Source organism: Gordonia sp. J1A (assembly GCF_055393515.1).
Window position 1 is genome coordinate 110,564 of record NZ_AP041607.1, and the last position, 57,671, is coordinate 168,234.

Genomic DNA, 57,671 nt, shown 5'->3' on the forward strand with positions numbered 1-57,671 from the left:
CAGGGTCCCGAGGATCACGACGCTCGGGGCGGCGAGGATGAAGAACTCGTTGAGTCCGCCGCTGGTCGACATCGCCGCGATCAGCACCACGACTCCGAGTGCGACGGTGACGCAGACATGCGTCGCCGCGTCGCGGATCTCGCGCGGGGCGGTGGTGGTCGACATCGTCAGGACACCTCGATTGCGTCGGGTTGGGGACGTTTGACCTCTATTGTACGGATCGACACACCCGGACCTAGTACCGATGCGGCGGCCGGGCTCTTGGTGAACAATGGGAGCCGAGGCTTAGTACGGAAGCCGACACAAGGGCTCCGGGCCGGTGTGAAGGAGAGCAGTCGCAAATGAGCTTGATTCTGGTCGGCGTAGACGGATCGCCCGAATCGACCAATGCGGTTCGGTGGGCAGCTGCCGCGGCTGCCCTCGAGGACCTCGATCTGAAGATCGTCGCCGCATACAGCTCCACCACCAGTGACTACGCCCCCGGCCTCGTGATCCCGCAGGACGTGATCGACGCGATCCGCAGCGAAGCAACCGGGTTCGTGCAGGAGGCCGCCGCCACCGCTCGCGAGGTGGCTCCGGACGTGAAGCTGAACGGCTCGATCGTCGAGGGAGACGCCGCTCGCGTGCTCCTCGAACTCGGCGGACAGGCGCAGATCACCGTGCTCGGCACGCGCGGTCTGAGCAGTGTGAAGGGTCTGTTCCTCGGTTCGGTGAGCACCAGCGTCGCCGCGCACTCGAAGGGCCGCGTCGTGATCGTGCCCGGCGGGGCCCTCGGCGGTGACGGACCGGTCGTGGTGGGCGTCGACGACTCCAAGATCAGCGACCCGGCGGTGGCCGAGGCGTACCGCCAGGCCGATCTGCGGAAGAAGAAGCTGGTCGCCGTGCACACCTGGACTCCGCTCGATGCCGACGCCCTGCACGGTTTCGGTCTCGACGAGCAGGAGATCGACGAGATGTCGCAGCAGGCGGTCGAGGCCGTCGCCGAGCGCATGGCCGGATACGGCCAGGACTACCCGGATGTGGAGGTGGAGCGCGTGGTGGTTCCGGAGGAGCCGGCGAAGGCGATCCTCGACGCCGCGGGCGACAAGGCTTCGCTGATCGTCATGGGCAGCCGTGGCCGCGGCGGCTTCACCGGACTGCTGCTGGGATCGCGCAGTCAGAAGGTGCTCCATCACGCGCAGGTGCCGGTGATGATCGTCCGCCGCTGACGGCAGCGTCGGTAGGGAGACAGGGTTTCGACAGGAGCCGGGCGCGGAAGCGCCCGGCTCCTGCACGTTCGCGGCGGCCGCCGACCGTCGCCGACCGGATGAGCGGGCCGGTCGCGCGCACCCGATAATCTGAGTCCACAATGAAGAACCTGCCTCGCGGACTGTGGATCCTGCTGATCGCGAACGCCGTGATCGCGCTCGGCTTCGGTCTCATCGCCCCGGCGCTGCCGATCTTCGCCAAGACCTTCGACGTGTCGTCGGCGGCGGCCGGGTTCGTGGTCTCGGCGTTCGCGCTGATGCGGCTGCTGTTCGCGCCCGCAGGCGGCCGTCTGGTGACGATCCTCGGGGAACGCAAGATCTACCTGACCGGATTGCTGATCGTCGCGCTGAGCACCGCGGCCTGCGCGTTCGCGCAGAGTTACTGGCAACTGCTGGTGTTCCGGGCGGCGGGCGGCATCGGTTCGACGATGTTCACCGTCTCGGCGATGGCATTGCTGATCCGGCTCTCGCCCCAGGAGGTTCGGGGACGGGCCTCCGGATACTTCTCGGCGGGCTTTCTCGTCGGCAACCTCACCGGACCGCTGATCGGTGCGGCGCTGGTGGACTTCGGTCTCCGTCTGCCGTTCGTGGTGTACGCGATCGCGTTGCTGGTCGCGACCGCTGTGGTGGCGACGTTCATGCCCCCTCCGCCCGAGCCGCAGCGCGCCGACGCGGCCGACGCGGTCCTGCCCGCTGCGCCGGCGTTCTTCGCGTCGCTGCGACAGCGCGAATACCGCGCGATCCTGACTTCGAACTTCGCGCAGGGCTGGGCGTCGATGGGGGTCCGCGTGGCACTGGTGCCGATCTTCGTCCAAGACGGGCTCGGTTACGGGACGGCCTGGGCGGGCATCATTCTGGCGTGCTACGCCGCGGGCAACATGATTGCGATCCTGCTGTCGGGCCGGTTGTCGGATCGATACGGGCGACGAGCGGTGATGATCCCCGGACTGATCGTGGCCGCTGCGGGGACGCTGCTGCTGGGCTATTCGCCCGACATCTGGATCGCGCTGGCGCTGACCGCCGTCGCCGGCGTCGGCTCGGGCCTGTTCGCACCCACGCACCAGGCCGCGCTCGGCGACATGCTGGCGGGCAAGCGGCGTGGCGGATCCGCGCTCGCGGCCTACGGCATGGCCTCCGACCTCGGCGCGGTGTCGGGCCCGATCCTCACCGGTCTCGTCGCCGACGTCTTCGGTTTCGGCCCGGCCTTCATCGTGACGGGCTGTGTGGTGCTGCTGGCCCTGGCGATGTGGCTGGTCACACCGCGTCAGCTCACGACCAGCTCGGCAACCAGATCTGCTGACCCCATTCGACGTTAGAGATCGGCGCGCCGGTCAGAACCGGCCAGAGCCACACGAAGTTCGCGACCACCAGCGCGATGTACAGCGAGACCACCAGGACGCTGATCAGCCGTCTCTCCGATGTGGCGCCGCGGGGTGCGGCGCGCAGGAGGTCGCCGCAGACCAGTGCCAACCCCATCACCAGGAACGGGGCCATCGCCGTGGCGTAGAAGAAGTACATCTGCCGGTCGATGTCGGCGAACCAGGGCAGGATGCCCGCGCCGTATGCGGCCAGGACCGCCGCGTAGCGCCAGTCGCGGCGGGACACGATGCGCCAGAGCGCCCACACGATCATCGGCAGCGACAGCCACCACATCGCCGGCGTACCGATCAGCATCTGCGCACGCACGCAGTCCGAACCACCGCATTGATCAGGCCCGTAGGAGATGGCGTAGAGCATCGGACGCAGACCCATGGGCCAGGTCCAGGGTTTCGACTCCCACGGATGGTGATTGCCCGCCGCGTTGGTCAGCCCGGCGTGGAACTCGAGGATGCCCGACTCGTAGTACCAGAACGACCGGACGGCCGCAGGCACCCACGAGAACGGGCCGCCGGTGCCGATCTTCTCTCCGACCACGTAACGGTAGACCGAGGTCTCGGACGAGAACCACGGTGCGAAACTCGCCACGTACATGAGGAAGGGGAGCACGCCCAGTGACGCCGCCGACGGGATCAGGTCGCGTCGCAGCACACCGACCCACGGACGCCGGACGCGGTAGGCGCGGCGTGCCGAGACGTCGAAGGCCAGTGAGAGCAGCGTGAACACGATGACGAAATAGGCGCCCGACCATTTGACGCCGCAGGCCAGTCCCAGCATCACCCCGGCGGTGAACCGGTACCAGCGGAAGCCGAAGCGCGGACCGAAGGGGGAGTCGTCCATCCGGCCCTGCAGCCACACCCGGTGCATGCGCTGGCGCATCTGATCGCGGTCGGCGATCAAGGCGGCGAAAGCGAGCACGATGAACAGGATCTGGAAGATGTCGAGCATCCCCATGCGAGACTGCACGAACAGCACGCCCTCGCAGATCGCGAAGACGCCGGCGATCGCACCGATCAGCGTCGACCGCGCCATCCGCCGGACCGTCAGATACACCGCGAGCACGATGATCACACCCGAGACCGCCGACATGAAACGCCAGCCCATCGGGTTGTAGCCGAACATCCATTCGCCGCCCGCGAGGATCCACTTGCCCACGGGCGGGTGGACCACCAGGCCGTACGCGGGATTGTCCTCGATGAAGTTGCCGCCGGTCAGGACCTGCCATCCCTGAGGGACGTAGTGCTTCTCGTCGAAGACCGGTGTGCCCTTGTCGGTCGGGTGCTGCAGATCCCAGAACCTGGTGGCCACCGCGATGAGGACCAGGATCGCGCCGACGACGGTGCCGCGGAGCCGGTCGGTGGGCCCGAACACCGGCTCCGGGACGCGCGGACCGGGTGCCGTGCCGAGGTCTTCGGTGAGCGCGCGGTCTTCCGCGGTCGCGCGGTCGAGGATGGCGGCGGGGGTCACCTGTGCGATGGTAGCCGGATCAGTAGTCTGAGTCGGTGACCAGTAGTGACGGACAGTCGAGCGCAGCGGGGGCCGGACGGCTGGTGCTGGCCGGGACTCCGATGGGACAGCCCGGCGACGCGTCGCCCCGGCTCCGCGAGGCGCTCGGTTCGGCCGACATCGTGGCCGCCGAGGACACTCGCCGGACGCGTGCGCTGGCGGCGGCGCTCGACGTCGAGATCAACGGCCGGGTGATCAGCTACTACGACCAGGTGGAAGCGTCCAGAGCGCCGGCTCTGGTGGAGGCGATCGTCGGGGGAGCGACGGTGCTGCTGGTGACCGATGCGGGGATGCCGTCGGTGAGCGATCCCGGCTACCGGCTGGTGGTCGCGTGTGCCGACGCGGGGCTGCCGATCACGTGTCTGCCGGGTCCGTCCGCGGTGACGACCGCGCTGGCGCTGTCGGCGATGCCGTCCGAACGGTTCTGCTTCGACGGCTTCGCTCCCCGTAAACAGGGCGCGCGCCGGGACTGGCTGGCCGAACTGCGCACGCAGCCGCGCACGGTCGTGTTCTTCGAATCTCCGCACCGGCTGGCGCAGACTCTCGCCGACGCCGCCGATGTGCTGGGTCCGGACCGCCGCGCCGCGGTCTGCCGGGAGCTCACCAAGACCTATGAGGAGGTGCGGCGGGGCCGGCTCGACGAGCTCGCCGAGTGGGCGGCCGATGGCGTCAAAGGCGAGATCACCGTCGTGATCGCCGGAGCGTCCGAGACGGACGAGACGGTGGGACTCGACGAGGTGGTGGAGCGGGCCCGCCGGCTCGCAGACTCGGGGCTGCGGCTGAAGGACGCGTCCGCCCGGGCCGCCGCCGGTACCGCCTACTCGCGGCGGGACGTGTACCAGGCCGTGCTGGAGAGCCGAGGGGAGTGAGCGTGGCACGGCTGCGCGGTCTCGACGACGTGGTTCGCGAGCTGAATCCCGCCTACTTCTCCCTGGTGATGGCTACCGGGATCGTGTCGATCGCAACCGAGATCGAAGGCTGGCGGTTGCTGTCGGTGATCCTCATGTGGATCACCGGGATCGCCTTCGGCGTGCTGCTGCTGCTCAATGCGGCCCGGCTCGCCCGGCATCGCGACGCGGTGGTCTTCGATCTCCGGGTGCCGAACCGCACTTTCGGCTTCTTCACCGTCGTCGCGGCGACGAGCGTGCTCGGGACCCGGCTGATGCTCGACGGTCATCTCGTCGCGGCCCTGGTGCTGCTGGGCTTCGCCGCCTCGATGTGGCTGGTCCTGGGTTATGCGCTGCCGCCGATGGCGTTCACCGCACGCATCGGCCAGTCGCAGCTCGAGCGCGCCGACGGCACCTGGTTCCTCTGGGTGGTGGCGACGCAGTCGGTGGCCGTTCTCGCCGCCGCCGTTCAGCCCCACGTCACCAGCGGTCAGGCCGAGATCGCGCTGCTGGCCGCGCTGTGCTGGGCGGTCGGGGTGTTCCTCTACATGGCCGTGGCTCTGTTCGTGGCCGCGCGGATCTTCATGCACCATCCGAAACCGGACCAGTTGAGCGGCGCGTACTGGATCGCGATGGGGGCGACGGCGATCACCGTGGTCGCGGGCGCGAACATCGAGAGCATGGCGGACGTGCCGGTGCTGGACGTGATGCGCGGAACCGTCGAATCGGTGTCGGTCTTCTTCTGGGCGTTCGGTACCTGGCTGGTACCGCCGTTGCTGTTCGCCGGGTACTGGCGGCATATCCGCCACCGGATACCACTCCGCTACGACGCCTCGTTCTGGGCCATCGTGTTCCCGCTCGGCATGTACGGAGTCGGCAGTCACCAGATCGGCTCGGTCAACGGTATCCCGTTGATCGATCACATCGGGCACGTCGAGATCTGGATCGCCACGGCGGCCTGGTTCGTGACCTTCGCGGGGTTCGCGGCTTCGCTGGCCGGTCGGTCGCCCCGGCTGCTGCCGCTGCGGTCTATCGAGAACGCGGGCCCGGATGCGCGGTGAAGCCGACGATCGAGGCCGCCTTGTCGAGGCATTCCTGCCACTCCGCGGCCGGTGACGAGTCGATGGTGATCCCGCCGCCGACGCCGAGCGTGAGGCCGCCGTCGGGGCCGACGGCCACCGTGCGGATCGCCACGTTGAGATCGAGCAGGCCGCCCGGGCCCGCGATGCCCACCGCGCCGCAGTAGATCCCGCGCGCGTGATCCTCCCAGTCCGCGAGCAACTCGGCCGCGCGGATCTTCGGGGTTCCGGTGACCGATGCGGGTGGGAAGGCGGCATCGAGCAGGGAGCGGTTGCCGACCTCCGCACGCAGGGTCGCGGCCACCGTCGACACCAGATGCCACACGCCCGGGGCGCCGACCACCGTCAGCAGATCGGGCACGGTCACCGATCCGGTGCGCGCGACGCGCCCGAGATCGTTGCGGACGAGGTCGACGATCATCACGTTCTCGGCCACGTCCTTGGTGGACGCGGCGAGTACCGCTGGGTCGTCGGCGGCCGGAGCCGTGCCTTTGATGGGCGACGACGTCACTCGGTCGCCACGCCGGTCCAGGAACGACTCGGGGCTGAAGCTCGCGACGGATCCCCAACCCCCGGACAACCAGGCCGCCTTCGCCGGCGCCGTGGCGGCGGCGATGTCGGCGAAGAAATCGATGGGCCGGCCGTCGAGTTGCCCGTGGAACTGCGTGCAGACGCATGCCTGGTAGACCTCGCCGTCGGCGATGGCGTCGAGGCACTTCTGGACGGCGCACAGATGTCGGTCCCGGTCGGGGGAGACCCATTCGGCCGACCACCGCCTCGACTCGGGTGGAGCCGCCGCCTCCAGCGCCGCCCGGGCCCAGTCCGGCAGCGGGGCACCGGTGGCGGTGTTCCACGACCATTCGCCGTGCGACAACGTCAGCACTCCGTCGGTGACGCCCCCGACCACCGAGGGCAGCGGGGACTCCTCAGCCCGGACGGGGAATCCGAGTGCGCCGAACCAGTACCCGTCGGGCCGGTCGGGTGGCGCGAGCCCGGGGACGAGTTCGATCGACGGTGCGATCACCGCGTCGGCATCGGCCCAGTCACCGATCAGCCCGGCCGGGCCGGGCAGTCCGCGATCGGCGGCGGCCGCGTGGAATGAGCGGAGGACGTCGAGCGCGGAGGGTCCCCGCGCCGGCGCCGGATCACGAGTCATGCGTCCGCGGCGGGACTTTCCTGGCGCGGAAACACCGGGGCGGGCTTCGGCAGGGCGGTACCCGGCGTCAGCCGGTCGGTGACGGCGGTGAACCGGCGATCGGCGTCATCCGAACCGACGGCGAGCAGATCGAGCAGGGTGGAGGCCGACTGCGGCATCACCGGCTGCACCAGCAGTGTCACGATGCGCACCACTTCGGCGCATACATAGAGCACGGTGGCGGTGCGGTCGAGGTCGGTCTTGGCGAGCTTCCACGGCTCCTGCGCGGAGACGTACCGGTTGGCGTCGGCCAGCACCGACCACAGTGCTTCGAGCCCGAGGTGAATGGCCTGCTTGTCGAACTGGTCACGGACGCGCGGCAGCAGAGCGTCGGCGGCGTCGAGCAGGGCGCGGTCCTCGGCCGTGAACGGACCCGGCTGCGGCACCTGCGACCCGAAGTACTTGCCGATCATGCTGAGGGTGCGCTGGGCGAGGTTGCCGTACTCGTTGGCGAGATCGGAGTTGTTGCGCGAGACGATCGCCTCCGCCGAGTAGGAGCCGTCCTGCCCGTACGACACTTCGCGGAGGAAGAAGTAGCGCACCGTGTCGAGCCCGAACTTCTCGACCAGTTCGTGCGGGTCGACGACGTTGCCCACCGACTTGCTCATCTTCTGGCCGCGGTTGAACAGGAAGCCGTGCGCGAAGACCCGTTTCGGGACGTCGATGCCGGCGCTCATCAGGAAGGCCGGCCAGTAGACGCAGTGGAATCGGATGATGTCCTTGCCGATGATGTGCAGGTCGGCGGGCCAGTAACGTTCCAGCGTCTGCTGGTCGTCCGGGAAGCCGACTCCGGTGAGGTAGTTGGTGAGGGCGTCCACCCACACGTACATCACGTGCTCGGGCGCGCCCGGGACCTTCACGCCCCAGTCGAAGGTGGTGCGCGAGATGGAGAGGTCGTTGAGGCCGCCCGCGACGAAGCTGCGGACCTCGTTGCGCCGCACGTCCGGTCCGATGAACTCGGGATGCTCGTCGTACAACGCGAGGAGACGGTCCTGATAGTTGGAGAGGCGGAAGAAGTAGGTCTGCTCCTCGGTCCAGGTGAGGACGTGACCGTTCTCGGTCGCAACGCGGTTGCCGTCCTCGTCGAGGGTCGTCTCGTCCTCGGTGAAGAAGGCCTCGTCGCGGACGTCGTACCAGCCGGCGTAGGAGTCGAGGTAGATGTCGCCCGCCGCCTCCATCCGCTTCCAGATCTCTTCCGACGCCCGGTGGTGGTCGGAGTCGGTGGTGCGGATGAACCGGCTCAGATCGGTGCCGAGCGCGGCGTGCAGCGCCTCGAAGCGATCGGAGTTGGTCTTCGCCAGTTCCGCGGTGGAGATGCCCTCCTTCTCCGCGGTCTGCTGCATCTTCTGTCCGTGCTCGTCGGTGCCGGACTGGAACCGGACGTCGAAGCCGTCCAGCGCCTTGAACCGCGCGAGGACGTCCGCGGAGATGAACTCATAGGCGTGCCCGATGTGCGGGGCGCCGTTCGGGTACGCGATGGCGGTGGTGATGTAGAAGGGCGACGACGCGCCAAAGGACTCGCTCGGCATAGTAGCCCGATTGTACGTGCTCGCGATTCGTCTACCGCGCTGAGCGCTGGTACGGCTCGCATCCGGGCGGGGCCTCGGGGGCGGTGCGCGGCCCGAGCCGTGGAATGCCGAGGGTGACCGGATCGTCGCCGAGGACGAATCGCTCACCGTGATGGGCGAGTTCGACCGTCGGACCCGACAGCAGTCGGTAGGTCGCGGTGTCGGAGTCGACGGCGACGACGATGCGCGATTCGCGGATCATCATGCGGAACGACATGTAGCTGAGCTTCGAGGGAAGGCGCGGGGCGAAGGTGACCTGACCGTCGAAGTCGCGCATCCCGCCGAATCCGGCGACGCAGTCGGTCCAGGCGCCGGCCAGGGCCGCGATGTGCAGTCCCGACGAGACGTTGTTGTGCAGGTCGTGCAGATCGGTGAATACCGATTCGCTCATCAGGTCGTAGGCGAGGTCGAGGTATCCGACCTCGGCCGCGGTGACCGCCTCGCAGCAGGCCGAGAGCGACGAGTCGCGCACGGTGATCGGGTAGTAGTAGTCGAAGTTCGCCAGTTTCTGCTCAGGGGTGAAGCGGTCGCCGAACAGGTACATGGCGAAGACGAGGTCGGCCTGCTTCACCACCTGCTTGCGGTACAGGTCGAAGTACGGGTAGTTGAGCAGCAGCGGGTACCTGCCCTTCGACCGCTCGAAGTCCCACCGGTCGAGTTTGGTGAACGACTCGCACTGCTGGTGGACGCCGAGTGCGTCGTCGTAGGGCACGGTCATATCGTCGGCGCACTGCGTCCAGAAGGCGGTCTCGTCGTGCGTCACGCCGAGCTGTCGTGCCACGACGGGCTGGCGCGAGCACGCGGCGACCGCGTCGCGCAGTGCCTGCTGTGCGGCGAGATTGGTGAAGACGTTGTTGTTGACGATCGCCGTGTACTCGTCGGGGCCGGTGATTCCGTCGATGCGGAACTTGCCCGCCGAATCGTGGTGGCCGAATCCGGCGAAGAACCTGGCGATCTCCACCAGTAGCTCGACGCCGCACTCGACCTCGAACGCCTCGTCGCCGGTGGCGCGGATGTAGCGGGCGGTGGCGTTGGCGATGTCGGCGGACACGTGGACTCCCGCGGTGCCGGCCGGCCAGTAGCCGGAGCACTCGTCACCGTTGATCGACCGCCACGGGAACATGGCGCCGTGCTGTGCGAGTTCGGCGGCCCGCGACCGGGCCTTGTCCATCGTGGCGTGCCGCCAGCGGAGTTCTTCGCCCGCGGCGGCGGGAACGGTGTAGGTCAGCATCGGCAGCACGAAGCTCTCGGTGTCCCAGAACGTGTGGCCGTCGTAGCCGGGGCCGGTGAGCCCCTTGGCCGGGATGGCGCGCGATTGCCCGCGTGCACCGGCCTGCAGCACATGGAACAGGGAGAAGCGCACGGCCTGCTGCAGTTCGGGATCGCCGTCGAGTTCGATGTCGGCGTCGAGCCAGAACTCGTCGAGGTAGTCGGACTGCTCCTGTTTGAGGGCCTCCCAACCGGTCTCCTTGGCCATTGCCAGCGCGGCGTCCACCTGGGCGCGCAGCGCGGGCACCGACCGTCGGGCCGACCAGCCGTAGCCCATGTACTTGGTGAGCACCAGCTTGGTGCCCTGGGGGACGGCGGCCGCGACGGTGAGGCGTGCGAGGTCGCCGTCTGCGCGGATCGAGGTGTCCGCGGATGCGGGCAGTTCCAGTTCGTGGTCCATGCCCGCCGCCACGGCGAGTCCCGAGCGTGCGGTGTGGTGGACGAGAACCGCGGAGAAGTCTTCGCAGTCCGCGAGATCGGCGACCAGTGGGCGCTCCAGCGCCGCCGCCAACCGCGGATCCTCTTTGGCGGAGGCCGCCCCGCCCATCGGCTCGTTGGCGAGCAGATCGGACTGGAGGACCAGTTTCATGTCTTCACCGATCGGCTCCACCTCGTAGCGGATCGCGGCGATGGTGCGCTTGGTGAACGAGACCAGTCGTTCGGATCGGATGCGGACGGTGCGCCCGGTCGGTGAGGTCCACAGGGTGCTGCGCCGCAGGGTGCCGGTGCGGAAATCGAGTACACGTTCGTGCTCGACGGTGCGCCCGTACCTCAGGTCCATCGGCTCGTCCTCGACGAGCAGGCGGATGATCTTGGCGTCCGTCACGTTGACGACGGTCTGTCCGGACTCGGGGTAGCCGTAGCCGCTCTCGGCGTAGGGCAGGTCGCGCAACTCGTAGAACCCGCTCAAGTAGGTGCCCGGTTTGTCGACGGGTTCGCCTTCCTCGAAGCTGCCGCGCAGTCCGATGTGACCGTTCGACAGCGCGAACAGGGTCTCGGTGCGGCCGATCATGTCGATGTCCAGTCCCCGCCAGCGCAACTGCCACGGGCTGACGTCGAATCCCTCCACCGGGTGCACGCCGTGCTGCGGGATGTTGACCGGGTCCGTGTGGCTCGACGTGTCGCCGTGCGTGGTGTGGGCCAGCTCGCTGGTGGTCGGTTCGATCACGGACGGTCCTTCTCGGGCTCGTAGCTGCTCGGTTCGGTGGCGCGGTGGGCGGTCAGTTCTCGGCGAGAAGATCGTCGAGGTCGGTGACGACGATAGAGGCACCGGCGGCTTTCATCGCATCCGACTGGCCGCTGCCCACGCGATCGATGCCCACGACGTAGCCGAAGTCACCGGCAGCGCCCGCGGCGACCCCGGACACCGCGTCCTCGAAGACCGCCGCGGCGGAGGGAGCGACACCCATCAGTTCCGCACCCCGCAGGTACGAGTCGGGCGCGGGCTTGCCCGCGAGTCGCTCGGCGACGATGGTGTTGCCGTCGACGCGCTGTTCCACGAACTGCGTCAGTCCCGCGGCTTCGAGGACCTGCTCGCCGTTGCGGGAACTGGTCACCACCGCGATGTGAAGCCCTGCCTCGCGGGCGGCGTGCAGGTAGCGGACGGAACCGGGGTAGGCGGTGACGCCGTCGCGGGCGAGCGCGGCGAGAAAGGCGTCGTTCTTTCCGTGCGCGATCGATGCGGCGGTGTCGTCGTCGACGGTGATGCTCCGCGACGCGAGGAAGGTGCGCACGCCGTCCATTCGGGGCCTCCCGTCGACGTAGTCGAAGTAGTCCTGGTCGGTGAACGGGCGGAGGCTGTCGGTCCGGCCTCCGATGTCACCGCCGGCTCGTCGGGTGAGGAAGGTGTTGAACGCGTCCGTCCACGCGACGCGGTGCACCGATGCGGTGTCGGTGAGCACTCCGTCGAGGTCGAAGAGCGCAACCGTGATGTCATCAGGGAGTCCCAGCACGGTCACGACGCTACCCGCCGATCGGGGTCTCTACCCGTCAGACGTGTCGTGTCCCCGGCGGCTGCATCCGCACGGGCCGGCGGGTGCGGATTCGGCGGATGCAGATTCTTCGCTTGTCCGGCGTGGTGGATGGGGTTGAGGCGCCAGGGTTGGTCGGTGGTGGCTGGTCGCCAGGCCATGCGTCCGGCATCGGGTCCGTCGGTGAGGATGGTGGTCTCCCATTGGCCGCGTTTGGTGCCGACGGCGCGGTTGTGGCGCCCGCGCGCGGCGCCGAGAGCATCGATGTCGGTGCGCCCTCCCGGGGTGATCCAGTCCGGTGCGTGATGGGCTTGGGTTTGGGCGAAGGGTCGGTCGCAGCCGGGGGCGGTGCAACCACGGTCGCGGGCGAACAACGCCAACCGCTGCGCTTTACTGGCGAACCGTGCCGCGCGGCCCTGGTAGAGGACTTCGCTGGTGTGATTCCGGAACACCGCCAGGTGCGGCACCGCGTCGGCGGCGAGCCGGACGAGTTCACCGATCGGGATGCGGGTGCCGGTGGCGGTCAACGCGATTCCGGCGTGGGCGGCGAGTTCTTGGTCGGTGACGGTGATGACCAACTCCGCTGGTATCCGGTTCGGTGCACCGAGTCCGCCGTGGGCGAGAACGTAATCACACAACGCCAGCAGCGCGTCGTGTGTGCGTTGGGCGGCACTGCGCAGATCCCGACCCCGCGCCGCCGCCAAAGCCTCGGCGTCGATGCCGTCGGCGTCAATCGTTCCAGTCGGCGAGCCCGAGTCGGCGGGATTGTTCATCCCGGGTGCGGCCCAGGCGGTCAAGATCACCTCGAACTTCGCCCGCAACTCCGGAGTCATCGCGCCGCGGACTTTGCTCATGAGTTGTCGGTCTTGCGGGAGGATGGTGATTCCGCGTTGGCGTTGCCGGTCGACGTGATCGCTTTCCTGACCATCGGGGTCCAGGTGAGCGAGCAGGCGGTCACCGACCTTGCCCAGATCATCCGGATTCAACCCGGCCGCAGCCTGAGCGAGTTCGGCCTCCGCACGGGCCTTGACTTCCGGCGAGATGCAGCCGGGCACTTTCGCCAAAACGGCCGAGATCACCAACGCGTGTTCGGCGCCGACAGTCCCGGCCGCGACCGCGGCGGCGGTGGCGGGCTTCCGGGGAGGCAGCGTCTGCCCTTGGAAGTTGGAGAACTCGCCGATGGTCTCGGTCATCCGGAGCCGTCGACCCGCCTCACGGGTCCCCAGCCGCAAACCCTGCGACAGGTACTGATGCGGATTCAGATAGCCCGCGGTGCGGTGAGCATTGCGGTCGGAGACCTCCACCAACAATCTGGACGAAACGCCGTCCCAGCGTCGCCGGATGCGTTCGGCGGTCTGTGTGTGGGCCAGCAGTTCCGGTTCGGTCTCCGGTGACAGGGAGGTCTCGGCGAGCTTCACCGCCGCGGCATCGATCAACGCCAACAACTCCGCGGGCTGGTCCGGCAGTGCACCGGTGGCAACGACAGTCGCGATCGAATCGGTGATCGGATCGGTCATCGCTGCCACCTCCCCCGAGTGTTTCAGCTGGTCACACCATGTTTTCTTGGATATCTGAACACTACCAATCGGGTATGACACAACTGATTTCATAGACAGACGCACGTGCGCCGGCTCAACTCTGTTACGCCGTGGGGCATCGGTGACAGGCTCGATGGTTTCGGTGGGAACCCTCGAACGGCGGCCTGGGCAGAGCGTCGACTGCGAAGTGCCCCAGTTTCCAGGCGGACCCGGATTTCCGCGACGGACACGATCTCGGGCAAGGTGGGTCTGTGACCGACTCGACGGGTGAACTCACCGCCAAGGAGATCAAGAAGCGTAAGCGACGCCTGCCGCCACCGGACCCGGAAGCGCTGCCCGGGCTGGTCGACGCACACACGCACCTGGCGGCCTGTGGCGGGCGGACGGAGGCCGACGTCCGAGCCATCCTCGACCACGCCGAGTCGGTCGGCGTGGAGCAGGTGGTCACCGTCGCCGACGACATGGTCGACGCCCGCTGGGCTGTCGCCGCCGCGCATTGGGACCGACGAGCGTTCGCGGCCGTCGGACTGCATCCCACTCATGCCGCCGATCTGGATGACGAGGCCCGAGCCGAGCTGGAACAGATGGTCGACGGCCCCCGCGTGGTGGCCGTCGGTGAGACCGGTCTGGACTACTACTGGACGACCCGTTCGGACGACTGCGCGGACCCGACCACCCAACGCGACGCCTTCGCCTGGCACATCGATCTGGCCAAACGATCCGGCAAAGCGCTGATGATCCACAATCGCGACGCCGATCGCGACCTGCTGGACGTCCTCGCGGCCGAGGGGGCGCCGGAGACGGTGGTGATGCACTGCTTCTCCGGCGACCGTGCGATCGCCCGCGAATGTGTCGACCTCGGGTATGTGTTGAGCTTCTCCGGCACTGTGACGTTCAACAACTCCGGCGAGTTGCGTGAGGCCGCACTTCTGACTCCCGACGAGCAGTTGCTGGTGGAGACCGACGCACCGTTCCTGACCCCGCATCCCTATCGTGGCCAGCCCAATCAGTCCTATTGCGTGCCCTACACCGCTCGCGCGCTGGCCGCACTGCGCGGCGTCGACGATCACGAGTTGGCCCACACGCTTGGAGCAAATGCGCGCCGGATATACAAGTTTCCGTTGCGGTAACCCACCCCGATTCGTTACCGTACCGTGATCCGTGCTGCCGACGCGGATAGCTATACCCAACCCGGCAGGGAACTGTATGTCTGTCTTGAAGAGAATCAACACGTCCACCTCCATGCGCGCCCGAGTAGCCCTCGGAGCCGTGCTGACCACCGTCACGGCCGGAGCCGTCACCGGAGCTGTCATGCACAAGGAGGTGACGCTGGCGGTCGACGGACAGACCATGCATGTGAGCACGATGGCCTTCTCGGTCGGGAGCGTGCTGCGCGACAACGGCATCGACCCTGCCGACGGCGACAAGGTGAACGTGCCGCTCTCGAGTGCGCCGCGTGACAACCAGACCATCACGGTCGACCGCCTCAAGAAAGTGCAGCTGGTGGTCGACGGCAGGCCGTTGAACATCACCACCAACGCGTCCACCGTCGGTCAGGTTCTCGCTGAACGCGGCATGGCGACCAGCGCGGTGACCGCACCGCTGAACGACGTGCTTCCGGTGGACGGTGCCGATCTCGACGTCACCCTGCCCAAGCGGGTCAAGCTCGACGACGGCGGCCAGAAGTCGACGCCGAGCATTGCGGCCAAGACGGTCGGCGACCTGCTCGCCCGTGCGGGCAAGCCGCTCTCGCCCACCGACAAGGTGGTGCCCGCGGCGCAGACTCCGGTCAGCAAGGACATGGACATCCGCGTCACCCGGATCAAGACCGAGGAGAAGACCCTCACCGAGGACGTCAAGCCGCCGGAGAACACCAAGGACGACGACAGGCTGACCCGGGGAACCAAGAAGGTCGAGGACCCGGGTACTCCCGGCAAGGCCGATGTGAAGTACTCGATCACCACCGTCAACGGCAAGGTCGTCAAGAAGACCAAGATCAGCGAGAAGGTTCTCGTGGAGCCCAAGGCTGCCACGGTCCGCGTCGGAACCAAGCCGGGTGCACCGGCGGTTCCGTACGGCGTCTGGGATCGTCTCGCTCAGTGCGAATCGACCGGCAACTGGGCCATCAACTCCGGCAACGGGTTCTACGGCGGCATCCAGTTCGACCAGAACACCTGGGATCGCTGGGGCGGCCAGGAGTACGCGCCGCGTCCGGATCTCGCCACTCGCGAGGAGCAGATCGCCATCGCGGAGAAGACGCAGGCCGCTCAGGGCTGGGGCGCGTGGCCGTCCTGCTCGTCGCAGATCGGCCTCCGCTGATCCTCGCCCGCGGTGCAGCCGTCCGCTGCGGCACCTCCCGACGATCATCAGTCACAATGTTCAGGTGAACATCGTCCCTGATTCGCCTCGTCTGCTCGGTCCCGCCGAGATCCGCGCACTCGCCGCAGAGCTCGATGTGCGCCCGACCAAGACGCTGGGGCAGAACTTCGTCCACGACGCCAACACCGTTCGCAGGATCGTGTCGGTGTCCGGCGTCGGTGCCGACGACGTGGTTCTGGAAGTGGGACCGGGACTCGGATCGCTGACCCTCGCGCTGCTCGCCGAGGCCGGCCGCGTGGTGGCGGTGGAGATCGACCGCACGCTCGCCGCGCGACTGCCACGGACGATCGCCGAGTTCGCGCCCGCACAGGCGGCGAACTTCGACGTCGTCACCGCGGACGCCCTCACCGTCACCCCCGCCGACCTCCCGTACGCGCCGACCGCGCTGGTCGCGAACCTGCCGTACAACGTCGCGGTTCCGGTGCTGTTGCACCTCATGGCGCAGTTCCCGACCATCCGCACCGCGCTCGTGATGGTGCAGGCCGAAGTTGCCGACCGTCTCGCCGCCGCTCCGGGCGGCCGGATCTACGGGGTGCCGAGCGTGAAGGCCCGCTTCTTCGGCGACGTGGCCCGAGCCGGTTCCGTCGGCAAACACGTCTTCTGGCCCGAACCCAAGATCGAGTCGGGCCTGGTCCGCATCGACCGCCGCGACGTCTACGGGACCGACCCGGAGCTGCGGGCGCAGACATTCGCCGCGATCGACGCCGCATTCGCTCAGCGCCGCAAAACCCTGCGGTCGGCGCTCTCGTCGTGGGCGGGCAGCGCCCCGCGGGCCGAAGAACTCCTCCGAGCGGCGGGAATCGACCCCGGGCTCCGCGGGGAACGGTGCGACGTCGATGACTTCGTCCGGCTCGCGCGCGCCGGCCACGCAGCCGGGATCGAGACCGGAGCCGCCCGATGATGGGTGGCGCGACCGCCCGGGTCCCGGCGAAGATCAATCTGCACCTGGGCGTCGGGCCGCTCCGCGACGACGGATACCACGAACTGTCGACGCTGTACTGTGCGCTGTCGCTCTACGACGAGGTCACCGTGCGCGGCGACGACGCGCTGTCGGTGACCGTCCGCGGCGAGAACCGCCGACAGGTGCCGTCGGATGCGACGAACCTCGCCGCGCGGGCCGTGGTCGCGTTGGCGCGGCATGCCGGGATGGACCCGCACGTGGCGATCACCATCGACAAGACGATTCCGGTGGCCGGGGGCATGGCCGGCGGCTCGGCCGACGCCGCCGGGGCGCTCGTCGCTGCGGCCCGGCTCTGGCGGCTCGACATCGCCCGCGACGAACTCCTCGCCATCGCCGCGGAACTGGGCTCGGACGTCCCGTTCTCCGTGGTCGGCGGCGCAGCGCTCGGCACCGGCCGGGGAGAGCAACTGCTGCCGGTGCTGCACCGCGGCGCGTTGCACTGGGTGCTCGCGGTGTCGGGCAGCGGGCTGTCCACTCCGGACGTGTACCGGGAGATCGACCGGCTCCGGGCCCGCGACGGCGATGACCAGCCCGCCGCCGCGGGCGTCGCCCGTCCGGACGAGCTGATGCAGGCGCTCGCATCGGGCGATGTGCGCGCCGTGGCCCCTTTGCTCCACAATGATCTGCAGCCGGCCGCGCTGTCGCTGCAGCCGATGCTGCGGCGCACCCTGCGGGCGGGCCGCGAGGCCGGAGCGCTCGCCGGGATCGTCTCCGGGTCCGGGCCCACCTGCGCGTTCCTGTGCGCCGACGAAGACGCCGCCGTCCGGGTGGCCGCCGAACTGTCCGGGTCCGGTGTGGCCAAGGCCGTGCGGACCGCGTCCGGGCCGGTGGCGGGCGCCCGCCTCATCGCGGTCAACTGACCTCGCCGACCACTGACCTCGCTGGACGACTGACCTCGCTGGACGACTGACTGAACGGAAAGCACGAATGCCCCCGCGTACCAATACGTCGCTGATCAACGCCGAACGCATCAGCAAGAGCTTCGGCATCAAGCCGCTTCTGGACGAGGTCAGTGTCGGCGTGCACGAGAGTGAGCGCATCGGCGTCGTCGGGCTCAACGGCGGCGGTAAGACGACCCTGCTCGAGATCCTGGCGGGCATCACCGAACCCGATTCCGGGCGCCTCTCGCGGGCGGGTGGCATCCACATCGCGACGGTCACTCAGGGCGGCGACCTCGATCCCGGCATCACCGTCGCCGACGCGGTGGTCGGCGCCGACGCACCCGAACACGAGTGGGCCGGCGACGCCCGGATCCGCGGTATCCTCGCGGGTATCGGGGTCGACGCGATCCTCGACCGCAAGGTGGGCGAACTCTCCGGAGGGCAACGTCGTCGGACGGCCCTCGCGGCCGCGCTGGTGACCGACTCCGACCTGCTGATCCTCGACGAACCGACCAACCATCTCGACATCGAGGGCGTTCACTGGCTCGCCGAACATCTGGTGAACCGGCGCAGCGCGCTCATCGTCGTCACTCACGACCGCTGGTTCCTGGACACCGTCGCCACCCGCACGTGGGAGGTCCACTCCGGGCGCGTAGACGAATACGAGGGCGGCTACAACGACTGGATCTTCGCGCGCGCCGAACGCGCCAGGCAGGCCGATGCCGCCGAGGAGCGCCGGCGCAACCTCGCGCGCAAGGAACTGGCGTGGCTGCGGCGCGGTGCGCCCGCGCGCACGTCCAAGCCGCGTTACCGGGTGGAGGCGGCCGAGAAGCTGATCGCGAACGTGCCCCCGCCGCGCGACACCGTCGAACTCTCCGCATTCGCCAAGCGCCGCCTCGGCCGCGTGGTCATCGAACTCGAGAACGCGCGGCTCACCGCACCGTCGTCGGACGGCGCCGAGGGTCGAGTGCTGCTCGAGGACACCACCTGGCGGCTGGCGCCGGGGGAGCGGGTCGGCCTCGTCGGGGTCAACGGTTCCGGCAAGACCACGCTCCTGCGGGCGCTCGCCGGCGAGGTGCCGGTGTCGCCGGGCCGCCGCATCGAGGGCAAGACCGTCTCGATCGGCTGGCTGCGTCAGGAACTCGACGACCTCGATCCCACCCTGCGCGTGCTCGACGCCGTCGAAGAGGTTGCCGGTCATGTGACGCTCGGCGACAAGGAGTTGTCGGCGAGTCAGCTCGCGGAACGGCTCGGGTTCTCCCCGGCGCGACAGCGCACGCCGGTCGGAGACCTGTCCGGCGGCGAACGTCGCCGCCTGCAGTTCACGCGTGTGCTGATGGCCGAACCCAATGTGCTGCTGCTCGACGAGCCGACCAACGACCTCGATATCGACACGCTCCAGCAGGTGGAGGATCTGCTCGACTCCTGGGCCGGAACGCTGGTCGTGATCAGCCACGACCGGTATCTGATCGAACGGGTCTGCGACAGCACCTGGGCGCTGTTCGGCGACGGCGCGCTGACGAACCTGCCGCGCGGAATCGACCAGTACCTGGAACGACGGGCGGCCGAGACCGATGCGGCTCCGGCCCGCCGATCCGCTCCGGCCGCCGAGCCGAAGCCCGCGTCCGGTGACGGCGGACTCTCGGCCGCCGAACACCAGGCGGCGCGCAAGGCACTCGGCCGCGCGGAGCGTCAGATGGAGAAGCTCAGTGCGCAGGAGGAGAAGCTCCACGCCGAGATGGTCGACGCCGCCGTCGATCCCGACCGGCTCGCCGATCTGGACGCCAGACTCCGGGAAGTGGTGGCGGCCAAGGAGATCGCCGAGACCGAGTGGATGGAGGCGGCCGAACTGCTCGATTCGTGACCGCGGCGCGCGTGCGCGTCCGCCGGCCCGACACGTGACGCGACCGCATCGCGTGACGGTGTCGGCCGGGGAGCCTGCGAGGGTCACAGCCAGTTGTTACGTTGTTCCAACCAAGTGTCGCCGACCTGGCGATCAGGCATGACTCCTGAGAGGTTCACGTATGACGACTCCGCCTAACGATCCGTTCAACCAGCCCGAGGGCGAGCAGCCCGATCACGGTCAGTCCCAGCCCGGTCAACCGCAGCCCGGCCAGTCCCAGCCCGGTCAGCCCGACTACGGTCAGTCCCAGGCCGGTCAATCCCAGCCCGGCCAGACGCCGTACGGTCAGCCCCAGTACGGGCAGACGTACGGCCAGCAGCCCGGAGGCTACGGCCAGCCGTCCGATTACACGCAGCAGTTCGGCGCCTACAACCAGCCGACCTACCCGGTCGATCCCGGCGCCGCTCACCAGCCGCCGCCGGAGGAGTCCGGCTCCTTCCTGTCGGCGCTCTTCGACTTCCAGTTCAGCAAGATGGTCGCCACCCGGGTGATCCCGGTGCTGTACATGATCGTCACGATCGTGTTCACCATCATCGCCGCGATCGCACTGATCGGCGGCGTGATCTCCGGCTTCGCCGAGATGGGCGACAACGTCGGCGCGGGCCTGTTGACGGTGATCGTGGCACTGATCATCGTGCCGCTGGTGTACCTCATCTATCTGATCCTCGCGCGCGTGATCTTCGAGCTGTACATCGCGATCTTCAAGATCAGCCAGAACACCGCTCGTATCGCCGAGAACACCGGCCGCGTCGCGGAGAACACCTCCCGCAGCTGATCGGATACTCGGGCGGGTCGAGCGGTCGCTCGACCCGCCCGTTCTCTTCTGCGGTACGGACGCTGCGCTACCGTGACTGAATGTCCTACATCCGCACCCAGGTGCGCGGCGGCGTCGGCGAGATCGTCCTCGACCGCCCCCGCGCGCTCAATGCCCTGGATCTGTCGATGATCACCGAGATGCACTCCGTGCTGGAGGAATGGGGCGACGACGACGCGATCGAGACCGTGCTGGTCACCTCCTCGAGTGATCGCGCCTTCTGCGCCGGCGGCGACATCCGCGTGGTGCGCGACCACGTGCTCGCCGGTGAGAGCGACGAGGTGGTCCGGTACTTCGCCGCCGAGTACCGGCTGAACCAGCTCGTCGCGGAGTACCCGAAGCCGTACGTCGCCCTCGTCGACGGTGCGGCCATGGGTGGTGGACTGGGCATCAGCGTGCACGGCGAGGTCCGGGTGGTCACCGAGAAGGCGTTGATCGCGATGCCGGAGACCGCGATCGGGTTCTTCCCCGATGTGGGGTCCACGTATTTCCTTCCGCGTCTGCCGCAGGGCGTCGGGATGTGGCTCGGGCTGACAGGCGCACGCCTGCGCGGCGCCGATGCCGTCGCCATCGGACTCGCGACTCATTTCGTGCCGTCGGAGCGGATCGACGATGTGGCGAACGCCGTCCGCCGCGGAGACCCGCTGCGGGACGCACTCGCCGACCATCGTGGGCCGGTCACCAGCGATCTCCCGCTGCGCAAGATCGCCGAGTACTTCGACGACGACAACGTCGTCGGCATCGTGGGCGGCCTGCGCGGTGCGGTCGGTGACGCGTGGGCCGAGGAGATGCTCGATCTGCTGGCGTCGGCGTCACCGACCAGCCTGTGGGTGACGGCCGGGCTGATCACCGCGGGGGCGACCTCATCGCTCGCCGAGTGTCTCGACCGTGAACTGGCCGCGGCCGGCCGCATCACCCGGCATCCCGACTTCGTCGAGGGCGTCCGCGCGGTCCTCGTCGACAAGGACCGGAATCCGGCGTTCTCGCCCGCGACCGTCGAAGAGGTGGATGCCGCGACCGTCGCCGCGATCATCGCCTAGCGCGACTGCGTCCGGACCTACTTCTCCACGGTGAACAGACCCGACAGCGCCGCCGACTCGGGTGGGGCCGCCGGGACCGTCGGATCGTCGTAGGAGACGTCGTCGTCGGGATCGAAGGGATTCGCCCGCGCAGCGAGCGCGTCGGGGCAGTCGAATCGACCTGCAGCCCTCGTCTCGGTCACGGTTGCGAGCCGCAGCGTGCACGTGGCGGATGTGAAGTACGTGCCGTCGAGCGAGACGCCGACGGTCGCGGTGATAGGCGCCCCGGGCTCCCGGGCCGACGCACCGGCCGGCCAGGGGAGGATCCCACCCGCGAGATCGACCGCCAGGAACTCCAGTTGCCCGCCCTCGCCGCGGTCTCCGGTGAAGGTGAACAGCAGCGTGTCCGGCGGCACCGCGGGGTCGGTGCGGCCGGACTTGGCGAAGGCGACGCAGCGCTGCGAGCCGGGACGCTTCACCGAGACCGTCATCGTGCCGCGCGAATAGTTCAGCCCGTAACCGCTCCGGACGATCCGGCCGGCCGCGGGTGTCGCCGAGCAGTCACCGTCGGCGAGCGTCTTGGTCGACCCGTTGTGCGGAGGCGGTGGGACCGATTCGTCGACGGGCGTCGCGTCGGTGCCGCAGGCGGTCAGGCCCAGGAGCATCAGGGGCACCGCGGCGCGGCGCAGCGGGACCATCAGTCGGCCGCGGCGACCAGCGGCTCCAGCAGCAGATCGGGGTGTTCCTTCTCGATGTACTGCAGGCGCCACTTGTCGGAGAACAGGGCGAGGATCGCGCCGTCGCTGCGGGTGAAGACCTCGACGCCGCGCTGACGGTTGAGCTCGGGTGCGCTCTGTTCGTCGGTGCGGCGGGCGAGGCTGTATCCGAGCGGTTCGATGATGGTGTCGACGTTGAACTCCGCCTTGATTCGCGCGGTGACGACCTCGAACTGCATCGGGCCGACGGCGGCCAGGACCGGCGAGGCGTCGCCGCGGACGTCGTTGCGCAGCACCTGGACCACGCCTTCGGCGTCCATCTGGTCGACGGCCTTGCGGAACTGCTTGTACTTGTCGGCGGTGGTGACGCGCAGCGACGAGAAGTGTTCGGGAGCGAACGAGGGGATCGGCGGGTACTGGATCCGGGGGTCGATGTACAGCGTGTCGCCGGGGGCCAGTGCCATCGCGTTCACCAGGCCGACCACGTCGCCCGGGAACGCGGTGTCGACGGTGGAGCGGTCGCGCCCGAACACCGCCTGCGCGTACTTCGTCGCGAACGGTTTGCCGGTCTGCGCGTGCGTGACGACCATGCCGCGCTCGAACTCGCCGGACACGATCCGCATGTAGGCGAGGCGGTCGCGGTGACTGGTGTCCATGCCGGCCTGGACCTTGAAGACGACGGCGCTGAACGGGTCGGTCACGGCGCGCTCGACGCCGTCGATCGACTCGCGCCCGCGCGGCGGCGGCGCGAACTCGACGAGGGCGTCGAGCAGCTGCCGCACGCCGAAGTTCAGCATGGCCGAGGTGAAGATCATCGGCGACGTCTGGCCCGCCAGGAACATCTCCTGGTCGTGGTCCTGGCCCAGCTCGGCGAGGAGTTCGCTCTCCTCCCGGGCGGCCACCCACGCGTCGCCCTCGCGCTCGGCCGCCTGGTCGGCGGTGAGGAGTTCCTCCGGCGCGATCTTCGCTCCGCCCGCCGTGCGCTCGAAGTGGATGTAGTCGCCGGTGCGGCGGTCGAGCAGACCGCGGTAGTCGCCGGCGATGCCGACCGGAACGTACAGCGGGGTCGGGATCAGGCCGATGCGCTCGCTGATCTCGTCGATCAGCTCCAGCGGGGTTCGGCCGGGGCGGTCCCACTTGTTCACGACGGTGATGACCGGGATTCCGCGGTGGCGGCAGACCTGGAACAGCTTCAGCGTCTGCGGCTCCAGTCCCTTCGCCGCGTCGATCAGCATGACGGCCGCGTCCACCGCCGTCAGCACCCGGTAGGTGTCCTCGGAGAAATCGGAGTGACCGGGTGTGTCGACGAGATTGATGACGTTCGGTGCATCGGCGGCGTCGGCGTCGCCCGGCGAATAGCTGAACTGGAGTGCGGTGGAGCTCACGGAGATTCCGCGTGCCTTCTCCATCTCCATCCAGTCCGAGACGGTGGATCGGCGGCCGCCCTTGCCGTGCACCGCGCCTGCCTCGCTGATCATCCGGGCGTGCAGCGCCAGAGCCTCGGTCATCGTCGACTTGCCCGCGTCGGGATGGGAGATGATGGCGAAGGTTCGACGGCGCTTCACCTCGCGTGCGATGACCTCAGAACTCACTCGATTACGCTATCTGTCTGCCGACGTCAGACGCAAAATCTCCGAGTGAGCGAAGGAATCCCCGTGCCGCTGCCCGATCCAGCCGTGCTGACCCTGTTGATCGGCGGCGCGGTGGTCGCGGGCTGGATCGACGCGGTGGTCGGCGGAGGCGGACTGGTGCTGATCCCGCTGCTGCTCATCGTCTTTCCGTCGATGGCGCCGGCGACGGCACTCGGCACCAACAAGCTCACCGCGATCTGGGGGACCGCGACCGCGGCGGTGCTGTACCTGCGGGGGGTGCCGGTCGACCGCGGGCTCGCCGCGGCGAGCGTGCCCGTCGCCGCCTCGTGTGCCGCGCTCGGCGCGCTGGCCGCCGGAGCCCTCAGTTCTGACGTGATGCGGCCGGTGGTCATCGTGCTGATGGTGGCGGTCGGTCTCTTCGTGGCGCGCCGCCCGGAGTTCGGGTCGGCGAGCGCCGCCGGTTCGAGACCGATCCGGCGCGGCCGCTACGCGGCGGCGCTGGTGGCCTTCGGCGTCATCGGCTTCTACGACGGAATCTTCGGTCCGGGGACCGGCATGTTCCTGATCATCACGTTGACGGCGCTTCTCGGCCAGAGTTTCCTCACCAGTGCCACGCTGGCGAAGGTGGCGAACACTGCCACCAACGGCGGCGCACTCGTGGTCTTCGCGGTGCAGGGCAACGTGTGGTGGACGCTGGGCGCGATCCTGGCCGCGGCCAACATCGCCGGATCGGTGCTGGGATCGACGCTGGTGCTCGGCCGTGGCACGGGCGTGGTTCGGGTGGCGCTGCTCGTGGTGGTCGTGGTGATGGCCGGCAAGCTCACCTACGACCAGTTCTGGTGATCGAAGAAATTTCGGCTCCCGCAACGGTCTCACAGAGCGCTGCGGGAGCCGAAATTCTCGGAGCTCTCACTCGAACGGTATCGGCGGCATCGTGACGACCTGAGCGGCGTAGCTGAGCCCGGCGCCGTAACCGAGCAGGAGGGCCGTGTCGCCGGGTTTGGCCTGCCCGGTGGAGAGCAGGTCCTCCATGGCGAGCGGAATCGACGCCGCCGAGGTGTTGCCGGTCTTCTCGATGTCGTTCGCCACGACAGTCGACTCGGGGAACTTCAGACTGCGCGCAAGCAACTCGTTGATCCGCGAATTGGCCTGATGCGGAACGAAGACGTCGATGTCGGCGGCGTCGACCTTGGCGACGTCGAGGGCGCGCTGAGCGGCCTTGCCCATCTCGAACGCGGCCCAGCGGAACACGGCGGTGCCCTCGAGCCGCAGGTACGGCCGCTTCTCGATGTCGCCTGCGTCCATGTAGCTGACCCAGTCGATGTCCTGCCGGATCGCGTTGAACTGGGTTCCGTCGCTTCCCCACACCACCGGGCCGAGGCCCTGCTTCTCGGTGGGGCCGACCACCACGGCGCCCGCGCCGTCGCCGAAGATGAAGCAGTTGGTGCGGTCGGTCATGTCCAGAGTCACCGACAGTTGTTCGGCACCGACCACCAGTACGTGAGTGGCGCTGCCGCCGCGCACCATGTCGGAGGCCAGCGACAGCGCGTAGCCGAATCCGGCGCAGCCGACGGTGACGTCGAACGCGGGGACTCCGTTGGCACCGAGTTCGGTGGCGATCGCGACGGCGCCGGCGGGCGTCAGCAGCAGATGGGTGTTGGTGGCGAGGATGACCGCATCGATGTCCGCGCCCGAAAGGAGGGCGTTGGCGATCGCCTTGCGGCCGGCGTTGACGCCCATCTCCACCACGGTCTCGTCCCGGCGCGCGAACCGCCGGCTCTTGATGCCGGTGCGGGTGTAGATCCATTCGTCCGAGGAGTCGATGTGCTCGCAGATCTCGTCGTTGGTGACGACGCGCTCGGGGCGGTGGGCGCCGATCCCGAGCATGCCGATCATCTGTGTGCCGACGGCTTCAGGCAATTCGGCCATATCTGGGTCTCCGATCGCTAGGCATGTGTGCCGGAGCACACCTTTGTCTTCCACGCTCTCACGGCCGCGCAGTTACCTGGAAGTAACGCGAGGCGCCGAGTGGGTCGGAAAAATATTCATCAAGCGTTGACCAGAGTGGCTCGCAGTGGTCAGATGGTCCTATGCGCGCGATGATCCTCAAGGAGTTCCGCGAACTCAGGCGAGACCCCCGCACGATGGCCATGCTGATCGTCCTGCCGCTTCTGCTGCTGGTGATCTTCGGGTACGCGGCCAACTTCTACGTCTCGTCGGTCAAGACCGCGGTGGTCGGGCCGACGGCGACACAGGTGGCGCAGTCGCTGCCCGGGTACTTCGATGTCACCGATACCTACCCCGACCGCACGGCCGCAGAAGCGAAGGACCTGCTGCGCGAGAACGAGGTCGATGTCGCGGTGGTGGCCCCCGCCGGTCCCGGGGAGCAGGCGACGGCGTTCGTCGACGGGTCGAACATGTTCGCCGCCCAGTCGAGCGTCGGGGTGCTCAACAAGTTCGGCGACCGGGTCCACGTCGAGGTCCTCTTCAACCCGGATCTGAAGACGTCGTGGGTGATGGTGCCCGCGATCATCGGTCTGATCCTCACGTTCATCGGCACCATCATCACCAGCATCGGTCTGGTGCGGGAGCGGGAGGCTGGCACACTGGAACAACTCGCGGTGATGCCGATCCGGCCGAGTCAGGTGATTCTCGGAAAGATCGTGCCGTACTTCCTGCTCGCGGCGGTCGACCTGATCATCGTGACCGTCCTCGGCATGCTGTTGTTCGACGTCCCGTTCAACGGGAACGTGCTGATATTCGCGCTGGGATCGGCGCTCTTCCTGTTCGTGGTCCTCGGGTTGGGAGTCTTCATCTCGACCGTCTCCCAGACCACCGGGCAGGCGATTCAGACCGCATTCATGCTGTTGATGCCGCAGATTCTGCTCTCCGGCATGATCTTTCCGCTGGAAGCGATGGCCGCGGGCGTGCGGTGGATCGGTTATCTGCTGCCGCTGACCTATTTCACGATGATCTCCCAGGGAGTGATGCTGCGCGATGCGCCGATCTCGTCGCTGTGGCTCCCGTTGGTGGTCCTGGCGGTGATGGCCGTCGTGGTGTTCACCGGGGCGACGCTCCGCTTCCGGCGTGATCTCGCTCCCAACGCGCCGAAGGTGCACAACGCGGCGAGCGAGGCGGGCGCCGAATGATCGCCGAGATCGACGGGGTGAGCGTGCGGTTCGGTGACCGGACGGCCCTCGACGATGTGTCCGTGCGGGCGCCGGCCGGGACGGTCGTCGCACTGGTCGGCGGCGACGGCGCGGGCAAGTCGACGCTGCTGCGCACCGTGGTCGGTGAACTCGCGCCGACGACGGGCACGGTGCGTGCGCCGCGGAAGAACCACATCGGATTCCTCGCCGCGGGCCCGGGCAGCTGGGCGGCGCTGACGGTGCGGCAGAACCTGGAGTTCGTCGGCGGGATCTACGGCCTGCGCGGAACCGAGCTCGACCGGCGGTGCGACGAACTGATCGGGCGTGCCGGCCTCGCGGACGCGGCGGACCGGACCGCCTCCGCGCTATCCGGCGGTATGCGCCGCAAACTGGGAGCGGCCATGGCGATGTTGCACCGGCCCGAGCTGCTGGTCATGGACGAGCCGAGCACCGGAGTCGATCCGGTCAGCCGCATCGATCTGTGGCGGATGATCTCCGAGGCGGCGGCGGAAGGCGCCGCGGTCCTGATGTCGACGACGTACCTGGACGAGGCCGAACGCGCCGGGCACCTGGTGGTCCTCGACTCCGGACGGGTTCTGACACAGGGCTCCTATGACGACGTGCGCTCCGGATTCACCGGAGTCGTCACTCGCTCGGCACAGCCTGCGCGACCGGAGTGGTCATGGCGCCGGGGACGCGAGCGTCACGATTACTGGCCCGACGAACGGCCCGGCGGCGAGACCCGCCCGGTGGATCTCGAACCGGTGGACCCCGATCTGGAGGACATCGTCATCTCACTGTCGCTCGCCGACCGGATGCGACGGGAGGTGACGGCATGAGTGAACCGGTGCTGCGGGCGCGGTCGGTGACCCGGCGATTCGGCGACGTCACCGCTGTCGACGATGTGTCGATGAGCGTCGAAGCAGGCGAGGTGGTCGGGCTCATCGGGGCCAACGGAGCGGGGAAGACCACGCTCATCCGCATGCTTCTGGGCCTGTCGGCGGCGTCCGAGGGCTCCGTCGAGGTCCTCGGCGGCGCGCCGGATCGGGATCGTCGTGCACGATTGGGCTACGTTCCGCAGAACCTGGGGCTCTACACCGACCTCACGGTGGAGGAGAACCTGGAGTTCAGCGCCGACGCCTACCGCGCGCAGAACGCCGAACTGCCCGGCCGGTTCTCCGACGTGCGGCGCACCCTCGTGCGGGATCTGTCCCTGGGCGCCCAGCGGCAGGCGGCGTTCGCCATCGCCCTCGCTCACCGACCGGAAGTCCTCGTTCTCGACGAACCGACGTCCGGCGTCGACGCCCTCGCCCGCGCCCGGCTGTGGGACACCATCCGTCAGCAGGCGGAGGCCGGCGTCGGGGTGCTGGTCACGACGCACTACATGGAGGAAGCGCAGCAGTGCGACCGGCTGCTTCTGATGGTCGGCGGCCGGCTGGTCGGGTCGGGCAGCGAGGACGACATCATCGGCGACACCCGCGCGATCGCCGTTCGCACCGACGACTGGGCGGCGGCCTTCGCGGCGTTGAACGACGCCGACGTGCCGGTGATCCTGGCCGGCCGCGACATCCGAGTGCCCGACACCGATCCGGCGCAGATCGACGCGGTACTCGATGCCGCGGGAGTCTCCGCCGAGTGCGAACCCGTCCGAGCCACCATCGAGGAACGGATGCTGGTTCTCGCCCGGGAACGGCCGGCGCTGTGAACGCACGCACCAGGGGGCGGCCGCCGGGCGACGACGGAGCCGGCCGGACTCGCGGTGCGATCCTCGACGCTGCCCGGGAGCTTTTCGCCGCCAAGGGATTCGACCGCACGTCGATGCGCGAGGTCGCGCGGGCCGCCGGCGTCGACGCCGCGTTGATCCACCACTACTTCGGAACCAAATCGGGCCTGCTGGTGGCGGCGCTGACTCCGGAGCGCGATCCGGCCGACATCCTGGCCGGGGTCGCGGAGTCGACGGACGTCGGCGTCGCGCTCGTTCGCCGCGCCATCGGCTTCTGGGAGGAGAATCCGGAGCAGCGGCTGCGCGCGATCGCGATGCTGCGTGTGGCGGCGACGGACGACGAGGTCGCGGGCAGAGTGCGGGAGTTCTTCCTCGGTGCGGCCGGACGAGTCCTGCACGACGCGGCGCGAGGCGATCAGAGGCAGCGGAGGATCTCGCTGGTCGCGAGCCAGATGCTGGGCCTGGTGATGGCCCGCTACGTCTTCGCGCTACCCGAGATCGCGAGTGCGACGCCGGACGAGCTCGCCCGCCAGGTGGGGCCGGTGATGGATCACTATCTGACGGGCGACCTCTAGACACCTCCATGTCAGCTGTACTCCCCGGACATCTAGCGCCGCCGGGTAGTGCGTCCGCTCCGGCACTGACCGGATTACCGTGACAGGTATGTCCGTCACGACCACTCGGCTCCTGGTGCTCGGCGCGGTCGGATTGTTCGAGCCGGTGAACGGCTATCAGATCCGGCGCGAGCTGATGTCGTGGCAGGTCGACGCCTGGGCGAGCATCAATCCCGGATCGATCTACCACGCTCTGCGATCTCTGGCGGGCCAGGGGCTCCTGATCGATCACACGATCGGCGACGGCGGTCGCGACGTGGTGGTGTACGAACTCGCCGAAGCAGGCAGGGTAGTGCTGGAGGACGCGATCGTCGCCGGGGTCTCGGAGGTGAACATCTACGACCGCCACGCTTTCCAAGCCGCGTTCGGACTGCTCCCGATGCTCGGCGACCGGCGCGCGGAAGCGGCTCTGCGCGCCCGCCGGGACGCGGTGCGCCGGGCCATCGGCGACGTCATGCCACCGGAGGACGGGCGGGCCTACGCACCGCCGCACGCGTTGCGCTCTCTGGCACTGTGGAAGCAGTTCGCGGAGGTGGAACTGCACTGGCTCGACGGGGTGCTCGCCGACATCGCCTCCGGCGCGCTCAGCTTCGAGGACACCGGCCGGTGGGCGCCGCCCGCCGACGACCCCGGCTACCAGATCGTCGAGGATCGCGAACGCTATCGCGCGGCGCTGCACCGCGCGCCGAACTGACTACCCGCCGAACCGACCACCCGCCGAACATGACCGGCCATTGACACGCCGCCTGCCGCCGTCGCACTATTGACTAGTCAAATTTGACTACCGGAAGGAACCGGGATGATTCACGCACGCGGACTCGTCGCGACTTTCGTCACCGGCAAGGGCAAGTCCAAACGCGAGGTCCGTGCGGTCGACGGCGTCGACCTGGACATCGCCGAAGGGGAGGTGGTGGGCTTCCTCGGCCCCAACGGCGCGGGCAAGACGACGACCTTGCGAATGCTGACTACGCTCCTGCGTCCGACGGCGGGGACCGCGACGGTCAACGGGTACGACGTCACCACCGAGTCGGTTCAGGTGCGGCGCAGCATCGGCTATGTCTCCCAGATGGGTGCGACGTTCTCTCAGGCGCTGGCCGGAGACGAGGTGGCCGACCACGGCCAGTTGTACGGCATGAGCAGACGTGACGCCGTGCGACGAGGTAAGGAACTGTTCGCGCAACTGCAACTCGACGGACTGTGGGATCGCATGCCCAAGAACATGTCGGGCGGTCAGCGGCGCCGACTCGACATCGCGATGGGATTGATCCACGATCCGACGCTGGTCTTCCTCGACGAGCCGACGACGGGGCTGGACCCGCAGGCGCGCGCGAACCTGTGGGAACACATCTCCAAGCTGCGCACCGAGCGCGGTGCCACGGTGTTCCTGACCACGCATTACCTGGATGAGGCGGACGCGCTCTCGGACCGGATCATGATCATCGACAACGGCCGGATCGTCGCGGCCGACACACCGGAGAACCTCAAGTCACAGGTGTCCGGCGATCTGGTGCACCTGGAGTTCGGCGCCGGTGAACCCGTCGCACGCGCGGCGGCGCAACTGGAGTCGCTCGGTGCCACTGAGATCCGCGTCGACGGCGTCGGAGTCCGGGCCCGGCTCCGCGGGTCGGCGAAGGTGGTGCCGGGGCTGTTGCGCGAACTCGAGGCGAGCGGCAACACGATCGAGTCCATCGAGATCATGCGGCCGACTCTCGACGATGTCTTCCTGACCCTGACCGGCCGCAGTCTTCGCGATGCGGAGGCCGCTGCCGACACCGAGGAGATGTCCGATGAGATTTCTGCGTGAGTCGTACATCGTCTTCCGCCGGCAGCTGCGGATGAATCTGCGCAATCCCGCGTGGGTTCTCATCGGCATCATGCAACCGGTGATGTATCTGGTCCTCTTCGGGCCGTTGCTGAAACCGCTGGTCGCGCAGTTCCCGGGAGTCGGCGACAACGCGTACACCTTCCTCGTTCCCGGTCTGCTGGTGCAGCTCGGAATGTTCGGTGCCATGTTCGCCGGGTTCGGGCTGATCGGCGAGTGGCGTGAGGGCGTCATCGAAGCCGAGCGCGTGACACCGGCCGGCCGGACCTCGCTGCTGTGCGGCCGGCTCCTGCGCGACCTCCTGCAGCTGCTCGTCCAGGCACTGATCCTCGTGGCTCTCGGCTACGCGATGGGAATGCGGGCCTCGGTGCCGGGCATCGTTCTCGGCATCGTCATCACGCTGTTGGTCGGCGGTGCCTGCGCCGCCGCGTCGAACGCCTTGGCGCTCACCACCAAGAGCGAGGACGTGATGGCGCCGGTCCTCAACATGCTGCTGATGCCGATCCTGCTGCTGTCGGGCATCCTCCTGCCGATGACTCTCGGGCCGGCGTGGCTCGAGCGCGTGTCGGACTTCATGCCCTTCCGCTGGATCGTGGACTCCGTGCGCAGTTCGTTCCTCGGCGACGTGATGTCGTCGCAGGTGGCGTGGGGTCTGCTGGCGGCGATTGTGCTCAGCGCCCTGGGCGGATGGTGGGGCACCAGCGTCTTCCGGAAGGAGAACGCCTGAGCGCGACCGGCGTCAGTCGACCCGTCAGGGGCCGGCGTCAGTCGACGATGCCGGCCAGATGCGCGGCGAGGGGTCCCGGCTCGGCCTCGTCGAGCCCGTCGAAGGACGAGACGGTCGGTGCCGGCGGAAGTGTCGCCACGCAGCCGGCGTAGCTCAGACCCGCGCCGAAGCCGAGGATGAGGGCCAACTGGCCGCCCTGGGCCTTGCCGGTCGCCAGCATCTCCTCGATGGCCAGCGGGATCGAGGCCGCCGACGTGTTCGCGGTGTTCTCGATGTCGCCCGCCATCGGCAGGTCGTCGGGCAGGCCGAGATTCTTCCGCATCAGCTCGTTGATCCGGGCGTTGGCCTGGTGCGGGACGAAGACCTCGATGTCCGAGGGCCCCGCACCCGACTCGGTGAGCAGCTTGGTCAGCGCCTTGGGCAGGGTGATGGCGGCCCAGCGGAACACCCTGGGCCCCTCCATCTTGATGATCATCCGCCCGACGGGATCGGTCTGCGGGTCCTTCTCCTGGTACTCGACCGATCGTGCCATGTAGTCGACGGTGTTGATGTTCTGCGCGATGGCCTCGGCGTTCTCGCCGTCGCTGCCGGACACCACCGGGGAGATTCCGTTCACCTCGCTCGGCCCCACGACCACCGCTCCGGCCCCGTCTCCGAAGATGAATCCGGTGCTGCGGTCGGTCGGGTCGAGACCGACGGACATGGTCTCGACGCCGATGACGACGGCATAGTGTGCGCTGCCCGCGCGGAGCGCGTCGGCGGCGACGCCGAGGGCGTAACCGAAGCCGCCGCAGCCTGCCGCCACATCGAAGGCGGGGATGCCGTTGAGGCCGATGTCGGAGGCGATGATCGGGGCTCCGTGCGGGACGTTCCACGGCCAGCTGCTGGTGGCGAGGATGATCAGATCGATCTTCTCGCGATCGACACCCGAGTTGACGATCGCGCGATCGGCGGCCGCCGCTGACATGCTCCGCATCGTCTCGTCGCCGCTGATCCAGCGACGGTTGCGGATGCCGCTGCGCTCGAAGATCCAGTCGTCGGACGAGTCGAGCACCCGGCACAGCTGGTCGTTGGTGATCAGTCGCTTGGGGCGGTATGCGCCGATGCCCAGCATCGCAACGTTCGGGTGGCCCGACGGGGTAGCCAATGTCGCCAAGATTCGTCCGTTCTCATTGCTCGATTCCGGCGACCGTGGTGCGCCGGACACTCGGGCGTAATTCTACTTCCGGGCCGAACCGGCGTCGGCAGAGGATGTCGGCTCGACGACCGCGGGGGCGGAGTCGGTGTTCCGGGCGCCCAGCGTCATCAGGCCTCCGACCACGGACAACACACATGCCATCGCGAAGACCAGCCAGAATCCGCCGACCGCGGCGACCAGTCCCGCTCCCAGCATGGGCCCGACCAACTGACCCAGGGCCGCGGAGACGTTGACGATGCCGAGGTCCCGGCCGTGATCCTCCACGTGCGGCAGCAGATCGGTGGCGAAGGCGAGGCCGACGGTCATGAACGCGCCGTAGCCGACACCCATGAGAGCCGCGCCGGCCATCGTGACCGCATACGTGGGATGCGCGAGGATCACCAGTCCCGAACAGGCCTGGACCATCGCCGCGACGACGGTGAGCGTCCGGCGGTGGCCCCGACGGTCGGAGATCATCCCGAAGATCACGGAGCTGCCGACCACGAAGATCGTGTACACGACGATCAGGATCAGCAGATTGTCCTCGGCCGCGTCCTTGTCCTGGTGCAGGCCGTAGAGGAGGAAGAACAGGAACAACGATGTTCCGAGTGCGTTGCCGACGTTGGCGATGAGTCGACCGCCGAGCATCCAGCAGAAGTCGCGGTCTCGCAAGGACGCCCAGCGTGGGCGGTCGGTGATGCCGATCGCGAGTTCGCTGCGCGGCGCCGGGCGATCGGGCAGGCCCATCGACGCCCACGTGCCGACCACGACGACGAGTGCGGCCAGCACCAGATAACCGGGCAGGACATCGAGGCCGAGGACCACCACCGTGCCCACGCCCAGGACGATGCCGAGGGCCTGCGAGGAACCGATGGCCGCCGAGGCCGCGCCGCGCTGGTCGGGCGCCAGCTGATCGGGGATCATCGCGGTGAACGCCGCCGATGCCACCGCTACTGCCACCGAGACCCCGACCCAGCAGATCGCCACCAGCCAGGGACGGTGGGCGAGGCCGGTCAGCGCGAGGAAGATCGCGATGCCCCAACTGCCGCCGAGCGCCCAGACTCGGCGTCGGCCGCCCAGCCACGACGGGAACCGGGAGCCGTCGGTGCGGTCGGACGCGGCACCCGCGAGCGGACCGGCGACCACGCCCGCCAGGGCGCCGATGCCGAGGATGAGGCCGGACACCACCACGCTGTGGATCCAGCGGTCGCCGTCGTCGGAGGTCTGCGAGTCGAGTTGCAGCGGCAACAGCAGTTGCAGGGGTGTCAGCTGCGCCATCCAGATCACCAGCCAGGCGAGCGTGAACAGCGTCATCCAGCGGCGCCCGATCGGGGCGGGGCGGTTCACGCGCGGTTCCCCTCGATGACGCGGCGGTACCAGTCGTAGGAGGCCTTGGGCGTGCGCTCGGCGGTGTCGAAGTCGACGTGAACCAGGCCGAAGCGCTGGGTGAAGCCGTCGGCCCACTCGAAGTTGTCGATCAGCGACCACACCGTGTACTCCTCGACGTCGGCGCCGGCCGCGATGGCCGCTCCCACCGCGCGGATATGACCGTCCAGATACGAGATCCGGTCAGAGTCGTCGACGCGTGCGGCACGGTCCGGCTCGGGGAACGAGGCGCCGTTCTCACTGACGATCAGGGGCGGGAGGTCGCGATAGCGCTCGGTGAAGTCGACGAGTAGCGCGGTGAGCGCTTCGGGGACGATCGGCCACTCGTCGCCGAATCCGGTGACCGGTGCCCCCGGGGTGGGGACGATGTCGAAGGGGATCGGATTGTCCTCGCCCGTCGGAGCGGTCACCGTCGTCGGGTTGTAGAAGTTGACCGCGTAGAAGTCGGGCGCCTGGCCGATCGTCTCCATGTCGCCCTCGCGCACCGGCATCTCGTGGCCGAACGCGGACAGGTCCGGGTACGCGCCGGTGAGAATCGGATCGGCGAAGATCCGATTGTGGAGCAGGTCGTAGGCGTCCACGGCCGAACGATCGGCGGGGGACTCGGGATTCAGCGGCCGGACGTGCGTGTGGTTGTTGGCGACGCCGACGGCGTCGGCTCCGGCCGCCCGCAGCGCTCGGGCGGCGAGACCGTGAGCCAGCAGTTGGTGATGGGCGGTCGGGAGGGCGTCGAAGAGCAGGAACTCTCCGGGCGCGAGCGCGCCGACGGCGTAGCCCTGGAGGGTGGTCATCGCGGGTTCGTTGATCGTGTACCAGTTCTTCACCCGGTCGCCGAGCCGGTCGGCGACGAGTGCCGTGTAGTCCGCGAAGCGTGCGGCGGTGTCGCGTGAGCACCAGCCGCCGGCCTCGTGAATCGGCACCGGCAGATCCCAGTGATACAGCGTGGGAAAGGGCGTGACGCCCGCCGCGAGCAGATCGTCGACCAGTCGCGAGTAATAGTCCAGGCCCGCGGGGTTCGACGGCCCGGTGCCGTCTGGCTGCACCCGGGTCCAGGAGATGGAGAACCGGTAGCGGTCGAGCCCGAGGCCGGCGGCGAGCGCGACGTCCTCGGCCCACCGGTGATAGCTGTCGGGGCCGGGTTCGGCGGTGGAACCGTCGATCACCTTGCCGGGCGTCTGCACCCACAGATCCCACACCGACCGACCGCGGCCGCCTTCGTCGCGCGCACCCTCGATCTGGAACGCCGCCGTAGCCGCCGACCAGCGGATCGGGCGGGGCAGCCCGGGGATGTCGGTTCTGGTGTCGCCTGCGGGCGCCGTCATACCGATGACCTCCTTCATGTCGCGGGATTTGATCAATTGATCAAGAGTCGACTGAGGACATCATCGCCGACGGCGAGGGGATCGGGAAGGCGGTCGCGCAAATTTGTCCCGACGGCCGCAGGCTCGTCGGGCGGGTCCGGTGACGTCGGGCCGACTACCAGGCGTGAACGACGTTCTGAGCGGCTTCGAGTCCCTGCTTCACGAGCAGTTCGGCGGCGTCGACACCGTTGGCCACCAGCAGTTCCACCTCGGCCTTCGCCGAACCGGGAAACGGTTTGAGGACGTAATCGGCCGGATCCTGACGTCCGGGCGGGCGCCCGATGCCGAGACGGACGCGCAGGTAGTCGCGGGTACCGAGGGTCTGGCTGATCGAGCGCAGGCCGTTGTGCCCGCCTTCACCGCCGCCGAGTTTGAGACGCACGGCACCGAAGTCGATGTCGAGCTCGTCGTGGAGCACGATCAGGTCGCCGGGAGCGACCGAGTAGTACGACGCCAGCGGGCCGATCTGCCTGCCCGTGACGTTCATGTACGTCCGTGACTTCGCGACCAGTACCGGTTCGCCGCCGATGCGCACAGTGGCGGTCAGCGCGCCGGAGCGCTTGTGCACGGAGAATTTCTCGCCATACGAGGAGACCAGGCCGTCGGCGACCATCGCGCCGACGTTGTGCCTGGTCTTCTCGTAAGCGGGACCGGGATTGCCCAGTCCGACAATGAGTTTCACTCAGAGCCGTCCAGCCGGGGAGATCACTCCGCGGCGTCCTCGGCGGCTTCCTCGTCGGCCTCCTCGCCCACGGTCTCCGCGGCGGTCTTGGCGGCCTCGATGGTGACCACGAGGGTCTCGGGGTCGGTGATCAGCTCGACGCCCGCCGGCAGCTTCAGGTCGGCGGCGGTGACGTTGGTGCCCGCGGGGAGGTTGTGGACGTCCACGACGATGTTCTCCGGGATGTGCAGGGCCTCGGCCTCCACCTCGACGGCGCTGGCGTCCTGAATGGTGAGCGTGCCGCTGGCGGCGACGCCCTCGATCAGGATGGCGACCTCGACGTTGACCTTCTCGCCGCGCTTGACGATGAGCAGGTCGACGTGCTCGATGTAGTTGCGGATCGGGTGGACGTCGACCTGCTTGGTCAGCGCGAGCTGCTTCTGGCCGGCGATGTCGAGCTCCACTACGGCGTTGACACCGTTGGCGCGCAGAATGGCGGCGAGTTCACGGTCGGGGAGCAGCAGGTGCTCCGGGTCGGTGCCGTGGCCGTACAGGACGGCGGGGACCTGGCCTGCGGCGCGGGCGCGGCGCGCGGCGCCCTTGCCCTTCTCTTCACGGACGGCGGCGGCGAGCTGCGGGGCGGTAGCCATGCGATTCTCCTCGGTTCGGGATTCTTCGTGGTGGCGCCTCAGCGTCGCCGCACACGGTCGAGGAGTGGACTGACGACGCAGTCCGCAGAGCTGGTGACCGTCGCGCCGATAACGGTGACTTCGCACCCTCGCCGAGACAACAGCGGCAAGAATACCATCGGGGCATGACCTCACAGAAACCGACGGATCTCGTCCACGCCTTCTTCGCCGACCTCGCCCAGGGTCGGGTCGAGGCGGCCCTGGAATGCGTGGACGACGAGATCGTGTACGCCAACGTCTCGCTGCCGACCGTACGAGGCAAGCGACGGTTCGCGAAGGTGATGCGCGGGCTCAACGGCGATCGCATCGGATTCGACGCGCAGATCCGCGCGATCAGCGCCGACGACGACGGCGTGGTGCTGACCGAGCGGATCGATGAACTGCGGGTGGGGCCGTTGCGGATCCAGTTCTGGGTATGCGGCCGCAACGAGGTACGCGAAGGCCGGATCGCCGTGTGGCGTGACTACTTCGACTTCTGGAACTGCACCCGGGGATTCGTCCGCGCGCTCGCCGCGGTGGTCGTTCCGGGTTTGCATCGGCCGCTCGAGGATCCGGTGAGTGCGTACAGCGTGAATCGTTAGCGGGGCCGAATCGTGAGCGGGGCTGAATCCTTAGCGGGCTACGGCAGGATCTCGTCGAGTCGGTCCATCGGCCGGGCGAGCCGGGTGCCTTTCTCGGTGACGACGAAGGGCCGCTCCACCAGAACCGGATGGTCGACCATCGCATCGAGCAGCTCGTCGTCCGAGGCGTCGGCGAGCCCGAGTTCCTTGTACAGCTTCTCGCGTCTGCGGACCGCCTGAGCGGGCGTCAGCCCGGCGGCGTCGAACATGGCCGTGAGCTGTTCGCGCGTCCAACCGGTGTCGAGGTACTTGACGACCTCGGGCTCGACGCCCGCCTCGCGCAGCCGGGTGAGTGCGTTACGGGAGGTGGTGCAGCGGGGGTTGTGATAGATCGTGGCGTCCACGTGGTCCAGGTTACTGGGTGCCGGCTTGCTGCGATCAGCTCTGCTGGGGCCTGAGCCCGTCGGCCACCAGGGCGATCGAGCCGCGGGCGTGGTCGGAGGTCTCGCTGAGAAAGGCGATGCCGGTCAGTACGCGCAGGATGTCGACCGGATCCACGTCCTCGCGGATGGTGCCCGTTCGCCGTCCTTCGCTGAGGAACCGGACGAGTGCCGCGATCAGATTGTTGCGTGTCTCGGTCCGGAAGTCGGTATCCGAGGCCAACAGCGGGCGGATCGCGTCGGGGACGGCGCGATGGGTGATCAGCATGTCGACGAACCTGGTCATCCAGCCCTGCAATGCGGCGTGGGGCGTCGGCTCGTCGGTGAGGAAGTCCTCGGTGGTGTCGCAGAGGGTGGTGATCCGGTGCCGATAGACGGCCTCGATCAGGTGCGCGCGTGTGGGGAAGCGGCGGTAGAGCGTGCCGATCCCGACGTCGGCTTCCGCCGCGATGAGGGTGAGCGGGGCGTCTGCGCCCTCACGATCGATCACCGTCGTCGCCGCTGCGACAAGACGGTTGTAGTTGGCCTGCGCGTCTGAACGCAGGCGGGTCCCGGGCTCGGGTGCGGCAGGCACGTCGGTGTCCCCCGTTCCTCGTTCTCGTCGTCGCCGGTGTTGCAGATACGACAGTAGCCGCTCTCGCATTGCTATCCGGAGGACCCTCCGGATAGTGTGTGGACACACTCCTCGCGAGCGGGCACCGACCCGCTCGCATTCGTATCGGATGAGGTCGTTCTTAGATGGTTGAACAGAAGACGGGCCCGGAGGCCCTGGAGAAAGCGCCGGCCACCGGCGCCGTCGTAGCGGTCCTGGCGTTGGCCGGCATCGTCGTCTCCTTGATGCAGACGCTGGTGATCCCGATCATTCCGCACCTGCCGGAGTACTTGAACGCGCCGGCGTCCAATACCGCGTGGGTGATCACCGCGACACTGCTGGCAGCGGCGGTCGCGACGCCGGTGATGGGACGGCTGGGTGACATGTTCGGCAAGCGGCGCATGATGCTGGTGAGCATGGGCATCATGATCGTCGGTTCGGTGATCGGTGCGCTGAGCACGTCGGTGGTGCCGATGATCGTTGGACGAGCTCTGCAGGGTCTCGCGGCGGGTGTGATTCCGCTCGGCATCAGCGTGATGCGCGACGTGCTGCCGAAGGAGAAGTTGGCCGGCGCGGTCGCGACCATGAGTGCATCGCTGGGCGTCGGCGGTGCCTTCGGGCTTCCGCTGGCGGCACTGATCGCCGAGTACGCCGATTGGCACTGGCTCTTCTGGGTGTCGGCGATCATGGGTGTCGTAGGCGCGATCGCTGTCGTGATCGTGGTTCCGGAGTCGCCGAAGAAGTCGGGCGGCGGCTTCGACTACGTCGGCGCCGTGACGCTGTCGGGCGGTCTGCTCGCGCTGTTGCTCGCAGTCTCGAAGGGCGCCGATTGGGGCTGGTCGAGCGGCACCACCCTCGGCTGCTTCGCCGCAGCGATCGTGCTCTTCATCCTGTGGGTGAGCTGGGAGCTGCGCAGCTCGCAGCCGATCGTCGATGTCCGCGTCGCCGTCCGCCCGCAGGTGCTGTTCACCAACATCGCCTCGATCGTCTTCGGTTTCGCGATGTTCGCGGCGAGCATGGTCTTCCCCCAGGTGGTCCAGATGCCGGAGGCCACCGGCTACGGTCTCGGCGGGTCGATGATGGTGGCGGGCCTGGTGATGGCGCCGTTCGGCATCATGCTCCTGCTCGCGGCACCGCTCTCGTCGTGGCTGACCAACACCTTCGGACCGAGGATCACCCTGATGGTGGGCGCGATCGTGGTGGCGTTGGGCTACCTGCTCGGCGTCTTCGCCCTGCACTCGATCTGGCAGCTCATCGTCATCGGCATCATCATCGGATTCGGAACCGGACTCGCCTACGGTGCGATGCCCGCGCTCATCATGGGAGCGGTTCCGCCGTCGCAGACCGGTGCGGCGAACAGCTTCAACACGCTCATGCGTTCGCTCGGCACGTCCTTCGCCAGTGCGCTGGCGGGTGTGATCGTCGCGCAGATGACCATGACGCTCGGTGGCGTGGCAGTGCCGTCGGAGAGCGCGTTCCGCTGGATCATGGCGCTGGCCGCCGGCGCCGCCGTGGCCGCGCTGGTGCTGGCGTTCTTCATCCCCGGACGGTCCGACGCTCCGGGTGGCGCGGCGACCGGATCGGAGGAGACCGTCGACGTCGCGATCGAGGGAATCGAACAGACCGTCTGAACGGGCGGGTCACGCCGCTTAGACGAACGCGAGACGCCATGGCCGGTTTCCCGGGCCATGGCGTCTCGCGTCGTGTCTTTCGCGTCGTATGCGGTACTGGTCAGGCGTTCCCGTTGAACAGGCTGGTGACCGAGCCGTTCTTGAACACCTCGAGGATGGTCTGCGCGAGCAGCGGTGCGATCGACAGGACCGTCAGGTTGTCGAAACGCTTGTCCTCGGGGATCGGCAGCGTGTCGGTCGCGATGACCTCCTTGGCGCCGCAGGTGGCGAGGCGCTCGGCGGCGGGATGCGAGAACACGCCGTGCGTGGTGGCGATGATGACGTCGCCGGCGCCGGCCTCCTTGAGAACCGACACGGCGCCCGCGATGGTGCCGCCGGTATCGATCATGTCGTCGATCAGCACGCAGGTCTTGCCCGCGACCTCACCGACGACGCGGTTCGACTTGATCTGGTTGGGGACGTCGGGGTCGCGCGTCTTGTGGACGAACGCCATCGGAGCTCCGTCGAGCGAGTCGGCCCACTTCTCGCCGACCTTCACACGGCCGGCGTCCGGAGACACCACGCAGATGTTGTCGGTGCCGTACTTGTTGCGCACGTACTCGGCCAGCTGGCCCTGTGCGTGCATGTGGTCGACGGGGCCGTCGAAGAAGCCCTGGATCTGGTCGGTGTGCAGATCCACCGTCACGATGCGGTCGGCGCCCGCGGTCTTGAGCAGATCGGCGATCAGGCGCGCCGAGATCGGCTCGCGGCCGCGGTGCTTCTTGTCCTGGCGTGCGTAGGGATAGAACGGGATGATCGCCGTGATGCGCTTGGCCGAGCCGCGCTTGAGCGCGTCGATCATGATGAGGGTCTCCATGACCCACTGGTTCATCGGGTACGGGCAGCTCTGGAGCACGAAGGCGTCGCTGCCGCGGACCGACTCCTCGAAGCGGACGAAGATCTCGCCGTTCGCGAAGTCGCGCGCCGTCTGCGGGGTGATGTGAACGCCCAGCTCGTCCGACACGGCCTGCGCCAGTTCGGGATGTGCCCGTCCGGCGAACAGCATGAGGTTCTTCTGATTGTCGGTCGTCCAAGTCATGGGTGACTCATTCTCTCCTAGGCGGTCGGCTTCTGTACTCGGAGTGTGAGCGCCGGGGCGGTTCGTGGCCGCCGTCGGCGCAGGGTGACGCTATTCGGTCTGCTGGGTGTGATCGTGCTGGGTGTGATCGTGCTGGGTGTGATTCTGCTGGGCGGCGCGGGCGGCGTCGGCGGCAGGGGTGCCGGGGCGCTTGGCGATCACCCAATCGGCGATGTTGCGCTGGGCGCCCGCCGACACCGCGAGGGCTCCCGGCGGCACGTCGTCGCGCAGCACGGTGCCCGCGCCCGTGTAGACACCGTCGCCGATCGTGAGAGGGGCGACGAACATGTTGTCGCTGCCGGTGCGGCAGTGCGAGCCGATGACCGTCTTGTGCTTGGCCACGCCGTCGTAGTTGACGAAGACGCTCGACGCGCCGATGTTGGTCTTCTCGCCGATCTCCGCATCGCCGACGTACGTTAGGTGCGGGACCTTGGTGCCCGCGCCGATCTGGGCGTTCTTGGTCTCGACGAACGTACCGATCTTTCCGTCTGCGCCGAGGACCGTGCCGGGTCGCAGATACGCGAACGGGCCGACGGCGGCGCCGGGCCCGATCTGCGCGTCGGAACCGTGGGTGCGGATCACCGCAGCTCCCTCGCCGACGGTCACGTCGGTGAGCGTCGTGTCGGGGCCGATCACCGCGTCGTCGGCGACGGAGGTCCGGCCGCGGAGCTGGGTGCCCGGCTCGACGCGCACGTCCCGGCCCAGCGTGACGTCGACGTCGATCCAGGTGGTCGCGGGGTCGACGACGGTGACGCCGGCGAGCATGTGCTTGCGGACGATCCGGCGATTCAGTTCGGCTCCGAGATCGGCCAACTGCGCGCGGTCGTTGCAGCCGGCGACCACGCTCGGATCGGAGACGGTGAGTGCGTGCACGGCCCGGCCGGCCTCGCGCGCGATGCCGACGAGATCGGTGATGTAGTACTCGCCCTGCACGTTGTCGGTGGACAGACTGGTCAGGCCGGTCCGCAGCATGTCGGCGGCGAACGCGTAGATCCCCGCGTTCACCTCGGTGATCGCACGTTCGGTCTCGGTCGCGTCCTTGTGCTCGGTGATCGCCAGGACGTCCGACGACGCGATGTCCAGGCCGGGACCGCCCGCCCGGACGATTCGTCCGTAGCCGGTGGGGTCGTCGGCGATGAAGCTGGTCAGCGTGACGGCGGCCGGTTCGCCCGCGTCGTCGCGCAAGTGTTCGGCGACGAGCGCGGACAACGTGGAGCCGTCGAGCAGCGGGGCGTCGGCGACCGTGACCAAGACGGTTCCGGAGAAGTCGTCGGGGAGTCCGGTCATTCCGGCGCGGGCGGCGTCGCCGGTGCCCAACGGCTCATCCTGAACGGCGACGGTCACCGGCCTCCCGAGTTCCTCGGCGATCTCTCCGATGGCGGCGGTGACCCGCTCGCGTTCGTGACTGACGACGGCGACGAGGTGATCGGGGTCGAGTTCGGCGGCGCCGTGCAGTGCGTGGCCGAGCAGGCTGCGTCCGCCGATCTCGTGAAGGATCTTCGGGGTCTTCGACTTCATCCGGGTACCGGCACCCGCCGCCAGCACAATGACGGCGACTTCTTCGTTCGACTGGGCCGGTCGTCCGGTCATCCGAGTCCCTCCGCATCTCAAGGTCGCGAGCGTCGACGCACTCCTGCAGAGCTTTCCATCCCGCGGAGGTACGCCGGGGCAAATCCTACGCAGCCGGTGCGGTCAGGTGTTATTCGGCGAGGTGCGCAGTGGCGTGCGCGACAGTGCGGTGCGCCGTCATTAGCTATTGAATTTCGATAGATTTCCGTCGATAATCGACACATGGACGGTGCTGTCACACTCGCTTACTGGCCCTTGCGGGCGACCTTGGTGCTGCTGTTCGCGGGGGTCACCGTTCTGCAGACGCTCTCGTTTCCCGGACAGTTCCGCTATCGCGAGAGCATCGGCGAGATGACCGGAGGCGAACGATGGTCGGCGACCTTCCTGGTCGGCTACGAGTTCCTGTGCCTGCAGGTCGTCCTCGTTGCGACATGGATGCTCCTCGGTCACGTCCGTCGCGACCGGATCTTCGACCGATCGTCGTTCCGGTGGGTGGACACGATCATCTGTGCGGTCGCCGCCGCGGGTCTCGTACCCGCCGGGCTGTTGGCGGCGTTGGCGCTGTTCGGAGAGCTCGACGATCCCGGCCTGCCTTTCCTGCTGACCGTTGTCGGACTCGGTTGCCTGCTGCTCGTGCTGCTGATGGTGGTGATGAGATCGCTGCTGCGCCAGGCGACGACGCTGCGTGCGGACATGGACGCGGTGATCTGAATTGGCCATCGTCGTGCGCCTGGATGTGGAGTTGGCGCGTCGCAAGATGAGCGTGGGCGAGTTCGCCGAACGCGTCGGCCTCACGCCGGCCAACGTCGCGGTTCTCAAGAACGGCCGCGCCAAAGCGGTGCGATTCTCGACGCTGGACGCGATCTGCCGTGTTCTCGACTGTCAGCCCGGGGATGTCCTGCAGTGGGTGGACGACTGACGGTGCGCGGTCGCCCATCGGCCCATATGAAACAACGGAGCGACACTTGCAACACGGCGTCGCCGGGGTCGGACGCCTCGGGATTCGGAGCATGGGGCGGTCGTCCGATGCCGTAGCGTGAAGGAGTCGGGTAGGTACTGGAGAGGAGTTGAAGGCCAGTGGTGATCCCTGCGGCCGGGCGGGTCGAGGCCACGCTCTTCGAGCGTGCGATGCAGCAGGCGGTGCAGACCGACACCGTCGAGACCGACCGGACGCGGACCAGACTGCTCGACGCTGCGTATGAGCAGTTCTGTGAAACGGGGATCGGGCGCACGTCGATGGAAGAGGTAGCCCGACGTGCCGGGACGGCTCGGATCACGATCTACCGCAAGTTCGCCACCAAGGACGCGCTCGTCGACGCGGTCATGGTCCGCGAGTTCCAGAACTACTTCATCGAGTTTCTCGACGTCATGGCGCAGGCGCCGACCCCGGCCGACCGTGTGGTCCAGGCCTTCGTGACGTCGTTGCGGACCATCGGCGGCAATCCGCTGATCCGAAAGCTGCTCGAGACCGAGCCGGCGATGGTGCCCGGCTTCGTCGGCGGCGGCGACGGTCGTACTCTCACCGTGGTGCGCGACTTCGTAGCGCACCAGATCCTTCGCGAACAGACCGCAGGGAACATCCCCAAGCGGGTGCGGACCATACCGGCTGCCGACCTGGTGGTCCGGATCGCGGGGTCGTTCCTCACCATCCCCAGTGACCTCATGGACTACGACGACATCGGCGAGCTCTCGGATTTCGCGCGCGAGTTCCTTCTTCCGGTGCTGGGTCTCAAGTAGCCGTCGCCCGGTGCGCGCCGGAGGGTGGGTCAGTGTCGCGGATCGGTGATTCCGGTGGTACGACTTTCTGCCGGATGTACCATCCGGTTGGGTCGCATCGATCGGTGCGGTCGGGTGCCGGAGTGCGGCGAGGGGTGGTTCTCCGGCACCCCGGGGCGAGTGGCGGAGAGGTGCGAGAGCCCGTGGGGTCAGCGTTGGTGGCGGCGTGGTGCCCGGCGTGGTGGTGTGCGGTGGGCCCTGTGGCAGAATCGTCTCCGCGGCAATCCGCCATGGTGTAATGGCAACACTCCTGATTTTGGTTCAGGCATTCCAGGTTCGAGTCCTGGTGGCGGAGCAACAAGAACATGCTGGTCACAGTGTGTTCGCCATATTGCCTCGTCGGGGGGTCTGTGGCCTCGATGTTGACGCAGGCGTACGTGAGCAGCCGCGACCAGACGACAATGGACGACAATGGACGACAATGGACGGAATCTGCGGCAGAAGCTGAGGTCACGCTGCTTCGGAGTGAGGGGAGCACGAGAGCCCCGAAAATTAAACGGCGGCACGACGATTGACGACGCCGCAAACTCTCAATCGCCTGTTGAGGGTTCCGGCTTCTCTGGCTGTGCGAGCTCGCTCATCGCCGCCGCGATCGATGCATCACGGCCCGCCGCGATGTGCTGGTAATGCATCGCCACAGCCGGTGTCGTATGACCTAGGCGGCCCATCAATTCCTTCACCGTGGCACCAGCCTGCGCCGCGAGAACTGCGCCAGTATGACGAAGATCGTGCACGCGAACGCCTTCCTTGCCTGCGGGTAGCGCCGCCTTGAATGCTTTCGTGAACGCGGATTGAGAGAGACGTCGGCCGCGCGTCGTTCGGAATAGCAGTGACTCGGGCCCGTTGCCGGTGTGTGCTCGCATGTGGCTCGTCAGGATCGCCGTGACATGCGGCGGTAAGTAGACGTCGCGCATGCCGGCATCGGTTTTAGTCGCGCCGACGATGATCTCGCCGTCGACGACGGTTGCCGACCGGCGTACCCGAAGTGCCGTGCCGTCGCCGACCTTCACCACATCCTTGCGGCGCAGTTCGATCAGTTCACCGAATCGGAGTCCCGCCCATGCCGCTACGAGAACTGACGCCCGATACGTCTCAGGCATCGCGTTGTATACGGCGACGAGTTCCTCAGGGGTGAGAATCTCGTGCTGTCTACGTTTCGGAGTCTGCCCGGCGCCCTTGATCTTGCAGGGGTTCTCGGCGATCAGGTGGTCGTCGACAGCTGTGCTCAGGATTGACCGGAGAACTTGGTAAGCGTGCGCCGAGCGGGTTGGTGTAGCGGTGCCAAGTCCAGACCACCAGGTGCGGATTAGTGCCGGGGATAGATCTGTCAGGTACTCATCGCCGAGGACCGGAAGCACGCGGGAGTCGAGCAGGTCGCGGTAGAGAGCCCGCGTCTTCGGGGTGAGCTTCCGCTCGGCGAGCCATTGATCGGCGTACGCCCGCAGTGAGACAAGGGCGGCGGCCTTCTTCTCCTCACGGGTCGCGGGTGGCGTCCACTCGCCGAGTTGAATCAGTCGGCGCTCGGCCGCGAGCCATCCCTCTGCGTCGATCTTCGCATCGAACGTGGTGGGCGCGTTGTGGAGGACGTTCGATCCGCTCGGGTCGCGGTAGCGAGCCTGGTATCGGCCACTCGGAAGTTGCCTAAGCGTGCCGAAGCTGCGTCTGGATGCAGGTGCGCTACCGGATCTCCGTCGGCGACACGGTCCTCCAGAAGACGCCGACCACGTTCGACGTCTCGGTGTGGGAACTGTTCTGGCCCACCGTCGCCGGGGCGCGAACCGTCCTCGCCGAGCCCGGGCTGCACCGTGAGCCGTCGGCACTGGCCGAGCTGATCGACGCCGAGCGGATCTCGGTGATCCACTTCGTGCCCGCGATGCTCGACGTCGTCCTCGCCTGCGGCACGCGGGCCCGTCTCGACTCGCTGCGGCTCGTGTTCACCAGCGGTGCGGCTCTCGGCAGCGCATCGGCCGCGGCGGTCCTGTCGCGGACCGGAGCCCGACTGCACAACCTGTACGGGCCGACCGAGGCCGCGGTCGACGTGACGGCAGCGCACGTCACGCCGGGCTCGCTGGACGGCCGGCCGGTCTCGATCGGCAACCCCACCGAGGGCAATACCGTGCACGTCCTCGACCGCCGGTTGCGACCGGTGCCGATCGGCGTCACCGGGGAGCTCTATCTCGGCGGCGTCCAGCTCGCCCGCGGCTACCACGGCCGTCCGGCGCTCACCGCCGGACGATTCGTGGCCTCACCGTTCGGTCCGGGCGAGCGGCTCTACCGCACCGGCGACCTCGTGCGCTGGCGGCGCACGGGGGCTGCTGCCGGTGCCGCGGGTGTCGAGCGGCGAGGCGGTGTGGGGCGCCAGAACGTGGAACTGGAGTTCTGCGGTCGCAGCGACTTCCAGATCAAACTGCGCGGACAGCGTGTGGAGCCGGGTGAGATCGAAGCCGCTCTCGCGGCGCATCCCGACGTCTCGGCCGTCGTCGTGGTGCCCTACGACGATCCGCGGTCCGGACCGCAGCTGGTCGCGCACGTGGTCCCCGCCGCGGGCTCCGCAGCCGATGCACGGACGCTTCGGGCACATCTCGCGGATCGGGTGCCCGAGCACATGGTGCCCGCCCACATTCTGACCACCGACGCGCTGCCGCTGTCGGCCAGCGGCAAGGTCGACAGGGCGGCGCTGCCGTTGCCCGCGACCCCCGTCCGCGGAGACCACGTCGTCAGGGAACCCGCCACCGCGACGGAGACGGCGATGCTCGGGATCTTCCGGGAACTGCTGGGCGACGGCGTCGGTGTGGACGACGACTTCTTCGAGCACGGAGGAAACTCGCTCACCGCGACTCGCGTGGTCGCGGCCGTCGGGGAACGGCTCGGCGCGCGGCTGGCGGTGCGTGAGGTCTTCGACCACCGCACCGCCGCCGCCCTCGCCGCGCTCGCCGACCAGCGGGACGCTTCGCAGGCGGCCGCTGAGGCCGAGCCGGGCGAGCCGGGCGATCCGATGCCGCTGGCCGCGGCGCAGCGGCAGATGTGGTTGCACAACCGCATCCATCCCGCCTCCAGCGCCTACCTGATCCTGGCTCCGCTCCGCATCCCGGGCCGGATCGACGTCCCGGCGCTGACCGCCGCGATCGCCGACGTCCTCGACCGGCACGAGGTTCTCCGGACCGTCTACCCGGAGAGCGTCGACGGGCCCCGCCCGCAGGTACTGGCGCCGGGGGAGTACAGCTCGGAGGCACTGGTGACGGTCCTCGGTCCGGGCACCGACGCCGGCTCAGCCGGCGAACCGGCGGTGACCGCGGCATTGGCAGCCGCGATGGACCTGACCGTCGATCTGCCGCTGCGCGTGGTGGTCCGGCCCGACGGCGATCACACGGTGGTCGTGCTCGCCGTGCATCATGTGGCCGCCGACGGGTGGTCGATGCGGATCCTCGCCGCCGACACATCCACCGCCTACCGTGCCCGAGTCCTCGGAGGCGCACCGGATTTCGACGTTCCCTCCGTCTCGTACGCCGATCATCTGCGCCATCGCGCCGCACGGAGAGGGTCGGTCGACGATCCGTCCTCCAGCGCCGCCGCGCATCTGAGGTACTGGCGCGACCGGCTCGCCGACGTCGAGGACGCCGCTCGTCCCCGGCCGGACGGAGCGCCCGAGGAGGTGGCGCGGGTGCATCGCGCGGCGGTGGACTCCGCCGCCGGGGAAGCGCTCGCCGCCCTCGCCGAGCGATCCGGCGCCACGCTGTTCAGCGTGTTGCACGCGGCTCTGGCCGTGGCGCTGGCGCGCAGCGCCGGAGGCACCGACGTCATCATCGGCACCCCGCTGTCCGGCCGCGAAGCACCCGGGGTCGCTGAGACCGTCGGCATGTTCGTCACCACCGTTCCGCTGCGCACGACCGTCGAGCCGGAGAGTTCGGTCCGCGACATCATCGAGCAGTCGCAGCAGACCGTGCTCGGCGCCCTCGACCACGGTGACCTGGACATCGAGGAGATAGTCGACCTACTCGACCTCCCGCGCCACCGCGACAGCCATCCGCTGATCCATGCGACTCTCACCGTCGACGGAACGCATCCGGCCGCCCGCGGCGAGGGCGCAGCGCTCGCCACGAACATGCTCCACGTCGACGTGCCCGTCGCGCGATTCGACATCGAGTTCACGGCGACTCCCGACGCATCGGGCGGTCTGCAGCTGGCCGTGGTTCATCGGGGAGAGGCGTACCGGGCCAGGACTGCTGCGACCCTGCTGAATCGCTGGGAACGCGTCATCCTGGCGATGGCCGGTGAGCGGGTCGAAGCCACCGAAGGCGCGCTGGGAGCCATCGACCTCACCACACCGGCGGAACGGGCGGCGCTGACCGAGATCACCCGCGGCGGACCGGCTCCGGCCGACCGCTACCTCGGCGACGTGCTGACCACCCCGGGCCAGCGGATGATCACCGTCGACGCCGACGGTCGGCTCCGACACCACGAATCCGAGCAGATCGCCGCGCACACCAACCGTCTCGCCCGTCTGTTGATCGCCCGCGGGGCCGGGCCGGAGACGGCGGTGGCGCTGTGCCTGTCGCGCTCCTATCTCTCGGTGATCGCCACCCGCGCGGTGGCCGCGACCGGCGCGGCATTCGTCCCGGTGGATCCGCGTCATCCCGCCGACCGGGTCGCGTTCATGCTCGAGGACTCGACTGCCGCGCTGATCGTGACCACGGTGGCCGACCGCGACCTGACCGCGGCAGGCGTTGCCGCGCTGGGCGGTGCACTCGTACTCGACGATCCCGCGATCGAGGCCGAACTCGCCCGATACGACGTCTCACCTCTCGGGCGTCACGAACTGCGCGCCGCGCCCCACCCGGACCAGACCGCGTACCTGATCTACACCTCCGGAACCTCCGGACGGCCGAAAGCCGTCGCCGTCACGCACCGGGGCATCGCATCGTTCGTGGCCGAGCAGCGCCGCTACGGTGTCGAGAAGCATTCGCGCGTCTTGCATTTCGCGTCGCCGAGCTTCGACGCCTCGGTCCTGGAACTGCTGCTCGCGGCCGATGCCGGGGCGACGGCGGTCGTCGTTCCCCGGTCGGTCTACGGTGCCGACGACCTCTCGTCGATCCTTCGCGAAGCGGCCGTGACTCACGCCTTCCTGACTCCGGCGGTTCTCGACACGATCGACGAGGAACTGCCCGAGCTGACCACCGTGATCGTCGGCGGCGACGCGTGCTCGACGGCTACCGCCGACCGCTGGATCGGTCGCGGCACGCGGTTCTTCAACGCCTACGGCCCCACGGAGACCACGGTGATGGCCACGCTCGCCGGGCCGATCCGGGCTACACGCGACGGACTTCCCATCGGCGAAGCCATCACCGGCTCCACCGTCCGCGTACTGGGCGCCGACCTGCGGCCCGTGCTGCCCGGCGCCGCGGGCGAAGCCTACGTGAGCGGACCGGGACTCGCTCGCGGCTATCACGGCCGCCCGGGCCTCACCGCCGTCACCTTCGTCGCCGATCCCGACGGGCCGCCGGGGTCGCGGCGCTACCGGACCGGCGATCTGGTGGCGGCCGCATCCGTCGGCGAGGAGCAGTGGCAGTTGCGGCATCTCGGCCGGCTCGACGCGCAGCTCAAGATCCGCGGACACCGCGTTGAACTGGGCGAGGTCGAGTCCGCGCTCCACGGCTGCCCCGAGGTTCGCGCCGCGGTCGCTGCCGGCAGGCCGGGCCCCGACGGTCGAACCACTCTGGTCGCATACGTCGTGCCGGCCGACGGTGCCGATGTCGCCGACGCACTGCGAGACCGCCTGCGCGCCACCCTGCCGTCGTACGCGGTGCCCACCGCATTCGTCGAACTCGCCGAGCTGCCGCTGACCCCGTCGGGAAAGGTCGACCACCGCCGACTGCCCGAGCCGGAGTTCGCGTCCACCGGTCCGGTGGCCGTGGCCGGAACCTCCGAAGTGATGGTGGCGGAAGCCTTCGCACAGGCGTTGGGCCGGACCGAACTCGGACGCGACGGGCACTTCTTCGACCTCGGCGGCAACTCGCTGATGGCCGCCCAGACCGTCGCGCTGCTGCGGGCACGCACGGGCAGGGAACTGGCTGTAGCCGACCTCTTCGACGCGCCCACCGTCGCCGGTCTCGCCGCCCGGCTCGACGCCGGTTCTCCCGTCTCTGGTCCCGGCCCGGGCGATCTCGAACGGCCCGAGCACATTCCGCTCGCCCCGGCCCAGCAGGGCATGTGGTTCCTCAACCGATTCGACCCCGACGCGCGCACCGAGAACATCCCGCTGGTGCTGCGGATGACCGGTGACCTGAACGTGCCGGCGTTCCTGGGCGCGGTCGACGCGCTGGTGCGCAGGCACGAGGTACTGCGCACCGCGTATCCCGACTCCCCGGACGGACCCCGCCAGCTGATTCGGCCGGGTCACGACCACGGGCTCGAGGTGGAACTTCGGGCGGTGCCGGAGACCCGGATCGACGAGGCCGTGCGGTCGGTGACCGGCCGTGGATTCGACGTGACCGCCCGCCCGCCCGTCCGCGCGGCGCTGCTGTCCGCGGAGGAGGGGACCGGCCGGCACACGTTCGTTCTCGTCCTGCACCACATCAGCGCCGATGGACTGTCGGTGGCGACACTGGCCGGCGAGCTGGCGGCCGAATACCGGACCCGGCTCACCGGCGATTCGGACACGGGACAGGACAACGCTGTGGATTGCACGACGGGTTGCGCGCCGACGCCACTGCAGTTCGCGGACTTCGCAGTCTGGCAGCACTCCTGGCTCAACGAACCCGACGGGACGGCCGCCGCGGCGCTCGCGAGCTGGCACGAGCGGCTGCGCGGTGCATCCCCGGTGATCGACCTGCCCACCGACCGGCCCCGCCCGGTGCGGCCGAGCGGACGCGGGGCGCGCGTGGAGTTCGCCGTCGAGCCGGCCCTGCACGCACGGATGGTCGACTTCGCAGCGCGCAACCGCGCGACGGTGTTCATGGTGGCGCACACCGCACTCGCCGTCCTGCTCGGCCGGCTGGGGAACAACCGCGACGTCGTCATCGGCACGCCGAGCGCCGGCCGGGTGCACGCCCGGCTGCAGGGAGCCGTGGGCATGTTCGTCAACATGCTCGCACTCCGCACCGACATTCACGGGGCGGCCACCGGCGCCACGGCCCTCGCGATCAGTCGAGAGGCCGCGCTCCACGCCTTCGCGAACGCCGGAGTCCCGTTCGACACCGTGGTCGCCGGGCTCGACCTCACCCGATCCGTCGATCACCATCCGGTGTTCCAGGTGGCGCTCTCGTACCAGAACATCGGTGGCCTGTCGATGGAACTGCCCGGACTGGACGTGACCGTGGTCGACGACAGTCCCGACGTCGCGGAGTTCGATCTTCACCTCACCCTGGCCGAACGCGGCGAACCCGGCCTGACCGGCCAACTGGTCTTCGCCACCGACCTGTTCGACGAAGCCACCGCCGCCGAGTTCGCCGCGCGGTACGTACGGATCCTGGCCGGATTGCTCGACGACCCCGACCTCCCGGTGGGCGACCTGCCCGTGCTCGGCGACGATGAGCCCGATGCGGGCTCGGCGGCACCGCCGGACCACCCGTGCCCCGGCTCGCAGACCCGCGGTCTCGTGGACGGATTCGTGCGGTGCGCCGAGCAGCACCCGGACGCGGTCGCGGTGGTCGACGGTACCGAACAGGTCACCTACGGCGAACTGTCGGAGCGTGTCGGGCTCCTCGCCGCCGCACTGCGCGACCACGGTATCGGGGGCGGTGTCGGGAGCGAGGAGCGTGTCGCGATCACCGCGCCGCGGGGCCTGCATCAACTGGTCGCCATGTACGCGGTCGTCGCATGCGGCGCCGCCCACGTCCCAGTGGATCCGTCGGCGCCGCAGCGCGCGTCCATGATCCTCGAGGTCGCCGACCCGGTACTGGTGCTGGGTGTGGGGCCGTCGCCGGCCGCCGACCGCGCGTATCTGGACCTCGCCGACCTCGCCGGTGTCGCCGACCTCGCCGACGTCGCGTGCGGTGACGCGGCGTCCGAGTGGCGGGCAGCGGATCGTCCCGATCGGGCGCCTCATCCCGAATCGGCGGCATACGTCCTGTTCACGTCGGGGTCGTCGGGCACCCCGAAGGGAGTGAGCGTGCCGCACGCGGCCGTGAGCACCCAGCTGGCGTGGATGCAGGAGCGCTATCGACTGGGACGCGGCGACACCGTCCTGTTGCGGACCGCGGCCGGTTTCGATCTGTCGGTGTGGGAGTACTGGTGGGCCCTGCAGGCGGGTGCGCGCATCGTGATCGCCGAGCCCGGCAGTGAGCGTGACGGGACCGCGCTGCGCAGGCAGATCGCTCAGCACCGAGTCAGCGTCCTCCCGACTGTGCCCTCGTCCCTGTCCATGATCCTCGACGCGGGCGAGCTGCCCGGCTCGGTGCGCACGGTGCTGTGCATCGGCGAGGAATTGCCGCCCGAACTCGTGGCCCGGCTGCGCGGCTCCGGCAGCACCGCCGACGTGCACAACCTCTACGGGCCGACGGAATTCGCCGTCAGTGCCACCGGGCACGAGGTCGCCCCTGGAACCGAGAACGAGTGCGTGCGGATCCCGATCGGAGTAGAACAGCCGACGGTCCGCGCGCGAGTGCTCGACGCGCGTCTGCATCCGGTGCCGGTCGGAGTGGTCGGCGAACTGTACCTGACCGGACCGCAACTCGCGAGCGGTTATCACGCCGACCCGGCGCGTACCGCCGCGTCGTTCGTCGCCGACCCGGCCGGCGGTGGCCGCATGTACCGGACCGGTGATCTCGTGCGTCGAACGCGCGGCGGACAGCTTGAATACGTGGGTCGCGCCGACTTCCAACTCCAGATCCGCGGCTTCCGGGTCGAACCCGGCGAGATCGAGGCCGTGCTGCGTCGATGCCCCGGCGTCGGTGACGCCGCTGTCACCGCGGTCGACGGTCCCGGCGGCGCGCGGCTGGTCGCCTTCGTCACCGGCGATGCGGACACCGAGGACCTGACCGGCGCGCTGGCGGACCGGCTTCCCGCCTACCTGCGACCCGACGTGCACCGGCTCGAAGCGTTGCCGTACAACGCCAACGGAAAGGTCGATCGCGCACGGCTTCCTCGCCCCGAACGACGTCGGCGCGACCACCGGCCTGCCGAGTCCGAGGTCGAACGCGCCGTCGCCGAGGTGGTCTCGGAGGTCACCGGGGCGCCGGTAGTCGGCATGTCGGACGACTTCTTCGAGCTCGGCGGCAACTCGCTGACGGCGACACGTGTCGCGGCCCGGCTGGCGGCGCTCTCGGGCCGCTCTGTGCCCGTGCGGACCGTCTTCGACGCGGCCGACCTCGGAGATCTGGCGGCGCGCATCGAGCGTGCGGCGCCGACAGAGACTCCCGAACTGGTTCGGATCGACGACGACGGGCCGATCCCGCTCGCTCCGGCGCAGCGCCGGATATGGGAGGCGGTCCGAGCCGGGCAGGGCGCCGACTGGAATGTACCGATCGCCCTGCGCTTCACCGGCGAGCTCGACCGCACGGCGCTGCACGCTGCACTTCGCGATGTCTTCGACACGCACGAGGCACTGCGCACGCGCTACCGGTCGGCGGAATCGGGTGAGGACGACGGACTGCTGCCCGTGGGGGAGGTCCTCGGCATGCCAGAGGTGGACGCCGCGCTTCGCGACGGGCTGGTACCCGTCGAGGTGGACGCAGGCCGGCTCGCCGACGCGGTCTCCGCAGCCGCCTGGGAGCCACTCCACCTCGACCGGATCCCGCTGCGCGCCAGACTGTTCACGAGTGCAGACGACAGCGGGAACAACACTGCGGTGCTGCTCCTGGTGCTTCATCACCTCAACTTCGACGGCCGGTCCATGCCGCTGCTGGCGCGCGACGTGCTGACCGCGTTCACCGCGCGTGCGACCGGCATCGTCCCCGAATCGGCTTCACCGCCGGTGCGGTACCGCGACTACGCGCGCTGGCGATCCGGCATCGTCGGCGCACCCGATGCGCGGACCGAGCACTTCCGGCGTTCGCTCGACTACTGGACGAGCAGGTTCGGGGAGAACGCGCTACCCGGGCCGCAGCTGCTGACCGACCGGCCCAGACCACAGGTGTGGGACTCCCGCGGCGACTCCGTCGGGATCAGCGTCGAACCCGAGTTGCACCGGGAGCTCGATCGTCTCGCCCGCAGTCGAGGCGGTCGCTTGTTCCCCGTGCTGCAGGCGGCATTCGCGCTGGTCGTGTCCACACGGATCGATTCGTCAGCCGGAGCCGACCGCGCGGTCCATCTGGCGACGGCCAACGCGAATCGAGTCCATGCGGCCGTCGACGGCGTGATCGGGAACTTCGCCGACGATGTTCCGATGCGGATCGACGCGTCCGATGATCGCCGGGTGGCCGACATGATCGCCGACGTGCATGGGCAACTCGTCGACGGATTCGCGCACGCGGACGTCACGGTGCCCGATCTGCTCGACCACCTCGGTGTGACCCGGGGCCCGGGCGGGGCCACCGGTCATCCGGTGTTCCCGGCGACGCTCATCCTCCAGCAGGCCGAAGTCTCGGATACTGCCTTGTCGGAACTCGATCTGGGCACGGTGACCGTGGCGCAGGAACCGATCGCGGCAGTCGTCGCCAAGCACGAACTCGAGGTCACGCTGCTCGAACTGCGCGAAGACGGCCGGCCGGCCGGGCTGCGCGGCACTCTGCTGTACCCGGTCGCGCTCCTGGACGCCGCGACCGCCGCCGCCGTCGTCGACGACCTGTTGTCGGTGCTGCGATTGATGGCGGCAGCCGACGACGGCCTGACAGCCGGACGGATACGAGCACAGATCGCGTCATCGAACCGGAAGGAGACGTCATGAGTGCCGCTATCGGCGCCTCCGTCGTCATCGCGTGCTACCGCGGGCTGCCCGACCTCGAGGTCCAGCTGCAGGCCCTTGCCGCCCAGGACTTCACGGAACCGTTCGAGGTGATCCTGAGTGACAACGAGGGCTCGGCCGACCTGGAATGGTTCGCACTGAACCACCCACTGCGTGGACGGCTCGACCTGCGCTGGGTCGACGCCTCCGGGACTGCGGGCACGTCCCACGCACGCAATGTGGGGACCCGAGCTGCTCGGTATCCGTTGATCGCGTACTGCGACCAGGACGACGCCGTCCATCCCACCTGGCTGCGTGCAATCGTCCAGGCCCTCGGTTCCGCGGACATCGTCGGCGGACCGTTGGAGCGCGAGACGCTCAACGACCCGGTGGTCGCAGCATGGCGCGCCTTGCCGGATCCGGCCGAACCCGTTGTGCTGGGGCGCTTTCTGCCGATGACGTTCGGATGCAACCTCGGCGTCCGTCGCTCAGTGTTCGACGCGGTCGGCGGATGGGACGAGAGCTATCCGACGGCCGGCAGTGACGTCGAGTTCTGCTGGCGCGTGCAGACGCGCGGCTACGAGTTCGGCTATGCGCGTGACGCTTTGGTCGCCTACCGGTACCGCACCGGAATACGCGAATCGTGGGACCAGGTGATCGACTACGGCCGTGAGGAGGCCCGGGTGGCCCGAGACTACGGGGCTCCGGGCAGGCAGTGGTGGTGGCCGCTTCTGCACGCCGGCGTGGTGGTGGGGATGTGTCCGGTCTGGCCGTGGGCGTGGTCTCGGAGTCGACGGGGCGAGTGGGTGTGGATCACCGGGAACCTCGTCGGCAGGATCGCCGGCAGTGTGAAGTACCGGACGCTCTACCTCTGAGGCGTCGCCTGAGGAGTAGGTCGAAGAATCGACGCCAATCCGCGCCATAGCAAACCTGCGGCTCCAGTTCCGTCACTGTGACTCATGCGGATTCGATGCCCGACCGTCTGGTCGACCGGCCTCATCGTCGCGATGAGCAAGGATCGCGGGCCGCTGACCAGCCGATTTGACCTCAAGGGCGCCGATTGCGTAACTTATTCGGAGTCAGAGCGGCCCGGCCGCGACGACGTCCCCTTACTCTGATCGCCGCGATTTCGGTCGCGGTGTTCTTGTGCGGGGTCGGCCGAATCGGGTCTGAAAGCTTCGACTATTCAGTGAGTCCCTGTGAGGGATCACTGATTGGTGGGTGTCTGGAGGATTGTGTTAGGCTGGTGAGGTTGCTCCGGAGACGGGGTGGCTGACAGATAATTGCAGATGTCTGCTGGTGTTCGGCCCTTGTTTGTGGGGGTTGGTTCTGGTGGGTGTGTGTTCTTTGAGAACTCGATAGTGTGTTTTGGATTTCTTGTGCCACTATTTTTGTTTTGTGGCGTGGGAGATTTTTGGACAGATTGTGCTTGCCGGCCCTTTTGGGGGGTTGGTGAGTGTTTTGGATGAATTTTTTACCATGTCAGTTTTTTGGATTTGGTCAGGTTCTGTTTTCTGGCTTTGTGTTGAAATCTTGTGGTTTCTGCATTTTTTGTTGGAGAGTTTGATCCTGGCTCAGGACGAACGCTGGCGGCGTGCTTAACACATGCAAGTCGAACGGAAAGGCCCAGCTTGCTGGGTACTCGAGTGGCGAACGGGTGAGTAACACGTGGGTGATCTGCCCTGGACTCTGGGATAAGCCTGGGAAACTGGGTCTAATACCGGATAGGACCACTGATTGCATGGTTGGTGGTGGAAAGCTTTTGCGGTTCAGGATGGGCCCGCGGCCTATCAGCTTGTTGGTGGGGTAATGGCCTACCAAGGCGACGACGGGTAGCCGACCTGAGAGGGTGATCGGCCACACTGGGACTGAGACACGGCCCAGACTCCTACGGGAGGCAGCAGTGGGGAATATTGCACAATGGGCGCAAGCCTGATGCAGCGACGCCGCGTGAGGG

The 57,671-nt window shown here is 68.4% G+C and carries 46 protein-coding genes, 1 tRNA gene, 1 rRNA gene and 1 pseudogene (2 of these 49 running past the window's edge); 28 read left to right on the top strand and 21 right to left on the bottom strand.

Annotation, left to right across the window (positions count from 1 at the left end; translation table 11 throughout):
• Positions 1–165: the 5' portion of a hypothetical protein gene (locus tag ACZ5QD_RS00575; protein WP_006894767.1), read on the bottom strand. The gene continues 135 nt to the left of window position 1, outside the view; only the first 165 of its 300 coding nucleotides appear in the window; the start codon lies at positions 163–165; its stop codon lies off the left edge, out of view.
• Positions 166–341: 176 nt separating this feature from the next.
• Here ACZ5QD_RS00575 and ACZ5QD_RS00580 point away from each other — a divergent pair, with 176 nt between their 5' ends.
• A complete protein-coding gene (locus ACZ5QD_RS00580) occupies positions 342–1,208 on the top strand; it encodes a universal stress protein (protein WP_346074663.1) in 867 nt (288 codons plus the stop codon).
• Between the two features lie 140 nt (positions 1,209–1,348).
• The gene (locus ACZ5QD_RS00585) at positions 1,349–2,563 is read left to right on the top strand and encodes an MFS transporter (protein ID WP_006894770.1); all 1,215 of its coding nucleotides are present in this window, start codon (positions 1,349–1,351) and stop codon (positions 2,561–2,563) included.
• Here the strand turns inward: ACZ5QD_RS00585 and ACZ5QD_RS00590 are convergent.
• Positions 2,517–4,091 (bottom strand): dolichyl-phosphate-mannose--protein mannosyltransferase, encoded by a 1,575-nt coding sequence (locus tag ACZ5QD_RS00590; RefSeq protein WP_375002557.1) that lies wholly within the window; start codon positions 4,089–4,091, stop codon positions 2,517–2,519. The genes ACZ5QD_RS00585 and ACZ5QD_RS00590 overlap by 47 nt on opposite strands.
• Before the next feature lie 35 nt (positions 4,092–4,126).
• Between ACZ5QD_RS00590 and rsmI the strand changes: the two genes are divergently transcribed.
• Positions 4,127–4,999 (top strand): 16S rRNA (cytidine(1402)-2'-O)-methyltransferase, encoded by an 873-nt coding sequence (rsmI, locus tag ACZ5QD_RS00595; protein WP_006894772.1) that lies wholly within the window; start codon positions 4,127–4,129, stop codon positions 4,997–4,999.
• 2 nt (positions 5,000–5,001) lie between these two features.
• Positions 5,002–6,078 (top strand): tellurite resistance/C4-dicarboxylate transporter family protein, encoded by a 1,077-nt coding sequence (locus tag ACZ5QD_RS00600; protein WP_464367014.1) that lies wholly within the window; start codon positions 5,002–5,004, stop codon positions 6,076–6,078.
• On the opposite strand, the gene ACZ5QD_RS00605 is transcribed toward ACZ5QD_RS00600, so the two are convergent.
• The 5 genes from ACZ5QD_RS00605 to ACZ5QD_RS00625 all read right to left on the bottom strand — a co-directional run bounded on the left by ACZ5QD_RS00605 (position 6,047) and on the right by ACZ5QD_RS00625 (position 13,615).
• Complete coding sequence (locus ACZ5QD_RS00605; protein ID WP_464367015.1) at positions 6,047–7,252, bottom strand: aminodeoxychorismate synthase component I; 1,206 nt, start codon at positions 7,250–7,252, stop codon at positions 6,047–6,049. The genes ACZ5QD_RS00600 and ACZ5QD_RS00605 overlap by 32 nt on opposite strands.
• Positions 7,249–8,820, bottom strand: a complete 1,572-nt coding sequence (gene metG / locus ACZ5QD_RS00610; RefSeq protein ID WP_464367016.1) for a methionine--tRNA ligase — start codon at positions 8,818–8,820, stop codon at positions 7,249–7,251. The genes ACZ5QD_RS00605 and metG overlap by 4 nt, the downstream gene beginning before the upstream one ends.
• Before the next feature lie 31 nt (positions 8,821–8,851).
• Positions 8,852–11,221, bottom strand: coding sequence for a glycoside hydrolase family 65 protein (locus ACZ5QD_RS00615; protein ID WP_045537778.1), 2,370 nt, complete (start codon positions 11,219–11,221; stop codon positions 8,852–8,854).
• A 127-nt stretch (positions 11,222–11,348) separates the two neighbouring features.
• Entirely contained in the window at positions 11,349–12,080 is a 732-nt protein-coding gene (locus ACZ5QD_RS00620) for a beta-phosphoglucomutase family hydrolase (RefSeq protein ID WP_464367017.1), read from the bottom strand.
• Positions 12,081–12,082: 2 nt separating this feature from the next.
• Positions 12,083–13,615 carry an HNH endonuclease signature motif containing protein gene (locus ACZ5QD_RS00625; RefSeq protein WP_464367018.1) on the bottom strand — a complete coding sequence of 511 codons (1,533 nt, stop codon included), beginning with the start codon at positions 13,613–13,615 and terminating at the stop codon, positions 12,083–12,085.
• 272 nt (positions 13,616–13,887) lie between these two features.
• Here ACZ5QD_RS00625 and ACZ5QD_RS00630 point away from each other — a divergent pair, with 272 nt between their 5' ends.
• The 7 genes from ACZ5QD_RS00630 to ACZ5QD_RS00660 all read left to right on the top strand — a co-directional run bounded on the left by ACZ5QD_RS00630 (position 13,888) and on the right by ACZ5QD_RS00660 (position 21,614).
• On the top strand, positions 13,888–14,766 hold the full coding sequence (locus ACZ5QD_RS00630) for a TatD family hydrolase (RefSeq protein ID WP_464367019.1): 879 nt from the start codon (positions 13,888–13,890) through the stop codon (positions 14,764–14,766).
• Between the two features lie 76 nt (positions 14,767–14,842).
• The gene (locus ACZ5QD_RS00635; protein ID WP_062368012.1) at positions 14,843–15,955 is read left to right on the top strand and encodes a resuscitation-promoting factor; all 1,113 of its coding nucleotides are present in this window, start codon (positions 14,843–14,845) and stop codon (positions 15,953–15,955) included.
• A 64-nt stretch (positions 15,956–16,019) separates the two neighbouring features.
• Positions 16,020–16,916 carry a 16S rRNA (adenine(1518)-N(6)/adenine(1519)-N(6))-dimethyltransferase RsmA gene (gene rsmA, locus ACZ5QD_RS00640; protein WP_006897677.1) on the top strand — a complete coding sequence of 299 codons (897 nt, stop codon included), beginning with the start codon at positions 16,020–16,022 and terminating at the stop codon, positions 16,914–16,916.
• The gene (locus tag ACZ5QD_RS00645; protein WP_006897678.1) at positions 16,916–17,836 is read left to right on the top strand and encodes a 4-(cytidine 5'-diphospho)-2-C-methyl-D-erythritol kinase; all 921 of its coding nucleotides are present in this window, start codon (positions 16,916–16,918) and stop codon (positions 17,834–17,836) included. Before rsmA ends, ACZ5QD_RS00645 begins: the two co-directional genes overlap by 1 nt.
• A gap of 67 nt (positions 17,837–17,903) precedes the next feature.
• Positions 17,904–19,721, top strand: a complete 1,818-nt coding sequence (locus ACZ5QD_RS00650; RefSeq protein WP_222111721.1) for an ABC-F family ATP-binding cassette domain-containing protein — start codon at positions 17,904–17,906, stop codon at positions 19,719–19,721.
• A gap of 160 nt (positions 19,722–19,881) precedes the next feature.
• The gene (locus ACZ5QD_RS00655; RefSeq protein ID WP_278126395.1) at positions 19,882–20,535 is read left to right on the top strand and encodes a DUF4282 domain-containing protein; all 654 of its coding nucleotides are present in this window, start codon (positions 19,882–19,884) and stop codon (positions 20,533–20,535) included.
• A gap of 80 nt (positions 20,536–20,615) precedes the next feature.
• On the top strand, positions 20,616–21,614 hold the full coding sequence (locus ACZ5QD_RS00660) for an enoyl-CoA hydratase/isomerase family protein (RefSeq protein WP_006897681.1): 999 nt from the start codon (positions 20,616–20,618) through the stop codon (positions 21,612–21,614).
• Between the two features lie 17 nt (positions 21,615–21,631).
• Here the strand turns inward: ACZ5QD_RS00660 and ACZ5QD_RS00665 are convergent, their stop codons facing one another.
• Both ACZ5QD_RS00665 and ACZ5QD_RS00670 read right to left on the bottom strand, forming a co-directional pair.
• Positions 21,632–22,291: a hypothetical protein gene (locus ACZ5QD_RS00665; RefSeq protein ID WP_464367020.1), complete on the bottom strand. Its 660-nt coding sequence runs from the start codon at positions 22,289–22,291 to the stop codon at positions 21,632–21,634.
• Complete coding sequence (locus ACZ5QD_RS00670) at positions 22,291–23,901, bottom strand: peptide chain release factor 3 (RefSeq protein ID WP_045537770.1); 1,611 nt, start codon at positions 23,899–23,901, stop codon at positions 22,291–22,293. Before ACZ5QD_RS00670 ends, ACZ5QD_RS00665 begins: the two co-directional genes overlap by 1 nt.
• Before the next feature lie 45 nt (positions 23,902–23,946).
• Here ACZ5QD_RS00670 and ACZ5QD_RS00675 point away from each other — a divergent pair, with 45 nt between their 5' ends.
• Positions 23,947–24,744: a TSUP family transporter gene (locus ACZ5QD_RS00675; protein WP_464367021.1), complete on the top strand. Its 798-nt coding sequence runs from the start codon at positions 23,947–23,949 to the stop codon at positions 24,742–24,744.
• 66 nt (positions 24,745–24,810) lie between these two features.
• On the opposite strand, the gene ACZ5QD_RS00680 is transcribed toward ACZ5QD_RS00675, so the two are convergent.
• Positions 24,811–25,830, bottom strand: a complete 1,020-nt coding sequence (locus ACZ5QD_RS00680; protein WP_045538489.1) for a beta-ketoacyl-ACP synthase III — start codon at positions 25,828–25,830, stop codon at positions 24,811–24,813.
• A gap of 161 nt (positions 25,831–25,991) precedes the next feature.
• On the opposite strand from ACZ5QD_RS00680, the gene ACZ5QD_RS00685 reads away from it, so the two are divergent.
• The 7 genes from ACZ5QD_RS00685 (at position 25,992) to ACZ5QD_RS00715 (ending at position 31,936) form a co-directional block, all read left to right on the top strand.
• Positions 25,992–27,050: an ABC transporter permease gene (locus tag ACZ5QD_RS00685; protein ID WP_006897687.1), complete on the top strand. Its 1,059-nt coding sequence runs from the start codon at positions 25,992–25,994 to the stop codon at positions 27,048–27,050.
• The gene (locus tag ACZ5QD_RS00690) at positions 27,047–27,889 is read left to right on the top strand and encodes an ABC transporter ATP-binding protein (protein WP_006897688.1); all 843 of its coding nucleotides are present in this window, start codon (positions 27,047–27,049) and stop codon (positions 27,887–27,889) included. Before ACZ5QD_RS00685 ends, ACZ5QD_RS00690 begins: the two co-directional genes overlap by 4 nt.
• Complete coding sequence (locus ACZ5QD_RS00695; RefSeq protein WP_006897689.1) at positions 27,886–28,755, top strand: ABC transporter ATP-binding protein; 870 nt, start codon at positions 27,886–27,888, stop codon at positions 28,753–28,755. Before ACZ5QD_RS00690 ends, ACZ5QD_RS00695 begins: the two co-directional genes overlap by 4 nt.
• Positions 28,752–29,348: a TetR/AcrR family transcriptional regulator gene (locus ACZ5QD_RS00700; protein ID WP_006897690.1), complete on the top strand. Its 597-nt coding sequence runs from the start codon at positions 28,752–28,754 to the stop codon at positions 29,346–29,348. Before ACZ5QD_RS00695 ends, ACZ5QD_RS00700 begins: the two co-directional genes overlap by 4 nt.
• An 88-nt stretch (positions 29,349–29,436) precedes the next feature.
• Positions 29,437–30,081, top strand: a complete 645-nt coding sequence (locus tag ACZ5QD_RS00705; RefSeq protein WP_039867912.1) for a PadR family transcriptional regulator — start codon at positions 29,437–29,439, stop codon at positions 30,079–30,081.
• A 105-nt stretch (positions 30,082–30,186) separates the two neighbouring features.
• Positions 30,187–31,191, top strand: coding sequence for a daunorubicin resistance protein DrrA family ABC transporter ATP-binding protein (locus tag ACZ5QD_RS00710; RefSeq protein WP_006897692.1), 1,005 nt, complete (start codon positions 30,187–30,189; stop codon positions 31,189–31,191).
• Positions 31,175–31,936 (top strand): ABC transporter permease, encoded by a 762-nt coding sequence (locus tag ACZ5QD_RS00715; RefSeq protein WP_006897693.1) that lies wholly within the window; start codon positions 31,175–31,177, stop codon positions 31,934–31,936. Before ACZ5QD_RS00710 ends, ACZ5QD_RS00715 begins: the two co-directional genes overlap by 17 nt.
• Before the next feature lie 37 nt (positions 31,937–31,973).
• On the opposite strand, the gene ACZ5QD_RS00720 is transcribed toward ACZ5QD_RS00715, so the two are convergent.
• The 5 genes from ACZ5QD_RS00720 to ACZ5QD_RS00740 all read right to left on the bottom strand — a co-directional run bounded on the left by ACZ5QD_RS00720 (position 31,974) and on the right by ACZ5QD_RS00740 (position 37,171).
• Positions 31,974–33,092 (bottom strand): beta-ketoacyl-ACP synthase 3, encoded by a 1,119-nt coding sequence (locus ACZ5QD_RS00720; RefSeq protein WP_045538511.1) that lies wholly within the window; start codon positions 33,090–33,092, stop codon positions 31,974–31,976.
• A 63-nt stretch (positions 33,093–33,155) separates the two neighbouring features.
• Positions 33,156–34,460, bottom strand: coding sequence for an MFS transporter (locus ACZ5QD_RS00725; RefSeq protein ID WP_045538497.1), 1,305 nt, complete (start codon positions 34,458–34,460; stop codon positions 33,156–33,158).
• Complete coding sequence (locus ACZ5QD_RS00730; RefSeq protein WP_045538512.1) at positions 34,457–35,821, bottom strand: GH1 family beta-glucosidase; 1,365 nt, start codon at positions 35,819–35,821, stop codon at positions 34,457–34,459. Before ACZ5QD_RS00730 ends, ACZ5QD_RS00725 begins: the two co-directional genes overlap by 4 nt.
• Positions 35,822–35,975: 154 nt before the next feature.
• Positions 35,976–36,542 carry an aminoacyl-tRNA hydrolase gene (gene pth, locus ACZ5QD_RS00735; RefSeq protein WP_045538499.1) on the bottom strand — a complete coding sequence of 189 codons (567 nt, stop codon included), beginning with the start codon at positions 36,540–36,542 and terminating at the stop codon, positions 35,976–35,978.
• 23 nt (positions 36,543–36,565) lie between these two features.
• On the bottom strand, positions 36,566–37,171 hold the full coding sequence (locus ACZ5QD_RS00740) for a 50S ribosomal protein L25/general stress protein Ctc (RefSeq protein WP_006897698.1): 606 nt from the start codon (positions 37,169–37,171) through the stop codon (positions 36,566–36,568).
• A gap of 164 nt (positions 37,172–37,335) precedes the next feature.
• On the opposite strand from ACZ5QD_RS00740, the gene ACZ5QD_RS00745 reads away from it, so the two are divergent.
• Positions 37,336–37,791 carry a limonene-1,2-epoxide hydrolase family protein gene (locus tag ACZ5QD_RS00745; RefSeq protein ID WP_045538500.1) on the top strand — a complete coding sequence of 152 codons (456 nt, stop codon included), beginning with the start codon at positions 37,336–37,338 and terminating at the stop codon, positions 37,789–37,791.
• A gap of 38 nt (positions 37,792–37,829) precedes the next feature.
• Here ACZ5QD_RS00745 and arsC read toward each other — a convergent pair whose 3' ends face one another.
• Complete coding sequence (arsC, locus tag ACZ5QD_RS00750) at positions 37,830–38,174, bottom strand: arsenate reductase (glutaredoxin) (RefSeq protein WP_006897700.1); 345 nt, start codon at positions 38,172–38,174, stop codon at positions 37,830–37,832.
• A 34-nt stretch (positions 38,175–38,208) separates the two neighbouring features.
• Positions 38,209–38,784: a TetR/AcrR family transcriptional regulator gene (locus ACZ5QD_RS00755; protein ID WP_006897701.1), complete on the bottom strand. Its 576-nt coding sequence runs from the start codon at positions 38,782–38,784 to the stop codon at positions 38,209–38,211.
• A 164-nt stretch (positions 38,785–38,948) separates the two neighbouring features.
• On the opposite strand from ACZ5QD_RS00755, the gene ACZ5QD_RS00760 reads away from it, so the two are divergent.
• Entirely contained in the window at positions 38,949–40,433 is a 1,485-nt protein-coding gene (locus tag ACZ5QD_RS00760) for an MFS transporter (RefSeq protein ID WP_464367022.1), read from the top strand.
• 100 nt (positions 40,434–40,533) lie between these two features.
• Here the strand turns inward: ACZ5QD_RS00760 and ACZ5QD_RS00765 are convergent, their stop codons facing one another.
• A complete protein-coding gene (locus ACZ5QD_RS00765; protein ID WP_006897703.1) occupies positions 40,534–41,511 on the bottom strand; it encodes a ribose-phosphate diphosphokinase in 978 nt (325 codons plus the stop codon).
• A gap of 90 nt (positions 41,512–41,601) precedes the next feature.
• A complete protein-coding gene (gene glmU / locus ACZ5QD_RS00770) occupies positions 41,602–43,140 on the bottom strand; it encodes a bifunctional UDP-N-acetylglucosamine diphosphorylase/glucosamine-1-phosphate N-acetyltransferase GlmU (RefSeq protein WP_464367023.1) in 1,539 nt (512 codons plus the stop codon).
• A 201-nt stretch (positions 43,141–43,341) separates the two neighbouring features.
• On the opposite strand from glmU, the gene ACZ5QD_RS00775 reads away from it, so the two are divergent.
• The 4 genes from ACZ5QD_RS00775 (at position 43,342) to ACZ5QD_RS00790 (ending at position 45,190) form a co-directional block, all read left to right on the top strand.
• Complete coding sequence (locus tag ACZ5QD_RS00775) at positions 43,342–43,830, top strand: DUF2975 domain-containing protein (RefSeq protein ID WP_006897705.1); 489 nt, start codon at positions 43,342–43,344, stop codon at positions 43,828–43,830.
• A 1-nt stretch (position 43,831) separates the two neighbouring features.
• Entirely contained in the window at positions 43,832–44,038 is a 207-nt protein-coding gene (locus ACZ5QD_RS00780) for a helix-turn-helix domain-containing protein (RefSeq protein ID WP_006897706.1), read from the top strand.
• A 158-nt stretch (positions 44,039–44,196) separates the two neighbouring features.
• Complete coding sequence (locus ACZ5QD_RS00785) at positions 44,197–44,856, top strand: TetR/AcrR family transcriptional regulator (RefSeq protein ID WP_006897707.1); 660 nt, start codon at positions 44,197–44,199, stop codon at positions 44,854–44,856.
• A 263-nt stretch (positions 44,857–45,119) separates the two neighbouring features.
• Positions 45,120–45,190: transfer RNA gene (locus ACZ5QD_RS00790), tRNA-Gln, on the top strand.
• A gap of 235 nt (positions 45,191–45,425) precedes the next feature.
• Here ACZ5QD_RS00790 and ACZ5QD_RS00795 read toward each other — a convergent pair.
• Positions 45,426–46,409 carry a tyrosine-type recombinase/integrase gene (locus ACZ5QD_RS00795; RefSeq protein WP_464367288.1) on the bottom strand — a complete coding sequence of 328 codons (984 nt, stop codon included), beginning with the start codon at positions 46,407–46,409 and terminating at the stop codon, positions 45,426–45,428.
• Positions 46,410–46,412: 3 nt separating this feature from the next.
• Positions 46,413–46,541, bottom strand: a pseudogene (locus tag ACZ5QD_RS00800) (tyrosine-type recombinase/integrase); the annotation flags it as partial.
• A 20-nt stretch (positions 46,542–46,561) separates the two neighbouring features.
• On the opposite strand from ACZ5QD_RS00800, the gene ACZ5QD_RS00805 reads away from it, so the two are divergent.
• The 3 genes from ACZ5QD_RS00805 to ACZ5QD_RS00815 all read left to right on the top strand — a co-directional run.
• Entirely contained in the window at positions 46,562–55,717 is a 9,156-nt protein-coding gene (locus tag ACZ5QD_RS00805; RefSeq protein ID WP_464367024.1) for an amino acid adenylation domain-containing protein, read from the top strand.
• On the top strand, positions 55,714–56,589 hold the full coding sequence (locus tag ACZ5QD_RS00810) for a glycosyltransferase family 2 protein (protein ID WP_006897720.1): 876 nt from the start codon (positions 55,714–55,716) through the stop codon (positions 56,587–56,589). The genes ACZ5QD_RS00805 and ACZ5QD_RS00810 overlap by 4 nt, the downstream gene beginning before the upstream one ends.
• Before the next feature lie 676 nt (positions 56,590–57,265).
• Positions 57,266–57,671: ribosomal RNA gene (locus ACZ5QD_RS00815) — 16S ribosomal RNA — on the top strand; it runs 1,115 nt beyond the window's last position.

Bases quoted from the DNA above. Each gene is read 5' to 3' on its own strand.
- ACZ5QD_RS00645 (WP_006897678.1), top strand. From the start codon at position 16,916: ATGGGTGGCGCGACCGCCCGGGTCCCGGCGAAGATCAATCTGCACCTG.
- ACZ5QD_RS00655 (WP_278126395.1), top strand. From the start codon at position 19,882: ATGACGACTCCGCCTAACGATCCGTTCAACCAGCCCGAGGGCGAGCAG.
- ACZ5QD_RS00730 (WP_045538512.1), bottom strand. From the start codon at position 35,821: ATGACGGCGCCCGCAGGCGACACCAGAACCGACATCCCCGGGCTGCCC.
- ACZ5QD_RS00680 (WP_045538489.1), bottom strand. From the start codon at position 25,830: ATGGCCGAATTGCCTGAAGCCGTCGGCACACAGATGATCGGCATGCTC.
- ACZ5QD_RS00635 (WP_062368012.1), top strand. From the start codon at position 14,843: ATGTCTGTCTTGAAGAGAATCAACACGTCCACCTCCATGCGCGCCCGA.
- ACZ5QD_RS00765 (WP_006897703.1), bottom strand. From the start codon at position 41,511: ATGACTTGGACGACCGACAATCAGAAGAACCTCATGCTGTTCGCCGGA.
- ACZ5QD_RS00715 (WP_006897693.1), top strand. From the start codon at position 31,175: ATGAGATTTCTGCGTGAGTCGTACATCGTCTTCCGCCGGCAGCTGCGG.
- ACZ5QD_RS00585 (WP_006894770.1), top strand. From the start codon at position 1,349: ATGAAGAACCTGCCTCGCGGACTGTGGATCCTGCTGATCGCGAACGCC.
- glmU (WP_464367023.1), bottom strand. From the start codon at position 43,140: ATGACCGGACGACCGGCCCAGTCGAACGAAGAAGTCGCCGTCATTGTG.
- metG (WP_464367016.1), bottom strand. From the start codon at position 8,820: ATGCCGAGCGAGTCCTTTGGCGCGTCGTCGCCCTTCTACATCACCACC.
- ACZ5QD_RS00745 (WP_045538500.1), top strand. From the start codon at position 37,336: ATGACCTCACAGAAACCGACGGATCTCGTCCACGCCTTCTTCGCCGAC.
- ACZ5QD_RS00805 (WP_464367024.1), top strand. From the start codon at position 46,562: ATGCAGGTGCGCTACCGGATCTCCGTCGGCGACACGGTCCTCCAGAAG.
- ACZ5QD_RS00690 (WP_006897688.1), top strand. From the start codon at position 27,047: ATGATCGCCGAGATCGACGGGGTGAGCGTGCGGTTCGGTGACCGGACG.
- ACZ5QD_RS00775 (WP_006897705.1), top strand. From the start codon at position 43,342: ATGGACGGTGCTGTCACACTCGCTTACTGGCCCTTGCGGGCGACCTTG.
- ACZ5QD_RS00810 (WP_006897720.1), top strand. From the start codon at position 55,714: ATGAGTGCCGCTATCGGCGCCTCCGTCGTCATCGCGTGCTACCGCGGG.
- ACZ5QD_RS00625 (WP_464367018.1), bottom strand. From the start codon at position 13,615: ATGACCGATCCGATCACCGATTCGATCGCGACTGTCGTTGCCACCGGT.
- ACZ5QD_RS00665 (WP_464367020.1), bottom strand. From the start codon at position 22,291: ATGGTCCCGCTGCGCCGCGCCGCGGTGCCCCTGATGCTCCTGGGCCTG.
- ACZ5QD_RS00705 (WP_039867912.1), top strand. From the start codon at position 29,437: ATGTCCGTCACGACCACTCGGCTCCTGGTGCTCGGCGCGGTCGGATTG.
- ACZ5QD_RS00580 (WP_346074663.1), top strand. From the start codon at position 342: ATGAGCTTGATTCTGGTCGGCGTAGACGGATCGCCCGAATCGACCAAT.
- ACZ5QD_RS00605 (WP_464367015.1), bottom strand. From the start codon at position 7,252: ATGACTCGTGATCCGGCGCCGGCGCGGGGACCCTCCGCGCTCGACGTC.
- ACZ5QD_RS00650 (WP_222111721.1), top strand. From the start codon at position 17,904: ATGCCCCCGCGTACCAATACGTCGCTGATCAACGCCGAACGCATCAGC.
- ACZ5QD_RS00695 (WP_006897689.1), top strand. From the start codon at position 27,886: ATGAGTGAACCGGTGCTGCGGGCGCGGTCGGTGACCCGGCGATTCGGC.
- ACZ5QD_RS00660 (WP_006897681.1), top strand. From the start codon at position 20,616: ATGTCCTACATCCGCACCCAGGTGCGCGGCGGCGTCGGCGAGATCGTC.
- ACZ5QD_RS00760 (WP_464367022.1), top strand. From the start codon at position 38,949: ATGGTTGAACAGAAGACGGGCCCGGAGGCCCTGGAGAAAGCGCCGGCC.
- ACZ5QD_RS00685 (WP_006897687.1), top strand. From the start codon at position 25,992: ATGCGCGCGATGATCCTCAAGGAGTTCCGCGAACTCAGGCGAGACCCC.
- ACZ5QD_RS00740 (WP_006897698.1), bottom strand. From the start codon at position 37,171: ATGGCTACCGCCCCGCAGCTCGCCGCCGCCGTCCGTGAAGAGAAGGGC.
- ACZ5QD_RS00710 (WP_006897692.1), top strand. From the start codon at position 30,187: ATGATTCACGCACGCGGACTCGTCGCGACTTTCGTCACCGGCAAGGGC.